At 75.3% G+C, this 57671-nt stretch carries 37 protein-coding genes, 1 other RNA gene and 2 pseudogenes (1 of these 40 cut by a window edge); 23 read left to right on the forward strand and 17 right to left on the reverse strand.

Annotated elements, in window-relative coordinates:
- Nucleotides 1-80: 80 nt before the first annotated feature.
- A complete protein-coding gene (locus AB0910_RS13355; protein WP_366744695.1) occupies nt 81-959 on the forward strand; it encodes a helix-turn-helix transcriptional regulator in 879 nt (292 codons plus the stop codon).
- 163 nt (nt 960-1122) lie between these two features.
- Here AB0910_RS13355 and AB0910_RS13360 read toward each other — a convergent pair whose 3' ends face one another.
- Together AB0910_RS13360 and AB0910_RS13365 are read right to left on the reverse strand one after the other, a co-directional pair.
- Nucleotides 1123-1956 (reverse strand): PIG-L family deacetylase, encoded by an 834-nt coding sequence (locus AB0910_RS13360; protein WP_366744697.1) that lies wholly within the window; start codon nt 1954-1956, stop codon nt 1123-1125.
- Nucleotides 1957-2125: 169 nt separating this feature from the next.
- On the reverse strand, nt 2126-3403 hold the full coding sequence (locus AB0910_RS13365; RefSeq protein ID WP_366744698.1) for a wax ester/triacylglycerol synthase domain-containing protein: 1278 nt from the start codon (nt 3401-3403) through the stop codon (nt 2126-2128).
- A 482-nt stretch (nt 3404-3885) separates the two neighbouring features.
- Between AB0910_RS13365 and AB0910_RS13370 the strand changes: the two genes are divergently transcribed.
- The 4 genes from AB0910_RS13370 to AB0910_RS13385 all read left to right on the forward strand — a co-directional run bounded on the left by AB0910_RS13370 (nt 3886) and on the right by AB0910_RS13385 (nt 20978).
- The gene (locus AB0910_RS13370) at nt 3886-4992 is read left to right on the forward strand and encodes an SDR family oxidoreductase (RefSeq protein ID WP_366744699.1); all 1107 of its coding nucleotides are present in this window, start codon (nt 3886-3888) and stop codon (nt 4990-4992) included.
- Nucleotides 4993-5089: 97 nt separating this feature from the next.
- Nucleotides 5090-6655 carry a PfaD family polyunsaturated fatty acid/polyketide biosynthesis protein gene (locus AB0910_RS13375; RefSeq protein ID WP_366744700.1) on the forward strand — a complete coding sequence of 522 codons (1566 nt, stop codon included), beginning with the start codon at nt 5090-5092 and terminating at the stop codon, nt 6653-6655.
- Nucleotides 6652-12822 (forward strand): SDR family oxidoreductase, encoded by a 6171-nt coding sequence (locus AB0910_RS13380; RefSeq protein WP_366744701.1) that lies wholly within the window; start codon nt 6652-6654, stop codon nt 12820-12822. Before AB0910_RS13375 ends, AB0910_RS13380 begins: the two co-directional genes overlap by 4 nt.
- Before the next feature lie 143 nt (nt 12823-12965).
- A complete protein-coding gene (locus AB0910_RS13385) occupies nt 12966-20978 on the forward strand; it encodes a beta-ketoacyl synthase N-terminal-like domain-containing protein (protein WP_366744702.1) in 8013 nt (2670 codons plus the stop codon).
- A 36-nt stretch (nt 20979-21014) separates the two neighbouring features.
- On the opposite strand, the pseudogene AB0910_RS13390 reads toward AB0910_RS13385, so the two are convergent.
- Together AB0910_RS13390 and rnpB are read right to left on the reverse strand one after the other, a co-directional pair.
- Nucleotides 21015-21246, reverse strand: a pseudogene (locus tag AB0910_RS13390) (aldehyde dehydrogenase family protein); the annotation flags it as partial.
- A gap of 212 nt (nt 21247-21458) precedes the next feature.
- Nucleotides 21459-21864: RNase P RNA component class A (rnpB, locus tag AB0910_RS13395), an RNA gene on the reverse strand.
- Nucleotides 21865-22029: 165 nt separating this feature from the next.
- Here rnpB and yaaA point away from each other — a divergent pair.
- The gene (gene yaaA / locus AB0910_RS13400) at nt 22030-22836 is read left to right on the forward strand and encodes a peroxide stress protein YaaA (RefSeq protein ID WP_366744786.1); all 807 of its coding nucleotides are present in this window, start codon (nt 22030-22032) and stop codon (nt 22834-22836) included.
- Between the two features lie 88 nt (nt 22837-22924).
- On the forward strand, nt 22925-23554 hold the full coding sequence (gene eda, locus AB0910_RS13405; RefSeq protein ID WP_366744703.1) for a bifunctional 4-hydroxy-2-oxoglutarate aldolase/2-dehydro-3-deoxy-phosphogluconate aldolase: 630 nt from the start codon (nt 22925-22927) through the stop codon (nt 23552-23554).
- 49 nt (nt 23555-23603) lie between these two features.
- Here eda and AB0910_RS13410 read toward each other — a convergent pair whose 3' ends face one another.
- The 3 genes from AB0910_RS13410 to AB0910_RS13420 all read right to left on the reverse strand — a co-directional run bounded on the left by AB0910_RS13410 (nt 23604) and on the right by AB0910_RS13420 (nt 26456).
- Complete coding sequence (locus tag AB0910_RS13410) at nt 23604-24737, reverse strand: bifunctional RNase H/acid phosphatase (protein ID WP_366744704.1); 1134 nt, start codon at nt 24735-24737, stop codon at nt 23604-23606.
- Between the two features lie 88 nt (nt 24738-24825).
- A complete protein-coding gene (locus AB0910_RS13415; protein ID WP_366744787.1) occupies nt 24826-25569 on the reverse strand; it encodes a C4-type zinc ribbon domain-containing protein in 744 nt (247 codons plus the stop codon).
- Nucleotides 25566-26456 (reverse strand): Nif3-like dinuclear metal center hexameric protein, encoded by an 891-nt coding sequence (locus AB0910_RS13420; RefSeq protein WP_366744705.1) that lies wholly within the window; start codon nt 26454-26456, stop codon nt 25566-25568. The genes AB0910_RS13415 and AB0910_RS13420 overlap by 4 nt, the downstream gene beginning before the upstream one ends.
- Before the next feature lie 754 nt (nt 26457-27210).
- Here AB0910_RS13420 and AB0910_RS13425 point away from each other — a divergent pair.
- Nucleotides 27211-28656 (forward strand): hypothetical protein, encoded by a 1446-nt coding sequence (locus AB0910_RS13425; protein WP_366744706.1) that lies wholly within the window; start codon nt 27211-27213, stop codon nt 28654-28656.
- Nucleotides 28657-28756: 100 nt separating this feature from the next.
- Nucleotides 28757-29257: a DinB family protein gene (locus AB0910_RS13430; protein ID WP_366744707.1), complete on the forward strand. Its 501-nt coding sequence runs from the start codon at nt 28757-28759 to the stop codon at nt 29255-29257.
- A 203-nt stretch (nt 29258-29460) separates the two neighbouring features.
- Here AB0910_RS13430 and AB0910_RS13435 read toward each other — a convergent pair whose 3' ends face one another.
- The gene (locus AB0910_RS13435) at nt 29461-30060 is read right to left on the reverse strand and encodes a TetR family transcriptional regulator (RefSeq protein ID WP_366744708.1); all 600 of its coding nucleotides are present in this window, start codon (nt 30058-30060) and stop codon (nt 29461-29463) included.
- 106 nt (nt 30061-30166) lie between these two features.
- Between AB0910_RS13435 and AB0910_RS13440 the strand changes: the two genes are divergently transcribed.
- From AB0910_RS13440 to AB0910_RS13450, 3 genes are all read left to right on the forward strand, one after another.
- Nucleotides 30167-31195, forward strand: a complete 1029-nt coding sequence (locus AB0910_RS13440) for a zinc-binding dehydrogenase (protein ID WP_366744709.1) — start codon at nt 30167-30169, stop codon at nt 31193-31195.
- Nucleotides 31195-31797, forward strand: coding sequence for an NAD(P)-binding domain-containing protein (locus AB0910_RS13445; protein WP_366744711.1), 603 nt, complete (start codon nt 31195-31197; stop codon nt 31795-31797). The genes AB0910_RS13440 and AB0910_RS13445 overlap by 1 nt, the downstream gene beginning before the upstream one ends.
- A gap of 105 nt (nt 31798-31902) precedes the next feature.
- Nucleotides 31903-33015 carry an alkene reductase gene (locus AB0910_RS13450; RefSeq protein WP_366744712.1) on the forward strand — a complete coding sequence of 371 codons (1113 nt, stop codon included), beginning with the start codon at nt 31903-31905 and terminating at the stop codon, nt 33013-33015.
- 74 nt (nt 33016-33089) lie between these two features.
- Here AB0910_RS13450 and AB0910_RS13455 read toward each other — a convergent pair whose 3' ends face one another.
- The 4 genes from AB0910_RS13455 to AB0910_RS13470 all read right to left on the reverse strand — a co-directional run bounded on the left by AB0910_RS13455 (nt 33090) and on the right by AB0910_RS13470 (nt 38733).
- Nucleotides 33090-34400: a cation:proton antiporter gene (locus AB0910_RS13455; RefSeq protein WP_366744713.1), complete on the reverse strand. Its 1311-nt coding sequence runs from the start codon at nt 34398-34400 to the stop codon at nt 33090-33092.
- A 113-nt stretch (nt 34401-34513) separates the two neighbouring features.
- Nucleotides 34514-35938 carry a cytochrome P450 gene (locus AB0910_RS13460; RefSeq protein WP_366744715.1) on the reverse strand — a complete coding sequence of 475 codons (1425 nt, stop codon included), beginning with the start codon at nt 35936-35938 and terminating at the stop codon, nt 34514-34516.
- Nucleotides 35932-37125, reverse strand: coding sequence for an alpha-hydroxy acid oxidase (locus AB0910_RS13465; RefSeq protein WP_366744716.1), 1194 nt, complete (start codon nt 37123-37125; stop codon nt 35932-35934). The genes AB0910_RS13460 and AB0910_RS13465 overlap by 7 nt, the downstream gene beginning before the upstream one ends.
- A 3-nt stretch (nt 37126-37128) precedes the next feature.
- Nucleotides 37129-38733 carry an NAD(P)-binding domain-containing protein gene (locus AB0910_RS13470; protein WP_366744717.1) on the reverse strand — a complete coding sequence of 535 codons (1605 nt, stop codon included), beginning with the start codon at nt 38731-38733 and terminating at the stop codon, nt 37129-37131.
- A 278-nt stretch (nt 38734-39011) separates the two neighbouring features.
- On the opposite strand from AB0910_RS13470, the gene AB0910_RS13475 reads away from it, so the two are divergent.
- From AB0910_RS13475 to AB0910_RS13490, 4 genes are all read left to right on the forward strand, one after another.
- Nucleotides 39012-40574: an AMP-binding protein gene (locus AB0910_RS13475; RefSeq protein ID WP_366744718.1), complete on the forward strand. Its 1563-nt coding sequence runs from the start codon at nt 39012-39014 to the stop codon at nt 40572-40574.
- A 216-nt stretch (nt 40575-40790) separates the two neighbouring features.
- On the forward strand, nt 40791-40958 hold the full coding sequence (locus tag AB0910_RS13480; protein ID WP_366744719.1) for a hypothetical protein: 168 nt from the start codon (nt 40791-40793) through the stop codon (nt 40956-40958).
- A gap of 251 nt (nt 40959-41209) precedes the next feature.
- Nucleotides 41210-42499 (forward strand): sensor histidine kinase, encoded by a 1290-nt coding sequence (locus AB0910_RS13485; RefSeq protein WP_366744721.1) that lies wholly within the window; start codon nt 41210-41212, stop codon nt 42497-42499.
- Between the two features lie 44 nt (nt 42500-42543).
- A complete protein-coding gene (locus AB0910_RS13490; protein ID WP_366744722.1) occupies nt 42544-43185 on the forward strand; it encodes a response regulator transcription factor in 642 nt (213 codons plus the stop codon).
- A 31-nt stretch (nt 43186-43216) separates the two neighbouring features.
- On the opposite strand, the gene AB0910_RS13495 is transcribed toward AB0910_RS13490, so the two are convergent.
- Nucleotides 43217-44734 (reverse strand): MFS transporter, encoded by a 1518-nt coding sequence (locus tag AB0910_RS13495; protein WP_366744723.1) that lies wholly within the window; start codon nt 44732-44734, stop codon nt 43217-43219.
- Nucleotides 44735-45020: 286 nt separating this feature from the next.
- Between AB0910_RS13495 and AB0910_RS13500 the strand changes: the two genes are divergently transcribed.
- From AB0910_RS13500 to AB0910_RS13515, 4 genes are all read left to right on the forward strand, one after another.
- Nucleotides 45021-46871, forward strand: coding sequence for an MFS transporter (locus AB0910_RS13500; protein WP_366744724.1), 1851 nt, complete (start codon nt 45021-45023; stop codon nt 46869-46871).
- Nucleotides 46872-46992: 121 nt separating this feature from the next.
- The gene (locus tag AB0910_RS13505; RefSeq protein WP_366744725.1) at nt 46993-47652 is read left to right on the forward strand and encodes a class I SAM-dependent methyltransferase; all 660 of its coding nucleotides are present in this window, start codon (nt 46993-46995) and stop codon (nt 47650-47652) included.
- Nucleotides 47653-47783: 131 nt separating this feature from the next.
- Nucleotides 47784-48599 carry an N-acetylmuramoyl-L-alanine amidase gene (locus AB0910_RS13510; protein ID WP_366744788.1) on the forward strand — a complete coding sequence of 272 codons (816 nt, stop codon included), beginning with the start codon at nt 47784-47786 and terminating at the stop codon, nt 48597-48599.
- Between the two features lie 109 nt (nt 48600-48708).
- Nucleotides 48709-49443 carry a hypothetical protein gene (locus AB0910_RS13515; protein WP_366744726.1) on the forward strand — a complete coding sequence of 245 codons (735 nt, stop codon included), beginning with the start codon at nt 48709-48711 and terminating at the stop codon, nt 49441-49443.
- A gap of 57 nt (nt 49444-49500) precedes the next feature.
- Here AB0910_RS13515 and AB0910_RS13520 read toward each other — a convergent pair whose 3' ends face one another.
- The 3 genes from AB0910_RS13520 to AB0910_RS13530 all read right to left on the reverse strand — a co-directional run bounded on the left by AB0910_RS13520 (nt 49501) and on the right by AB0910_RS13530 (nt 53563).
- On the reverse strand, nt 49501-50856 hold the full coding sequence (locus AB0910_RS13520; protein ID WP_366744727.1) for an adenylosuccinate lyase family protein: 1356 nt from the start codon (nt 50854-50856) through the stop codon (nt 49501-49503).
- 11 nt (nt 50857-50867) lie between these two features.
- Nucleotides 50868-52286 carry a cation:dicarboxylase symporter family transporter gene (locus AB0910_RS13525; RefSeq protein ID WP_366744728.1) on the reverse strand — a complete coding sequence of 473 codons (1419 nt, stop codon included), beginning with the start codon at nt 52284-52286 and terminating at the stop codon, nt 50868-50870.
- A gap of 101 nt (nt 52287-52387) precedes the next feature.
- Nucleotides 52388-53563: an enolase C-terminal domain-like protein gene (locus AB0910_RS13530; RefSeq protein WP_366744730.1), complete on the reverse strand. Its 1176-nt coding sequence runs from the start codon at nt 53561-53563 to the stop codon at nt 52388-52390.
- A 165-nt stretch (nt 53564-53728) separates the two neighbouring features.
- On the opposite strand from AB0910_RS13530, the gene AB0910_RS13535 reads away from it, so the two are divergent.
- Both AB0910_RS13535 and AB0910_RS13540 read left to right on the forward strand, forming a co-directional pair.
- Nucleotides 53729-54796, forward strand: a complete 1068-nt coding sequence (locus tag AB0910_RS13535) for a LacI family DNA-binding transcriptional regulator (RefSeq protein WP_366744731.1) — start codon at nt 53729-53731, stop codon at nt 54794-54796.
- Between the two features lie 77 nt (nt 54797-54873).
- On the forward strand, nt 54874-55566 hold the full coding sequence (locus tag AB0910_RS13540) for a TMEM175 family protein (protein WP_366744732.1): 693 nt from the start codon (nt 54874-54876) through the stop codon (nt 55564-55566).
- Nucleotides 55567-55626: 60 nt separating this feature from the next.
- Here AB0910_RS13540 and AB0910_RS13545 read toward each other — a convergent pair whose 3' ends face one another.
- Nucleotides 55627-57102, reverse strand: a complete 1476-nt coding sequence (locus AB0910_RS13545; RefSeq protein WP_366744733.1) for a sialate:H+ symport family MFS transporter — start codon at nt 57100-57102, stop codon at nt 55627-55629.
- A gap of 502 nt (nt 57103-57604) precedes the next feature.
- Here AB0910_RS13545 and AB0910_RS13550 point away from each other — a divergent pair.
- Nucleotides 57605-57671 (forward strand): annotated as a pseudogene (locus tag AB0910_RS13550) (SAM-dependent methyltransferase); its annotated part runs 701 nt beyond the window's last position; the annotation flags it as partial.

Consider the following 57671-nt stretch of genomic DNA (forward strand, 5'->3'; position numbering starts at 1 on the left):
CGGGCCGACAAGCGGCGGGTTCCTCCCCCGGAAGGATCCTTCCCTCCCACGACAGGCGGCGCCGCGCGCACAATGGCCCCATGGCCCCCACCCGCAGCACCGGCGAGCTCGGCGCCTTCCTCAAGGCACGCAGGGCCGAGCTGACGCCCCACACGGTCGGCCTGCCCGACACCGGGCAGCCGCGCAGGGTGACCGGCCTGCGGCGCGAGGAGGTCGCGCGGCTGGCCGCGATCAGCGTCGACTACTACACCCGCCTCGAACAAGGGCGCGTCCCGGCGTCCGCCTCCGTCCTCGCCACCCTCGCCGCCGCACTGCGGCTCGACGACGACCAGCAGGCCTACCTCTACGAGATCGCCGGAAAGACGGACGCGCGACCGCGGCGCAGGTACACCCGGCAGAGCCCGCGCCCGGCGATGCTCCGCCTCCTGGACCAGCTGACCGGCACACCCGCGCTCGTGCTCGGCCGGTACATGGACGTCCTCGCCTGGAACCCCGCGGCCGCCGCCCTCTACACGGACTTCGGCGCGATCCCGCCTCCCCGGCGCAACTACGTACGGCTCGTCTTCACCGACCCCGTCATCCGCGCGCTCCACACCCAGTGGCAGCACGACGCACGCGACGCCGTCGCGGCCCTGCGCATGGAGGCCGCCTCGGATCCCGACCGGCCCGAACTCGCCCGGCTGGTCGGCGACCTCGCCGTCCAGGACCCCGACTTCCGCACCTGGTGGGCCGAGCGCCGGGTCAACAGCGCGACCTACGGCACCAAGCACTACCACCACCGCGTCGCCGGCAGCCTCACCCTGGACTGCGACACCTGGACCGGCCCCGACGGCAGCGGCCAGCGGCTGATGGTCCTCACCGCCGCACCGGGCACCCCCTCCGACGACGCGCTGCGCATCCTCGCCTCCTGGACGGCACCCGCCGGCACGGGACCCGACTCCGCGGCGGCCGGCGCCTGAGCGGTCGCGACGCGGCGCGGGGCGCGTGCTCAGCAGTTCGCGGGGGTCGTCCGCCTTCTCCTCCAGCTCGATCAGCGCGGCGCGCAGGGGCGCGGCGCGGACCCACGTCGTTCCACCCGCCTCCGCCGCGACCTGACGCCGGGGCCGGCCCGGGGCGCGAGCGCTACCGCAGGCCGGCGAAGAGGTCCGTCTCGGGCAGGGAGGAGCCCGTGGCGTCCCGGACGAGAGAGAAGGTTTCGACGCCGAAGAACCGCGTGTACTCCGCCAGGCCGAGCTGGGTGAAGAACGCGTTGTCCGGCTGGCTGGCGTGGGACGCGAGTGCCTTGTACTTCTGCTCCACGTGGTCCCGCACATCGATCCAGGTGGTGATCTGGTCGTCCGGGAGCCCGATGCGGAATTCGTCGTCCTCGCTCGCCTCGGGCCAGTCCGTCCCGCGCTCGCGCATATGGGCGCCGAAGTCCTCCATGGTGCCCCTGGGCACGGTGGTCCAGTAGACCTTGGCCGGGGCCTCCTTCGGCGACAGCTGGTCGAGGGCGGCGAGCGTCACCCGGTTCGCCTGGATGTGGTCCGGGTGTCCGTAGAAGCCGTTCTCGTCGTACGTGACGAGGACCTGCGGGCGGTGCTTCCTGATCAGCCCCGCGAGCCGGAGCGCCGCATCCTGCACGGGCGTTGTCCAGAACGACCCCGGAGCGCTGTTCGCCGACCAGCCCATCATGCCGGAGTCGAAGTAGCCGAGCGTTTCGAGGGTGCCGATGCCCAGGATCCGGCCGCTCGCCTCCAGTTCAAGGCGGCGCATGCGCACGACCGCCTCGGGGTCGTGCTCGGGGCTCTCGGGCCCCGTGCCGCCGGGCCCGTCCCCCTGGCGCCCGTCGGTGCAGGTGACGAGGACGGTCGCGACGCCCTCCGCGGCGTAGCGGGCCAGGACCCCACCGGTGCTGCTCGCTTCGTCGTCGGGATGGGCGTGCACGGCCATCAGCGTCAGGCGTTCGTTGCTCATGGAGTCCTTCAACAGATGGGTTTTCCCTGAATCCTGTCATGGAGCGGCGGCCGGCGGCCGTCCAGGACGACCGCGCGGAGCGGCGCCCCTGCGCCCACGACGGGCTCCTGGGGCCCGGGTCGGCAGACGGTGTGGTCCTGGTCGCCGGGGAGTGCCGGCGTCCCGTGGTTCAGGGGGCCGGCGGCCTCGGCGACGGCCCGTCCGCGGGCCCCTCGCTGTCCAGCTCCGCCACGGCCCCCTCCCACAGGCCCGGGAGCAGCTCGGCGCCGGGGAGGGCCCGGTCGGCCACGAAGGACGCCTCGGCCCACTCGCCGAAGAACGCGAGGCCCACGCCGAAGAGGTGTCCCGGGAGGCACAGGGGGAGCAGCGCCGCGCCGGTGACCCGGGCGACACCGAGATCGCCGCGCTCGGCGAGCGGGACGGTCGTGGCCACAAGCGCCGTGACGCTCGGCGATGTCACACGCCTCATGTACCACTCGGTCGGGCCGTCGGGCATGAACCTGACCAGGTCCTCGATGGCCCGTCTCCGGCGTCCCCGTTTCACCTTCGCCGTCGCCGCCGCCACGAGCTCCAGCCGCTGCCGTGGGGCGAGACCGGCCAAGGGCAGCCGCACCGGCACGGCGAAGCACCGGTTGCCCCAGGTCTGCTCCTCGTCGTGGCGGCGGCCGTCGACGGGCAGCAGCGCGGCCGCCTCCGGCAGGGCGCAGCCGGACTGCCGCGACCACGCCACCAGCGCCCCGCAGAGCGCGGCGAGGTGGACGTCGTTGGGCGACGCCCCGTGTGCCGCGCCGACCCGCCGCAGCACGCCGACCGGCACCCGGGCACGGAGCAGCAGGCGCTCCCCGGTGGGCACGAAGGGGACGGCCTCCCGTCGGCCGCGTACGGGGCGCACGTCGAAGGCGAACCGGCAGGCGAGGCCCGCGGCGAGCACGGCCCCGCGGAGCAGGTCGCCGGGGCCGCGCCGCGCGGGCAGGGGGCGTACGGCGGCCTCTCCCGCGCCGAGCAGGGTGCGGAACGCCAGCGCGGCGGCGACGCCGTCCTGGCAGACGTGCCTGAACCGGTAGCACACCGCGTACGCGTCGGGAGCGTGGCCGTGGACGAGCCAGATCGCCCAGGGCGTGTCGTCGGGCAGTGGCGCCCGCAGCGCCGCGTCGAGCGCCCCGGGCAGGCCCCCGGCCCGGTCCGCCACCGCCTCATGGACGTGCTGCTCCACGGCGAAGCCCGGGTTCGGCCGCCATCTGGGCCGGCGCGTGGACGTGTCGAGCCGGTGGGTCAGGGCCGGAAGACCGGCCAGCCGCGATGCGACATACGCCCGGAAGTCGGCCAGCCCGGGCGGCGGGCCGGCCAGATACGCGACACCTCCGGTGTCCCAGCGCGCGTCGGGGCGGCTGCGCTCCAGGGACAGGAACGCGCGGTCGATGGCATGGGTGGGCAGGCCGACGTCCAAGTCGTGGGCTCCAGTTCGGCTGGTCGGGCAGACGGCGTACGGGGCGTGTTCCCGGGGCTGCCGTGGACGGCGTGCGTCCGCGCGGAAACCGGCCGGGCCTGCGAGGGGAGTCGAGGACCGCAGGAGCGGCCCTCCCGAGGAACGGGTATCTCCGCGGGCGGGCCGGGCGAAACACCGGGGCACGTGCGCCTCCCCGCCCGCGGCGGCTTTCACCGGCCCGCGCGCACACCGTCGGACACACGTCCGCGTTTACCGCGGTGGGGATACCCCGTTCGGATGGCCGGGCACGAAGGGGGGCTGCCCGCCTCGGCCTGCGCCTGCCACTGTACGTCTGCGAGGCGATGTGCGCCTGGAGGAGGGCCGATGGGGACGGGCGAGCGTACGGCGAGGACTCCCGAGGCGCGGACCGCGGCACGGATGCCGTGTGGCCACGGCGCGCCCGCGCGGCGCGCGGTCCGGCGCGCACGGCCGGGGCCGAGGCCGTGAGCGTCGCCCTCACCGGTGCCACCGGCTTCCTCGGCCTCCGCATCCTCCGGCGGCTCCTCGACGAGCACCCTTCGCTCACCCTGCTCGCGCGGCGCGAGCCGGGCAGTGTGTTCCGCCGCATCGAGCGTTTCCTCGAACTGAGCGGGGAGCCGGACGAGTTGGCGGCACAGCTGCCCCGGAGGCTCCGAGTGGTGCAGACCGATCTGGAGCGCCCCCGCATGGGCCTGCCGAAGTCCGCCTTCCAGGAGCTGGCCGACGGACTCGACACCATCTGGCACAGCGCAGGTGACACCAGTCTCCAGAGCGCCCTTCCGGCGCTGCGCCGCATCAACGTCGACGGCACCCGGCGCGTGCTCGAACTCGCCGCGGCGGGCCGCGGAAGGCCGGTGGTCCACCACGTGAGCACCGCCTTCGTGGCCGGAAGGCGGCGCGAAGGCGTGGCGTACGAGGACGAGTTGGACGACACCGCGGGCTTCGAGAACGCCTATGAGCGCTCCAAGTACGAGGCGGAGGTGCTCGTGCGCGCCTGGTCGCGCGAGCACGGCCGCCCGGTCGTCGTGCTGCGGCCGAGCATCCTGGTGTCAAACCTGCCGCCCCACCCCGACCTGCCGTGCCAGCCCCTCCAGCATGTGGAGCGGGTGGTGCGGGAGACGCTGCGCGCCACGGGCCGCGCCCGTGCGCAGGGCACCGCGGCAGGCAGACCGGTGGTGCGGCTGGTGGGCAGGGCCCAGGGACACCTGAACATGATGCCGGTCGAGGAGGCGGCGTCCGTCATGGCGCGCCTCGCCTCCCGCGCGCCCTCCGGCGGGGCCGACACGTACAACGTGGTGCACGAGCACGACGTGCCGGTCTCGGCCGTCACGGCCCTGCTCGGGCACCTGGGGGGCCTGACGGCCCGGCTGGTCGAGGAGCGGCCGCCCACGGTGTCGGCGCTTGAGGCGGCTCTCGACCTGTATCCCGGCTTCACGTGCTATCTGCGCCACCGGCGCCGCTTCGACGACACCCGCGTGCGGACCGTGATCGGCGCCCCGCGCTCCGCCACCCGGGTCGACGTCGGCTACCTGCTGTCCGGGCTGCGCCCGCGGCACGGCGGGACCGGCTGACGCGCGCCGCGGCCCGGTCCGCCGCACGGCCCGACACCGCAGGCACCCAATCCCGTAGGAGTTCGCCTTGTCCCTGCCGGCCGGCCCAGAAGACACCGTGATCCCCCCACCGGCCTCCCCGCCGGCCTTCTCCCCCGAGGCGATCACGGCCTGCGCACGGAGAATCCGCGAGTACGTGCACGTCGTCGCCGACCCCGCCGGCAGGGAGCTCGGGCTGGTGGCCGGCGCCCGGCCGGCCGGGCCCGTGGTGGGCACGCTGCCGCCGCTGTACCCGGAGTGGCTCGGCGGCCGCACGTTCTGCGAGGCGCACGGCGTCCGCTTCCCTTACGTGGCGGGCGAGATGGCGGGCGGCATCGCGACGACCCGCATGGTCGCGGAGATGGCCCGCGCGGAGATGCTCGGGTTCTTCGGCGCGGCGGGGCTCGGTGCCGACCGGGTGGAGCGGGAGGTCGCCACGCTCACGGACACGCTGGCCGGCCGGTCCAACTGGGGGGTCAACCTCATCCACTCGCCGGCCGAGCCCGCGCTGGAGCACCGGGTCGCCACGCTGCTCGTACGGCGTGCGGTGCCCTGCGTCTCGGCCTCCGCGTACATGGAGCTGACTCCCTCCGTGGTGCTGTGCGCGGCCCGCGGCCTGCGCCGGGGCGGCGACGGCCGCGTCACCAGGCGCACGCGGCTCCTCGCCAAGGTGTCCCGCCCCGAGGTCGCGGCGCGGTTCCTCTCCCCCGCGCCGCCCGCGCTGCTGCGCGACCTGGTGGGCCGGGGTGAACTCGACCCTTCGGAAGCGGAGTTGGCGGCCCGGGTCCCGGTGGCCGAGGACGTCACGGTGGAGGCGGACAGCGGCGGGCACACCGACAACCGCCCCCTCGCCGCGCTGCTGCCCCGCGTGCGGTCCGTGCGCGACGAGCTCACCCGGCGCTTCGGCTACCCGCGGCCGCCGAGGATCGGGGCGGCCGGCGGACTCGGCACACCGGCCGCGGTGGCCGCCGCCTTCGCCCTGGGGGCCGCCTACGTGGTGACGGGGTCGGTGAACCAGACCGCCGTCGAGGCCGGGCTCTCCGACCCGGCCAAGGCCATGCTCGCGGAGGCGGACGTCGCGGACGTGGCCATGGCTCCCGCGGCCGACATGTTCGAGTGGGGCGTCACCCTGCAAGTGCTGCGCCGGGGCACGATGTTCGCCCCCAGAGCCGGCCGGCTCCTCGCCGCGTACCAGGAGTACCCCTCGCTCGACGCGCTGCCCGGCCCGGTGCGCGCGAAGCTGGAGACGGAAGTGCTCGGCGCGTCGATCGGCGAAGTCTGGGAGCGGACGCAGGCGTTCTGGCGGGACCGCGATCCGGCGCAGCTCGACCGCGCGGAACGCGACCCGAAACACCGCATGGCCCTGGTCTTCCGGTGGTATCTCGGGAGTTCGAGCCGCTGGGCCGTGTCCGGGGAGCCCTCGCGGCGCGGTGACTACCAGATCTGGTGCGGCCCCGCGATGGGCGCGTTCAACCGCTGGTCCGAGGGCAGCTTCCTGGCCAGGCCCGAGAACCGGACCGTGGTGCAGATCGCGCTGAACCTCCTGGAGGGCGCGGCCGTGGTGACCCGCGCACACCAACTGCGCACCTGCGGCGTGCCCGTGCCCGACGCGGCGTTCGTCCACGTCCCGCGCAGGCTCGCGTGAAGGGCCCGGGCTCCGGCGCCGCGGGCCCCCGCCCGCAGGTGCCCGTCGCCGTGGTGGGACTCGGCGCCCTCGTCCCCGGTGCGACGGACCCCGGCGGGTTCTGGCGCGCCGTGCTCGCGGGCCGTGACCTCATCACCGATGTCCCGGCGTCCCGCTGGCGCGTGGAGGACCACTACGACCAGGACCCGGCGGCGCAGGACAAGACCTACGCACGCAGAGGGGCGTTCCTGCCGCGGGTCGGCTTCGACCCTCTCGCGCACGGTGTGCCGCCCGCCACGCTGAGCGCCACGGACACCGCCCAGCTGCTCGCGCTGATGGTGGCAGAGCAGGTCCTCACCGACGCGGGCGGCCTGGCGGGAGCGGACCGCGACCGTGTCGGCGTCGTCATCGGCGCCGCGGCGACCGAGCTGCTGAGCCACATGCAGCACCGTACGCAACGGCCCGTCTGGCTCGCGGCGCTGCGGGACAACGGGGTGCCTCAGGCGCAGGCGCGGGCGGTCTGCGACGCCATCAGCGGCCAGTACGTGCCCTGGCAGGAGGCGACGTTCCCCGGGCTGCTCGCCAACGTGGTCGCGGGCCGGATCGCCAACCGGTTCGACCTGCACGGTGTCAACCACACCACGGACGCCGCGTGTGCCAGCTCCTTCGCCGCCCTGTCCACCGCGGTCGCCGAGCTCTCACTCGGCCGGGCCGATCTCGTGCTCAGCGGCGGAGTCGACACGGCCAACGACATCGGCACGTTCCTGTGCTTCTCCAAGACGCCCGCGCTGTCGCCGACCGGTGACTGCCGGCCGTTCTCCGCGGCGGCCGACGGCACCATGCTCGGCGAGGCAGTCGTGATGTACGCGCTGAAGCGGCTCGCGGACGCCGAGCGCGACGGGGATCGGATCTACGCGGTGGTACGAGGCATCGGCGCCTCGTCCGACGGCCGGGCGACCGCCGTCTACGCGCCGCTGCCCGCGGGCCAGGCCCTGGCGCTGCGCCGCGCCTACGAACAGGCGGGTTACGGGCCGGGGACCGTGGAGCTCGTCGAGGCGCACGGCACCGGCACGAAGGCCGGGGACGCCGCCGAGTTCGCCGCCCTGCGCACGGTGTTCACCGAGTCGGGGCGCGACGACCTGCAGTGGTGCGCCCTCGGTTCCGTCAAGTCGCAGATCGGGCACACGAAGTGCGCGGCGGGCGCCGTGGGGCTACTCAAGGCCGTGCTCGCGCTGCACCACAAGGTCCTGCCGCCGACCGCCAAGGTGGAGCGGCCGCACCCCGACATGGACGTCGAGCACAGCCCGTTCCACGTCAACACCGAGGCCAGGCCATGGGTGCGCGCGTCCGACCACCCGCGCAGGGCCTCGGTGTCGAGCTTCGGCTTCGGCGGCAGCAACTTCCACGTCACACTGGAGGAGTACCCGGCGGGCCCGCGCCCCGGCCCGGCCGCCTGGCGCACCCGGAGCGTGCCGACGGAACTCGTCCTGTTCGGGGCGTCCTCTCCCGGCGCGCTGCTCGAACGGCGCATCGACGGGGAGCGCACCCTCGTGGACCTGGCCCGGGAGAGCCAGGGCACGTTCTCACCCGCCGACCCGGTGCGGCTCGCGGTGGTCGCCACCGACACCGCGGACCTGCGCGACAAGTTCGCGCGGGCCCGCGAGCGCCTCGGGCGGCAGCCGGACGCGCCGTTCTCCACGCCGGACGGTGTCCACTACGCCACCGGCGCGGCCGGGACCGGCCGTGTCGCCTTCCTCTTTCCCGGGCAGGGCGCCCAGTACGTCGGCATGGGCGGGGACATCGCCATGCTGTCCCCCGCCGCGCAGTCCGTCTGGGACCGCTTCGGCAGCCTCGGCTTCGACGGCCGCGCGCTGCACACCGTCGTCTTCCCCACGCCCTGCTTCACCGACGAGGAGCGTGCGGCGCGCCGCGCCCGGCTCACCGCGACCGAGTGGGCGCAGCCCGCGCTCGCGGTGCACTCCCTCGCCCTGCTCGACCTCGTGGGCCGCCTCGGCCTGCGGCCCGACTGCGTGGCCGGCCACAGCTTCGGCGAGCTCGTGGCCCTGCACGCGGCGGGCGCCCTGGACGCCGGGCCGCTGGTGCGCCTCGCCCGCAGGCGCGGCGAGCTGATGAGGGAGGCCGCCCGCGCACCGGGGGCGATGCTCGCCGTCGCCGCGGACCGCGGCCGGGTCGCCGCGCTCCTCGCCGCGGACGGGGTGGCGGACGTCTGGCCCGCCAATCACAACGCGCCGCGCCAGGTGGTGCTCTCCGGCGCGGCAGACGCCGTCGCGCGGGCCGAGCGGACGCTCGCCGGCGCGGGGGTGACCTGCCGGCGGCTCGACGCGTCGACCGCCTTCCACAGCCCGCTGGTCGCGCCGGCGGCCGGCCCCCTGCTCGACTTCGTGCGCGAGATGGCGGTGCGGGCGCCGGGGATCGACGTGTACGGCAACGCGGACGCGTCGCCCTACCCCGGGCGGCCCGACGAGGTGCGGCGCCGGATCGCGGACCACGTGTCCTCGCACGTGCTGTTCCAGGAGAGCATCGAGGCGATGTACACGGCGGGTGTGCGCACCTTCGTCGAGGTCGGCGCGGGCGACACACTGACCGGGCTCGTCGGGCAGATCCTCGGCGCCCGCCCCCATCTGGCCGTGCCCCTGGACCGGCGGGGGCACCACGGGGCCACCACGCTGCACTCCGCGCTCGGGCGGCTCGCCGTGAGCGGTGCGCGGATCGACTACGAGGCCCTGTGGGCGCCCTACGCGCCACCCGGGGCCGCGGCGAAGGAGCGCAAGCCAAGGATGACTGTGATGATCGACGGAGCCAACCACGGCCGGCCCGAGCCGTCCGGGGGCGGGGCCGCAGTGCCCCCGCCCCCGGACGCCCCGTGGGAGGAGGCGGTGGCGGTGTCCACGGGGGCGGTCCCCGGCGCGGAGGCGGCCGCAGGTCCCGCGCCCGCTCCCCCCGCCGTGCCTGCCGTGCCCGCCGCGGAGCCCGTACGCGCCCAGGACGTGCCCGGCGGTGTCTGCGACCCCGGCTGGCTCGCGGCGGTCGAGAGCGTGCAGCGGCACGCGGCCGAGTCGCACGCGGCCTGCCAGCGGATGCTGACCGAGAGCCATGTGGCGTTCCTGCGCATGACGGAGACCACGCTCGCCGCGATGCTCGGGGTGCCGCCCCAGGCACTCGCCGCCGAGGAGACCCGGGCGGCGCGGGTCGCGGGCCCCCCGGCCGCGTCCGGGCCAGGCACGGCGTCCGTTCCCGCGCCGCTGCCGCCCCCGCGGCGCGAGGAGGCCAGGGAGCCGTCCGAGCCGTACCGCCTCCCGCCCGCACCCCTCGCGCCTGCGCCGCACGAGGACGCGGAAGCGGAAGCGGAAGGGGACGCGACCGGGCACGCGGAGCCGCCCGGGCCGTACGCCGCGCACGGCGCGGACGCGCGGGGCCCCGGCCCCGCGACCCCGCCGCAGGAGGCAGCCCAGCACGTGCCGTTCGACGAACTGCTGCTCTCCGTCGTCGCCGAGCACACCGGCTATCCGGCCGACATGCTCGGCATGGACATGGAGCTCGCGTCCGACCTCGGGGTCGACTCGATCAAACGCGTCGAGATCCTGTCCGCCGTGCGGGAGCGGTTGGGCGACGTGCCGACGGGCACCGCGGCGGAGCTCGGTGGTCTGCACACCCTGCGCGAGATCGCCGACGCGTTCGCGTCCGCCGTCCGCCGCCCGTCTCCGGCGCCTGGCGGCGGCCACGCGGCGGCTGCCGGCCCTCCAGAGCCCGCGCCGGCCGACGACTGCCTTCCAGAGCCCGCGCCGGCCGACGACCCTCCTGGACCAGGGGCGGCCGTCGACGAGGGGGACGGCACGGCGCCCGCCGCGCGCCCGGAGCCGGACGGGCCGGGGGCGCTGCGGAGGCTCGCCGTGCGCGCCGCGGAGACGCCCGCGCCCGGTCTCGCCCTCGCGGCCCTCGGCGAGGGCCCCGTCGCCGTGCTCGGGGACCAGGCGGGGCTGGGCGCCCTGGTCGCCGCGGAACTGACCCGGCACGGCGTGGCCGCACAAGCGGTCGCAGAGCTGCCGGGCGACGCGCGGGGCGTCGTGTACCTGGCCGGGCTCTCCGGCACGGACGTCCCGCCCGACGAGGCGCGGCGGCTGCTGCGGGACGCGTTCCGCACGGCGCGCTCGGCCGCGGGCCGCATGGCAGAACACGGCGGGGTGTTCGTCACGGTTCAGGACACCGGCGGCGACTTCGGGCTGAGGGGCCGCGGCAGTCCGTGGCTCGGCGGCCTCGCGGCGCTCACCAGGACCGCCGCGAAGGAGTGGCCCGACGCCTCGGTCAAGGCGATCGACTGCGAGCGCGGCGGGCGCGACGACCGCGCGGTCGCGGCCGCGGTCGCCGGGGAGTTGCTGGCAGGCGGGCCTGCGCCGGAGGTCGCGCTCCGCGCCGACGGCACCCGCACGACCCCGCGCGCGGTCCACGCGCCGGTCGAGGCCGGCGAGGCACGGGAGCCGCGTATCGGCCCGGAGTCGGTGATCGTCGCCACCGGCGGGGCGCGCGGGGTGACCGCCGCCGCGCTGCTGCACCTCGCACGGGCTCACCGGCCCAGGTTCCTGCTGCTCGGCCGGACGGACCCGGCGGACGAGCCGGCCGGACTCCCGCAGGCCGCCGACGAGCCTGAGCTCGTCCGGCTGCTCGCGGCACGGGAGGCGGACGGCGTGCCGCCCGCCGAAGTGGCGGCGCGGGCCAGGGCGGTGCTCGCCGCCCGAGAGATCCGCGCGACGCTCGCGGAGCTCACCGAGGCCGGGTGCGAGGCCAGGTACCTGCCCGTGGACGTCAGGGACGCCCGGGCGGTCGCCGACGCGCTGTCCGGCGTCCGCGCGGACTGGGGGCCCGTCACCGGAGTCGTGCACGGTGCGGGCGTGCTCGCGGACCGGCTGATCGCCGACAAGACGGACGCGCAGTTCAACCGCGTGATGGCCACCAAGGTCGACGGTCTGCGCGCCCTGCTCGCGGCGACGGCCGAGGACCCGCTCGACTTCCTCTGCCTGTTCTCCTCGGTGGCCGCGGTCCACGGCAACCCCGGGCAGGCGGACTACGCGATGGCGAACGCGGTCCTCGACCATGTGGCGTCGTACGTCCAGGCGCGGCGGCCCGAGTGCGTGGTGCGCTCCATCGCCTGGGGCCCGTGGCGCGGGGGGATGGTCACGCCCGGCCTCGCGGAGCGCCTCGGCCGCTCGGGCGTCCCGCTCATCCCCGCCCTGCGGGGGGCCGCCGCGTTCGCGGCCGAGGTGAACGGCCCGGCAGGGGAGCCGCGGGTCGTGGTCACGGCGGCGGAGGACACACCGGACGGTGAGCACGCGTCGGGCCCGGCCGGCCCGGCCCCCTGGGCCGCGACCGCCCCGGAGTCCGCGGCGCCGCGCCCCGCGCAGGCGCGGGTCTCCGCCGGGTCCCACTCCCACCTGGCCGACCACTGCGTCGCGGGCGTGCCCGTACTGCCCCTCGCGGTCGCCCTCGACTGGTTCCTCGGCGCCGCAGGCGCCTGGCGGCCCGACGCGGGCGGCGCGGTCCTGCGCGACGTGCGCGTGTTCCAGAAGGTGGCCCTGACCGAGCTCGCGGGAGACGGCCACCGGCTCACCGTGCGCGCACGCCCCAGGGAGATCGGCCGGCCCCAGGACCTGGAGGCCGAGCTCGGCGGCGAGGACGGCACACCGCACGTCCGCGCCGTGCTGGAGTTCGGAGGGCAGGAGGCGGCGCCCGAGCCGTGGGAGACCCCGCGGGGGCCCGCGGCGGAGGGCCTCGGAGAGGTCTACGACGGGCGAGTCCTCTTCCACGGGCCGCGCTTCCAGGCGCTGCGCAGCGTGCTCCTCGTCTCCGCGCACGGCGCCGAGGCCACCGTGGCGGGCGTACGCGAGCTGGAGTGGCCGGGCGGCCACTGGCACACCGACCCGGCCGCCGTGGACGGGGCGCTCCAACTCGCCCTGCTCTGGGCGAGGCAGGCGCTCGGGGGCGCGACCCTGCCGATGGCGGTCGCGGAGTGCCGGGTGCACCGCGGCGGTCCGGTCGAGGGGACCGTCCGCTGCGTGGTGCGCGGGCGCAAGGTGCACGAGACGGGGGCGCGCTGCGACGCCGCCCTGCTCGGCCAGGACGGGACGCCGTGGGTGGAGCTGCTCGGCGTGGAGCTCGTACGGCGTCCCGACTGAGCCCGGGCACGGCGCGGCGCGGGCCCGGCCGGGTCTGCCGGAGGACCGCCGCCTCCCGCCGTGCCGAGCGGTACGTGCCGAGCGGTACATGCCGAGCGGTACAGGGGGCGACTGAGCGAGAGAGCGGGGAGCTGGGGCAAGGGATGGTCTTCGAACCGATCGCCGTCGTCGGCAGGGGCTGCGTCCTGCCGGGCGCGCTCGACCCCGACACCTTCTGGGAGAACGTCGCCGCGGGGCGGCAGAGCCTGTCGGCGGTGCCGGACGGCCGGTGGCGGCTGCCGCACCGCTGGGCCATGGGCACGGTCGACGACCACCTCGACCGCACCTGGACCGACACCGGCGGCTACGTCACCGGCTTCGAGTCCCGCTTCGACCCGACCGGGTTCCTGGTGGCCCCGGAGCGGATCCTGCCGCTCGACCCGCTCTACCAGTGGGTGCTGCACGGTGTCCGCGAGGCCCTGCGGGAGGCCGGGCGGGAAGGGCCGCTCCCGCGGGCAGGACTGGTGCTCGGCAATCTGGCCTACCCGACGGGCGAGGGATCGGCGTTCGCGGAGCACGTATGGCTCTCTGGGCAGGAACCGGCCGTGCGCGAAGCCCTGTTGACGGGGGCGCGCCGGACGCGGCCGGACGCGCGCAACCGCTTCTCCTCGGGGCTGCCCGCCCACTTCGCGGCCCGTGCCCTGGGCCTGGGCGCCGGTGCCCACGCGCTCGACGCCGCCTGCGCGTCGTCGCTGTACGCGATCAAGCTGGCGTGCGACCGGCTGCACGACGGCACGGCGGACCTGATGGTGGCGGGCGCGGTCAACCGGGTCGACAACCTCTTCCTGCACGTGGGCTTCTGCGGCCTGTCCGCGGTGAGCAGGAGCTCCCGCAGCCGTCCGCTGTCCCGGGACGCGGACGGGCTGCTGCACGGCGAGGGCGCCGGGTTCGTCGCCCTGATGCGCCTGCCCGACGCGCTCGCCGCCGGAGTGCGCATCCTTGGCGTGGTGCGGGGCGTGGGACTGTCCAACGACGGGCGCGGCAGCGGCCTGCTGAGCCCCGTGGAAGAGGGACAGGAGCAGGCGATGCGCGGCGCGTACGCCGCGGCGGGCATCGCGCCTGAGACGGTGTCGCTCGTCGAGTGCCACGCGACCGGGACCCCGGTGGGGGACGCGGTGGAGGTGCGGAGCACGGCGCGGGTCTTCGGGGCCCGCGCCGACCTGCCCATCGGTTCCGTGAAGTCCAACGTGGGTCATCTGCTGGCCGCGGCGGGCATGAGCGGGCTGCTGAAACTGCTCGGCGCCCTGCGGACCGGCGTACGCCCCGCCACGCCCGGCGCCGAGACGCCCCTGGAGGCGTTGGCCGGCACGCCGCTGCGCGTGCCGGTGGAGCCCGAGCCGTGGCCGGGCCCGCGCAGGGCCGCCCTCAGCGCCTTCGGGTTCGGCGGCACCAACGCCCATCTGATCGTCGAGGCGTGGGACGGCGACCGTCCGGGGCGGTCGCCGCGAGCGCGCACGCCCGGCCCGGCACCCGCGCAGCGCGAGCCCGGGCCCCCGGATCCCGGCGGCGACCCCGGAACCGCGGACGCCCCGGGTTCCGGCCGGGGGGCCGAGGTCGCGGTCGTCGCGGTCGGGGTACGGGCCGGGGGCGGCTCGTCCACCGACGACTTCCGCCGCGCGCTGCTCGCTGGTGAGCGCGGGGGCCCCGCCAAGGCGGTCGATGTCGCCCTGGCGGGCCTGTGTTTCCCTCCCCTCGCGCTGCGGAGCGCCGCGCCTTCGCACCTGCTCGCGTTCGAGGCGGCCCGCGAGGCGGTGCGGGGTGTCGCGCTGCCGCGCGAGCGGACCATGGTCGTCGTCGGGACCGGCGTCGATCCGGAGGTGGCGCGCGCCGGGGCGCGCTGGCGGGTCCCGCACTGGCTGAAGGGGGCCGGGGCCGCCGTGGACGAGGGACTCCTCGCGCGCGCCAGGGACGCCTTCGCCCCCGCGATGGGCGCGGAACAGGTGACCGGCAGCCTGCCCAATCTGGTGTCCGCCCGGATCAGCTCGCAACTCGACCTGACGGGGCCGTCGTTCGCCGTCTCGGCGGAGGAGGCTTCGGGCCTGGTGGCGCTCCGTCTCGCGGTCCGGGCCATCAGGGCGGGCGAGGTGGGCGCCGCGCTCGTCGGTGCCACCGACATGTCGTGCGGTGCGGTGCACGCGGCCGCCCTGCGGGAGCTCGGCCGGGACGCGGAGCCGGGGGACGCCGCCGTCGTGCTCGTGCTCAAACCCCTCGCCGCCGCCCGCGAGGACGGCGACCCCGTCATCGCCCTGCTCGACGACGCCCGCGGGGACGGGCAGGCCGGGCCACCCGACCTCGTCGTCGGGGACGGCGGGGAGGCCGGCTTCGACCCGGTGTCGCTGTTCGGCAGGGCGCATGCGGCGGCGGGACTGCTGTCCGTCGCCGTCGCCGCCACCGCCCTGTCGCACCGCTCGGTGCCGCGGTCCGACGGTCCGGCGGTGGCGCGGCCCGGCCTGCGCGAGGTCGAGGCGGTCGTGTCGCCGCTGGGCGCGCCGCCCGCGCGCGTCCGGCTGCGCGCAGGCGACGCGCGGCCCTGGGCGCACGGCAGGCCGCCGCGCCTGTACGTCTTCTCTGGCCGCGACCGGCGGGAGGTGCTCGCCGCGCTCGACGCGGGCGCCGAGGGCACGCGGGGGCCGGCCAGGCTGGCCGTCGTCGTGGCGGGCGGGGACGGACAGGCCGGCGCCTTCGCGAAGGCCCGCACCTGGCTGACCTGCGGCGGCGTGCGGCCCGCGGGCGTGCGCTACCGGGACGCGCCCGTGGCGGGCGGTACCGCCTTCGTGTACACCAACGGATCGGCCGCGTACCCGGGCATGGGCGACGAGCTGCTGCGCGCGCTGCCCTCGCTCGGTGAGACGCTGCTCGCCCGGCACGGAGAGGCAGCCGCGCCCCCGGCGGACGCGGCAGGGGCGAGCGTGCTCGACGCGATCTGGGGCGCCACACGGCTCGCCACCGCCCACACCGAGCTCTGCCGGGGCGTACTCGCGCTGCACCCGGACGCCGCCATCGGCTACTCGTCGGGCGAGACGTCCGCCCTGGTGGCCCTGGGCGCGTGGCAGGACAGCGCGGGCCTGTACGAGGACACCCGCGCGAGCGGCCTGTTCAGCGAGGAGCTCACCGGCCCCCTCAGGGCCGTGCGCCGCGCGTGGGCACGGGCGGGGGTGCGCGGCACCCGCTGGTCGAGCCATCTGGTGACCGCCCCGCTCGACCGGGTCAGAAGGGAGCTGGCGGACGAGCCCGCCGTCCACGTACTCGCGGTCAACGCGCCCGGCGTCTGCGTCGTCGGCGGTGAGGACCGGGCGTGCCGCGCCGCCCTGGCCAGGCTCGGCGCCTCGGACGCCATCCCCGTCGACTACGACCTCGCCGCCCACGCCCCGGAGCTGGCCGAGGTGCGGGAGCAGTGGTGGCACCTCCACCACCGGCCCACCGTGCCGGTGCCGGGCGTGCGGTTCTACGGCGCGGCCGACGCGGAGCCCTACACGCCGACGGCCGAGCGCGCCGCGGAGGCCATCACCGCGCAGGGCCTCGGCACCATCGACTTCGCGGCCACGGTCGAGCGGGCCTGGGCCGACGGGGTCCGTGTCTTCGTCGAGCAGGGGCCGCGCGGGCAGTGCACCGGCTGGATCGGACGGGTGCTCGGCGACCGGGACCACGTGGCGGTCGCGCTCGACGCCCCGCACGGCAGAGGCCTGCGGCAGCTGTGCCTCGCCGTGGCCGAACTCGTCGTCGCCGGTGTGCCCGTGCGCGCCGACGACCTCTTCGCCCGGCTGCGGCCCGCCTTCGCCGCGCCCGCGCACGCGGACGGCCCCGCGCCGGGGCGCGCCGACGACCCCGCACCGGCGGGCACGGCCGGCCGTCCCGCGGTCCTGCGGGTACAGGTCCAGGACACCCCCCGGCTCCCGGACCTCCCCCTGCCCCCGGCGGTCCTGCCGAGGCCTCCTCGGCTCGCGCCCGTACCGGAGCCGGGACCCGGCCAGGAGCCGGTGCGCGCGGCGGCGGACGGTCCGGCGGGCGCCGTGCGGCTCCCGGCCACCCCCGAGCCGCGCCCCGCGGACGTGCGCGGCCTGGTGACCGCGCACAGCCGGCGGGTCGCGGCCCTGCACCGTGAGGTGCTGGCCGCGCAGGCCGAGGCGCACGACAGGTTCCTGCGCGGCACGGCCCGCGTCGTCGCCGCGCTCGCCGGGCACGCGCGGGACGCCCGTACCGCGGCACCGTCCGTGCCCCTGCCCCTGCCCCTGCCCCTGGCTCCGCCTCCCCCGCCTGCGCCGCCCGCGCCGCCTGAGCCGCCGCCCGGGCCGCACCGCCCCGGCCCGCGCTTCGACCGCGCGCAGTTGGAGCGCCTCGCGTCCGGGCCGGTCTCCGACCTCTTCGGGCCGCGGTTCGCACCCCAGGACGGCTACGCGGTGCAGACCCGGATGCCACGGCCGCCCATGCTGCTCGCGGACCGGGTCACCGGCATCGACGCGGAGCCCGCGGCGCTGCTCGCCCCCGGCGCCGCCAAGGCTGTGGGCACGATCTGGACGGAGACCGACGTCGGCCTCGGCAGCTGGTACCTCGACGCCACCGGGCGCATGCCCCCCGGCCTGATGGTCGAGGCGGGCCAGGCGGACCTGCTGCTGATCAGCTGGCTCGGCGTCGACCTGCTCAACCGGGGCGAGCGCGCCTACCGCCTGCTCGGCTGCGAGATGACCTTCCACGGGAGCCCGCCGCGCCCGGGAGAGACCCTGGCCTACGAGATCCACATCGACGGCCACGCGGAGCACGGCGGCGTGCGGCTGTTCTTCTTCCACTACGACTGCACCGTCGAAGGCGAGCTCAGGCTCAGCGTCCGGGGCGGCAGGGCCGGCTTCTTCACCCCCGCCGAACTCCGCGACAGCCCCGGCCTGCGCCAGGACCCCGCGGCCCGCCCTCCCGTCGACGGCACGCCGCTCGACCCGCCGGCCATCCGGTGCACGCGCCGGGGCTTCACGCCCGACCAGGTGCGCGCCTTCGCCGAGGGGCGGCCCGCCGACTGCTTCGGGCCCGGCTGGGAGGCCACCGCCTCCCATGTGCGCACCCCCCGCGTCGACCAGGGCAGGCTGCGCCTCCTGCACGAGGTCACCCGCTTCGATCCGGCCGGTGGCCCCTGGGGGCGCGGCTACCTGCGCGCCGAGACGCCCGTACGCCCGGACGACTGGTTCTTCGACGGGCACTTCGAGAACGACCCCTGCATGCCGGGGACCCTGATGCTCCAGGGCGGCATGCAGGCCATGGCCTTCTACCTCGCGGCGATGGGCTACACGGCCGACCGCGACGGATGGCGCTTCGAGCCGGTCGCCGGGCAGCCCTGTACGGCCGACTGCCGCGGGCAGGCCGTCCCGAGCAGCAGGACCGTGGTGTACGAGGTCCTCGTGCGCGGCGTCTCGGCAGGGCCGCTGCCGACGCTCCACGCCGACGTGGTGGGCAGTGTGGACGGGGTGCCGGCCTTCCACGGCCGGGACGTGGCGGTCCGGCTCGTGCCGGACTGGCCGCTGTCGCACTGGCGGCACCTCGGCCCGCCCGCCGTCCACACCGCGGCGCGGGCCCCGGCCCTGCCCGCCGGGCTCGCCGGCCTCGTGGGGCACCGGGAGGACGCGCCCGTGGCCGCGGTGGACGGGTTCTCCTTCGGCTACGCGTCGCTGCTCGCGTGCGCGTGGGGCAGGCCGAGCGACGCGTTCGGCCCCTCCTACGCCCGTTTCGACGGCACCCGGAGGGTCGCGCGGCTGCCAGGACCCCCGTACCACTTCATGAGCCGTGTCGTGGCGGTGGAAGGACCGCAGAACGGCATGCGGCGGGGCAGCCGCGTCGTCGCCGAGTACGACGTGCCGGACCTGGCCTGGTACTTCGCACAGGACGGCGGCGGGGCCATGCCGTTCGCCGTCCTCATGGAGGTGGCCCTGCAACCCTGCGGCTGGCTGGCCTCGTACGCGGGCAGCGCGCTGACGACCGGGACGGATCTGCTGTTCCGCAACCTCGACGGCACGGGGACGGTGCTCGGCGAGGTCTCCCCCGCGACCCGTACCGTCCGCACCACGGCGGAGCTCACCGGGGTCTCCCGCACCGGGGACATGGTCATCGAGTCGTTCTCGGTGCGCTGCCAGGCCGAAGGCGAGCCGGTGTTCGCCCTCACGACGGTGTTCGGGTACTTCCCGCGGTCCGCGTTCGAGCGGCAGCCGGGGCTCCCGGTCCCGGCCGGCGAACGGGACCGGCTCGCGGCCCCCTGCGACCACCGGGTCGACCTCACGCGGCGCCCCGCCCGCTTCTTCGCAGGCTCGGCGCGACTGCCGGGACCGATGCTGCTGATGCTCGACCGGATCACGGGCTACTGGCCGGACGCGGGCCGCGCGGGCCTCGGCAGGCTGCGGTCGGAGAAGGACGTGGACCCTGGCGAGTGGTTCTTCACGGCGCACTTCTTCCAGGACCCCGTGCAGCCGGGCTCGCTCGGTGTGGAGGCCATGTGCCAGCTGCTGCGGTACTACCTGATCGAGCGGGGCCTGACCGCGGGGCCCGGCCGCGCCCGCTTCGAGCCCGTGCTCCAGGATCGCGAGGTCGCGTGGAAGTACCGCGGCCAGATCACCCCGGCCACCCGGCTGATCAGGGTGGACATGGAGATCCTCGAAGTGGGCGAGGACGCGCGGGGCCGCTACGCCACGGCCGAGGCGACGCTCTGGGGCGACGACACCTGCATCTACCGCGTCCGCGGGATCGGGGTGCGGGTGGTGCAGGGCGCCGCCTCCCCCGCGCCCGGAGGGGAGAAGACGCCGGACGGGACTCCCGCGCCCGAGGAGCCCACCGCGCCCGTCCTGGGGGTGCCGGTGCGGCGCGGGGCCGCCGCCCCGCCGGACCGGGAGCCGGCCGGCGGGGCGTCGCCCGGGCCGCGCTCCCGCCCCGGACCCGGGAAGCCGTCGCGGCACGAGGCGCCGGCAGCGGCCACGGGAACCCGGGTGTCGGACGACGTGCTCGACCCGGCCGTCGACGGCTGGATCGCGGACCACTGTCCGACGTGGACGCTGCCCGTGCTGCCGATGGCCTCGGTCCTCGACCGGCTCGCCTGCGCGGCCCGCGCCCTCACAGGCCGCGGCGTCGTCGCCGTCCGCGGCCTGCGGCTGCGCCGCTGGGTCCCGCTGGCGGAACCCGCCAGGCTGCGGACCGAGGCGTACCGCACGCCCGAGGGCGTGGCGGTACGGCTCCTGCTGTGGCGAAGCGCCCCCACCAGGGGGCTCTCCCGCTACGAGGAGGTCGCCGCGGCCACGGTGTCGGTGGGCGCACCGCCCACCACGCGCCCCGGCCCGTTCCCCCGGCTCACGGGCGCCGAGGAGCAGCAGGACCCGTACGCCTCGGGCGAGCTGTTCCACGGGCCCGCCTTCCAGTACCTGACCTCCTGGTCGGTCGGTCCCTCCGGCGCCTCCGCGGTGCTGGACGCCGGGCGCGGCACGGTCCCCCCGGGGTGCCTGCGCCAAGGTCTGCTCGACGCCGCCGTGCAGGTGGTGCCGCACCAGAGCCTGTGGCGGTGGGCGCCCGAGGTCGGCGGTGGCAGGGTCGGCTTCCCGCACCGTCTCGAAGCTCTCGACCTGTACGAGGCGCTGCCCGCCACGGGGACCCTCACCGCCGAGGCGCGCTTCGCCGGCTTCGCGCAGGAGGGCCCGTCGTTCCCGGTCAGCGACATCCAGCTGTCCGTGGAGGGGCGGGTGGCCGCCGCGCTGCGGCTCGTGAGCGTGCTGCTGTCCGTTCCCGCGATCGCCACGGCGTCACCGGCCGACCGCAGGGCGTTTTTGGCCCGGCGTCAGCCCGTGCCCGGGCTCGCCCTCTCCCGGGTCAGGGACGGCGCCACCGTGCTCACGGCCGCCGACGTCGAGGAGAACGACTGGCTGCGCGGCACGGTGGCGGAGGCCTGGGGGCTCCCCGCGGACGTGCCGCCCCGCGACCGGCTCGCGGTCATCGCCGTGAAGGAACACGTGGCGCGGCTTGCGGGGGCGCACCCGCACGCCGTCGACGTGGCGGAAGACGTGCGGCGTGCCCGCGTCGGCGGGGCGGGGCAGTGGTACGCGGTCCACGTGACGCGAGCGGAAGACACCGTCGCGGTCCGCTCCGTGACGCGCCCGTGAGGTGTCGCGACCGCCAACTCCCGTACGAGGGCCCGCGGCGCCCACCTCGCGTCCCGCGGGCACGATGTTGAAGACGCCGGGGGGCAGCTCCGCCTCCTGCACCGCCTCGGCGAGGAGCAGCGCGTCGAGCACCGTCTCCTGCGACGGCTTGAGCACCACGGTGCAGCCTGCGGCGAGGGCCGGCGCGTACTTCGACGCGGCGAGCAACTGCGGCGGCGTTCCGGGGGGTGATCGCGGCGACGACCCCCACCGGCAGGTGCCGTACGAGCGTGCGGAAGGCCGGGGCGTTCTCCCGCAGGTCCTCGGTTTCGCCACCGAGCATGCCCGCGTAGTGGCGCAGCGACCTCTGCGAGCAGCGCGACATCGCGCTCGGGCACCTGGGATTCGGCCGGGATTCGACCAGCCGGCGTGCGGTGAGCCCGGTGGGAAACCCGATCCACGGCCCTCACAAGGGAATACGCCCGGCAGGGCGTCAAGCGGCAGACGAGTCGGGCTGTACGCCGGATTCTGTCGCCCGGGCGCCTCGCGGCGGCCGGGGAGACGGCCATCCATCTAGGACCGGCGTTGCCGCCGGCCTCCTGCGGTCCACCCGCGGACTCGGGCGGGCAGCCCTCGAACGTCCGCGCAGAGCACCTGTCTCCTGGCGCTCCTTTTGACCTTGCTCCGGGTGGGGTTTACCTAGCTGCCCAGGTCACCCTGGGCACTGGTGGTCTCTTACACCGCCGTTTCACCCTTACCGAGGACCGAGGTCCCCGGCGGTCTGTTCTCTGTGGCACTGTCCCGCGGGTCGCCCCGGGTGGCCGTTGGCCACCACCCTGCCCTGTGGAGTCCGGACGTTCCTCGGGGGGTTCCCTGGGGAGCCCCACGCGGCCGTCCACCCGGCTCGTCTGCCGTGGTGACCATGGTACCCGGCCCCGGCGGCCCGTCCTCCCCGCCCCGGCCTTCGCCTACGCTGGCGGGCGGGCGCGGCCCGCGGGGCCGCCCCCTTCCCCGTACGGAACCCGTGCCCGTACGCAAGCCGTACCCGACGCCGTCCCGAGGAGTCACCGCCGTGCTCGTGCTGCTGCCGCCGTCCGAAGGAAAGGCCGCGCCGGGTGAGGGCGCGCCGCTGGATCCGGGGGCGCTCTCGCTGCCGGGGCTCGCGCCGGCGCGCGCTGCCGTGCTCGACGAGCTGGTGGAGCTGTGCGCCGGCGACGAGGGCAAGGCGCGCGAGGTGCTGGGGCTCAGCGAGGGCCTGCGCGGCGAGGTCGCGAAGAACGCGGCGCTGCGGAGCGCGGGGACGCGGCCCGCGGGCGAGGTCTACACCGGCGTGCTGTACGACGCGCTCGGGCTCGGCACGCTCGACCCGGCGGCCGCGCGCCTCGCCGCCTCGTCCCTGCTGGTCTTCTCCGGGCTGTGGGGGGCGGTGGGGGTGGCCGACCTGATCCCGTCGTACCGCTGTTCGATGGGGGTGAAGCTGCCGGGGATCGGCGCGCTCGGGGCGTACTGGCGCGGCCCGATGGCCGAGGTGATGCCCCAGGCCGCCGGCGGAGGACCGGTGCTCGACCTGCGGTCCTCGGCGTATGCGGCGGCGTGGCAGCCCAAGGGCGAGCTGGCCGCGCGCACGGCGGCGGTGCGCGTCCTGCACGCGCGGGTGGACGAGCGCACGGGCGAGGAGAAGCGGTCCGTCGTCAGCCACTTCAACAAGGCGACGAAGGGGCGGCTGCTGCGCGACCTGCTGACGGCGGGGGCCGCGCCCGGGTCGCCCGCCGAGCTGGTCGGCGCGCTGCGGGACCTGGGGTACGCGGTCGAGGCCGCGGAGCCCGCGCGGGCCGGACGGCCCTGGCGGCTCGACGTCGTGGTGACGGACGTGCACTGAAGGGCGAGCGACAAGTCGCTGATCTGCTCGATTGCGGTGGATGCAACGGGCGTTGCGTGATGCGCCGGGGGCGCGGCAGGATGTGGGCATGACCTCCGTGCTCGATCTCGCCCCCGTCGTCCCCGTCGTCGTGCTGAAGGACGCCGCGGGCGCCGTGCCGCTGGCGCGTGCGCTCGTCGCCGGCGGGCTGCCGGCGATCGAGGTGACGCTCCGTACGCCGGCCGCCCTCGACGCCGTCCGGGCGATCGCGGCCGAGGTGCCCGACGCCGTCGTCGGCACGGGCACGGTGCTCTCGCCCGACGCGGTGACCCGGTCGGTCGCCGCAGGCGCCCGCTTCCTGGTCAGCCCCGGCTGGACGGACACGCTGCTGGCCGCGATGGAGGCGTCGGGCGTGCCGTTCCTGCCCGGCGTGTCCACCACGTCGGAGGTGGTGGCGCTGCTGGAGCGCGGCGTCACCGAGATGAAGTTCTTCCCGGCCGAGGCGGCCGGTGGCATCCCGTACCTGAGGTCGCTCTCCAGCCCGCTGCCGCGCGCGCGGTTCTGCCCGACCGGCGGCATCACCGCCGAGTCGGCGCCGCGGTACCTCGCGCTGCCGAACGTGAGCTGCGTCGGCGGCACGTGGATGGTCCCCCAGGACGCCGTCGAGGCGGGCGACTGGGACCGGGTCGAGGCGCTGGCCCGCGAGGCGTCCACCCTCCAGGACAGCCGCAGGGCCTGAGGCACCGCCCGGCGGCGAGGGCGTGCAGGTCGGACCAGGTCAGGTCAGGTCAGGTCAGGTACGACGTGTCGTTGAACAGCCGCACCGAGGCGTTGCCGTCCGCGTAGTAGGCGACGGCGGAGGTGGCGGCGGGCGAGAGCTCCATCCTGAACAGCGACTCGGGCGGCGCGCCGAGCGCCAGCCGCACCAGCGTCTTGATGGGCGTGACATGGGTGACGACGAGGACCGTGCGGCCCGCGTGGCGCTCCACGAGGCGGCGGCGCGCCGCCTCCACCCGCTCGCCCACGGCGGTGAAGCTCTCGCCGCCGCCGGTCGGCGCCGCGCCGGGCGAGGCGAGCCAGGCGTCGAGGTCGTCCCTGTACCGTTCCCGCACCTCGGCGAAGGTGAGGCCCTCCCACGCGCCGAAGTCGGTCTCGCGCAGGCCGTCCTCGACGGTGACGCCGAGGCCGAGGCGGTCGGCGACGGCGCCCGCGGTCTCCCGGCAGCGGCGCAGCGGGGAGGAGACGATGTCCTGCACGGTGCCGCGGGCGGCGAGCGCGGTGGCGACGGCAGCGGCCTGCCTGCGGCCCGCGGCGGAGAGTTCGGGGTCGCTGCCGCCGCTCCCGGAGAACCGCTTCTGAGGGGTGAGCGCCGTCTCACCGTGCCGCAGCAGCAGGAACGTGGTGGGCGCGCCCAGGTCGGGCGCGGAGCCCCAGCCCACCGCGGGCCTGCTCGCGCCCGCCGCCGCGGCTGGTGACCCGGCGGCCGTGGACGCGGCGGGGTCCCACGCCTCGCCGCGCGCGCCCGCGTCCATCGCCTCGTCCGCCAACCGGGCGGCGTGGCGGTTGCGTTCGCGCGGGACCCACACGTAGACGACCCGCTCGGGCGGGAAGATCCCGGCCGCCTCTTCGGCGAGGGCGCGCAACTCGGGGTGGTGGACGCGCCAGCCGCCCGTCATCTGCTCGACCACGAGCCGGGAGTCCATCCGTACCCGGACCTCGGCGGCCGGATCGAGGGCGTGCGCGGCGCGCAGCCCCGCGATCAGGCCGCGGTACTCCGCCACGTTGCCGCCGGCGGTGCCGAGGTACTCGGCGGTCTCGGCGAGCGTCTCGCCTGTCCCGGGGTCGAGGACGACGGCGCCGTACCCCGCGGGTCCCGGATTGCCCCGCGAGCCGCCGCCCGCCTCCACGTCGTACGCGGTCACCGCTGCCGTCACCCTCCCCGTGCCGTCGCTGTCGCCCTGTGCCGTCCCCGTGCCGTCGTGCCGTCCCCGGCGCCGCCGCCCGGTCTCGCTACAGGCCGGACTCGGCCGTGCGGACCAGGATGCGGCGGCAGTTCTCGCAGCGCACCACGGCGTCGGGCGCCGCGGCGCGCACGTCGTTCAGCTCGGTGATGTTCAGTTCGAGCCTGCACCCCTCGCACCTGCGCTGGAAGAGGCGGGCGGCGCCGACGCCGTCCTGCTGCTCGCGCAGCTTCTCGTACAGCTTGAGCAGGTCGGCGGGGACCGAGGCGGCGACGGCCTCGCGCTCCTTGCGGACGCCGGCGATCTCGGTGTCGATGCCCGCGGTCGCCTCGTCGCGCCGCGCGGCCGCCTGGTCGGAGGCGGCCTGCACGGCGGCGAGCCGCTCGGTGAGCTCGGCGACGCGGCCCTGCGCGGACTCGCGGCGCTCCATCACGTCGAGGACGACGTCCTCCAGGTCGCTCTGGCGGCGGGCCAGCGAGGCGATCTCGCGCTGGAGGTTCTCCAGGTCCTTCGGCGAGGTCACGGCGCCGGAGTCCAGGCGCTGCTGGTCGCGGGCGGCGCGGGTGCGCACCTGGTCCACGTCCTGCTCGGCCTTGGTCTGCTCGCGTGCGGTGTCGCTCTCCTCCGTCTGCGCGGCGACCAGCAGGTCGCGCAGTTGCGCGAGGTCCTTGGCGAGCGCTTCGAGCTCCGCGTGCTCGGGCAGCGCGGAGCGGCGGTGGGCGAGCTGCGACAGCCGTACGTCGAGGGCCTGGACGTCGAGGAGTCGGAGCTGGTCGGCTGGCGCGGCGTTCAGTTGGGGGCTCCCGGTGGGTTCGTGGCGGTGGCGGTGGCGGGCGGCGGCGGCACGGGGCGCGCCTGCGACGCGAAGTGTGCCGACCAGGGGTCGGTGACCGTCGCGGAGACATGGACCCGCAGGTCCCAGCCGTGGCGGTCGGAGATCTCGTCGAGCTGGGCGGCGGCCTGCTCGCACCAGGGCCACTCGGTGGCCCAGTGCGCGGCGTCCACCAGGCCGAGCGGGGAGTGCTGGGTGGCCTCGGAGGCGGGGTGGTGGCGCAGGTCGGCGGTGAGGAAGGCGTCGACGCCCGCGGCGCGCGCCTCGGCGAAGAGGCTGTCGCCCGAGCCTCCGCTGACCGCGACCGTGCGCACCGGGCCCTCGGGGTCCCCTGCGACGCGGATGCCCTGCGCGGTGGCGGGCAGGCGGTGGGCGGCCCTGGCCGCGAAGTGGCGCAGCGACGTCGGGGCGTCGAGCTCGCAGACCCGGCCGAGGCCGCGGCGGCCCGCCGGGTCCCGCGGGTCGGGCACGAGCGGGCGCACGACGCGCAGGCCGAGGGCGTCGGCGAGGGCGTCGGAGACGCCGGGGTCCGCGGTGTCGGCGTTGGTGTGCGCGACGTGCAGGGCGATGCCCTGCCGGATCAGCGTGTGGACGACGCGGCCCTTGAAGGTGCCGGCCGCGACGGTGGTGGTGCCGCGCAGGTAGAGCGGGTGGTGGGTGACCAGCAGCTGCGCGCCGAGCGCGACGGCCTCGTCCACGATCTCCTGGACCGGGTCGACGGCGAAGAGCACGCGCTCGACGGCGGCGTCGGGGTCGCCGCACACGGTCCCGACCGCGTCCCACTGCTCCGCCAGGTCGGGCGGCCAGAGGGCGTCGAGCGCGGCGATGACTTCGGACAGACGGGGCACGCCGGAAAGGCTACCTGGCGCGGGGCGGCGCACGCCCCGCGGGGAAGCGGGGACCGGCTGACGCGGGCGGGGCGGGGGCCGGGCCGCGGGGGCGTCGCCGGGGCGCGGGTCCCGTGGCCGGTGTTCCCGCTGAGCACAGGCGTCCCTGTGGTTCCCGGCAAATCACCCCATCACCACTCGTACGTGTGAAGACGGTCGTCTCTCGTTGTTCGGCTGGAAGTACGAACTTAGCTTCGTGGCCGGAGGTGACGCACCGATGACACCGATGACCGCTCTCGCCGTCGGCACGGAGCCCGCGGGGCCGGCCGACGCGGCCGGAGGAACCGGTTCGCCGCACCCGGGAGCCACCGGGCCCGGGGGCCCGCAGGCCCCGGCGTCCACCGGCTCCGGGGGCCCCGAGGCCCCGGCCGCCTCCGGCCTCGAAGAGGGGTACGGCTCCGAGGAGGGGTACGGCGAGGGGTACGGCCCCGAGCCGGGCCGAGCCGCAGGACCCGGCCCGCACCCCGGGAGCGACCCCCAGGCCGGGGCCGGTGGGGACGGGAACCCCGCGGAGGGCGGGGCCGCGAGCCGCGCGACGCCTGGCGGACGGGCCGCGGACCGGGCGGTGCGGGCTGTACGGCAGGCCGGCCCGGCCCGCCCCGCCGAGCAGGTCGAGCCGGCCCGCCCGGTCGGGCCGAACGGTCCTGGCACAGGCGCCCCGCCGGCCGGCGCGGGCCGGACGACCGGTTCAAAACGGACGGCCGACCCGGACCCCATGGCCCGCCAGGACCGGGCGCCCCGCCCGGTGCCGCCCGCGACGTCGGGTGACCCCGCCGCGCCGGTACGGAGCGCGCCGACCGGGGCGGATGCCCCCGGATCTCCCGCCGTCGCGGCGCATGCCGCGCCCCGTGGGGCGGGGGCGTCGGCGTCCGGGCCGCGTGCCGCGGAGGCCGCGGAAGCGCGCCCCGCCGCGCTCGCCGTCAGCGCGGACGGGGCGTACGGCGCGCGGCTGGTGGCCGCGCGCCCCGGAGGGAGCGCGGGCGCGGCGCCCGAGCGGCTGTTCGAAGGGGCGGGGGCGGCGCCCGTGTGGTTCCCCGAGCGGTGGACGCTCACCGGGCCCGAGCCGTACGCCGTGCCGCTGCCGCTCGGGCAGCCGGAGGAGCCGGACAGCCAAGTGCAGCCGCTGGCGGACGGGCGCGTGCTCATCTGCCGCCGGGTGGCGGCGCGTTGGGCCTTCTCGCTGCTGTATCCGACCGGACCTGGCACCGGCGAGGTGCCGCTCGGCGCGGTGGAGTGCCCCCACCTCACGCTGCTGCCGCCCGCGCCGGGCGGGAACCTGGTCCACGCGCTCGCGCCAGGCCCCGACGGCACCGCCCTGTGGCGGGTCGGCGCGTCCGGGCCCGAACTGGTCGCACGGGTGCCCGGCCGCTGCTCGGGCGGCGCGTGGCTCGACCGTACGGGACGGCTCCTCGCGCTCGACCGGGAGACCGGAGGCGTGGTGAAGACGGTCACCGTCGACCTGGAGCGCGGCGGCGAGCTGTCGCCGCTGCTCGAGATCGCCGAGGAGAGCGACGACCGGCTGCTGTTCGCCGACCCGGACAGCGGGCTGCTGCTGATCCGTTCGAACGCGCCGGGGCACGACAGGATCGGCTGGGGCGTGCTCGGCAGCACGCGGCCGGTCCGCTTCCCCGAGTGCCTGCGGCCCGCAGGACGCGTGCTGACGCCGTTCGCCACCCAGCCGGGGCAGGTGCTCACACCGGAGAGCTGCGCCGTGGCCTTCCGCGTCGACGGCCCCGGTGGCGCGTGCGTGGGCCTCTGGCGGCCCGCCGACCGGGCGCTGCACCTGGTGGCGCCGCCGCCCGGCTGGCTCACCGGGGCGGGCCTGTGGACCGCGGACGGTGTGCTGCGGCTGCCGTACGCGACGCCCGCCGCGCCCTGCGCGGTGGCGGAGGTACGGGCCCCGGCCGAGGAGCCGGGCGCCGGGGCGGGTACGGGGCACCCGGCAGAAGATCCCGGCAGCGGGACGGCGGGTACGGGCGTGCGCGCCGACGCCCGCAGCGGCGGGCCGGCTTCGGCCGGCACCGGGGCCGGGAGGCAGCCGTCGCCGCGCGGGGAGACGAGGGGCGTGAGGGGCACCACTCCCCTGTACCGGCCGGTCCCCCTCCAGCAGGCGCCGCTCCAGCAGGCACCGTTGCGGCGAGGAGGCCAGAAGGACCGCTAGTCCGGCCGAAGTTGGCGGTCCTCGCCCGGGCCGTCGCGCGCCGAGTGGCGCGGACCGGCGGCCGGTCGGGGGCTCCCCGTGGTCCGGTAGCGTCCATGACATGACAGCCGAACAGTTCCCGACCACCACCGAGCGGGAAGCTCTCTGCGGCTTCCTCGACAAGCAGCGCGCCGACCTGCTCCGCAAGGTCGAGGGCGTCTCCGACGCGGACGCCCGTACGGCGCCGACGGCGAGTTCGCTGTCGCTGCTCGGTCTGCTCAAGCACTGCGCGCTCTGGGAGCGCCGGTGGTTCCAGGCCGTCGTCGCGGGGCGTGCGCTCGGCGGCGCGTGGTCCCCCGCGGACATCCCACGCTGGCAGGAGGAGGACTTCCGCGTCGACGAGCGCGACACGGTGGGGCGTTGGGCGGCCTTCTACGCAGAGCAGGTGGCCCTCTCGCGGGAGATCACCGCGGGTCTTGCGCTCGACGCCCCCTGCGCGCGGCCCGAACTCGCCCACCGGAACCTGCGGTGGGTGCTGCTCCACATGATCGAGGAGACCGCCCGGCACGCCGGCCACGCGGACATCGTCAGGGAGAGCATCGACGGCAGCACCGGCGCCTAGGGTCTTTCGTTTGGATCAGGCCGGGCCATCATGTGCGGAGCCGGATGACGGGAGTTGTCGGGGTGGCGGTGCGGCTCGGCCGAGTCGGTGTGAGGTGAGCGCGGTGCGCGAGCGCCCCACCGCCGCCCGGTGCGACGGCGCAGGGCTCCGAGGGGGTGGAGGGCGCAACGGGCGGCGCGGGGGTACGGGCCCGAGTCGGCCGGTCAGTCGAGGGCGTGGGCGCGGCAGGTCCGCAGAATCTCGTCGGACAGCTCCGGCTGGACCTGGCGCACCGCGCGGGCGAGTGCCATCGCCCCCACGAGCCGGCTGAGCAGCAGCACCGCCCGGTTCCGCGCCTCCTCCGAGGTGGTCTCCCCTTCGTGCTCACGGGCGAACTCCTCGGCGAAGCCCGTGAGATACCCCTCCACGCCGCCCGCGTAGGCGTTCTGGACGGTGTCGCTGTGCCGTCCGGCGTCGACGACCAGGGAGGCGGACGGGCAACCGCCGTCCTGGGCGTCGCGGTGGGCGGCCGAGAGGTAGCCGTCCACCACGCGCTCCAACGGCGAACCCGCGGGGCCCGCGCCTTCCTCGCGGGCCTGTTCAAGGGCGCCCAGGGACGCCTCGAACGAGGCGCTGCACGCCTCGGCGGCCAGATCGCCCTTGGACGCGAAGTGGTTGTAGAAGCCGCCGTGAGTCAGGCCCGCCTCCTTCATCAGGTCGGCGATCCCGACGGCGTCGACGCCCCGCGAGCGGAACATGCGCCCTGCCGCCTCGACGATGTTCCGCCGGTTCCTGGCCTTGTCTTCTCTGGTGATCCGCGGCATGGCCGCCCTCCCGCGTCGGCAGTGTTTGACGTTTTCGATGTTACCTCTCATCATTACTATTAATGTTGAGCGTCATCAATAACGCCGTCGCCATGTGGAGGAACTCATGCGCACCGTGGAGCACACCCGGCAGGGAGAAGCCGCACAGGTACTGACGCTGGAGGAGAGGCCCAGCCCCCCGGCTCCCGGTCCCGGAGAGGTTCTGGTGCGCATGCTGGTCAGGCCCGTACACCTGGGCGACCTGGTCGGTGTGGAGGGAGTGCGGGGGGCGCCGGAGCAGTATGCGCGGGCCAGGACTCCCGGGGTGGAGGGGATGGGCGTCGTCGAGAGCGCCGGGGCGCACGTCCACGACCTGCGTCCGGGGCAGCGCGTGGCCGTCTTCCCGGTGCCGGGGACGTGGAGCGACGCCGTCGTGGTCCCGGCCGGTCTCGCGGTGCCGGTGCCGGACGGTGTCAGCGACGAGACCGCGGCCCTGATGCTGGTCAACCCGCTGACGCTGAGCATGTTGTACCGCGCGGCGGAGAACGCCCTGCGTGGACGGAAGGGCCCCGTCCTCCAGACCGCCGCGGGCTCCTCCCTCGGCAGGCTGGTCGCCGCGGCCGCGGTCCGCCACGGGCTTCGGCTGATCAACCTCGTGCGCAGCACCGCGGGCGCCCGGCGGATGCGCACCCTGTACCCCTCCTTCCCCACGGTCGCCACCTGCGACGACGACTGGCGGGACCAAGTGCGCGGACACGGCGGCGAACACGGTGTGCACGTGGTACTCGACAGCGTCGGCGGCGCCCTGACCCAGGACCTCACCGGACTGCTCGCCGACGGCGGCACCCTGATCTCCTACGGACGGCTGGGCTCCGGCACGACCTCGCTGGAGTCGCTGCCCCTCGTCGCGCGGGAGCTGACGGTGCGGGGGGTGAACGTGCTGCGGTGGCTGAGCCGTACCCCGCAGGAGCGTGCCCAGGACGTCGCGTTCGCGCTGGACCTGGCGCAGAGCACCCCGGACCTGTTCGAGGTCGCGGCCCGCTACGACCTCGCCGACTTCACGGCGGCCGTCGAGCACGCCCGCCGCCCGGCCAAGAGCGGCACCGTCCTGCTCACCACGCCGCGGTCCACCGGCTCCGGACGGAGGGCCGCCTGATGCGGATCGGCACCCTCGGAGCCGGAATCATCGCCCAGGCCGTCGCCCGGCACGCGATCCGCCAGGGCCACGAGGTCGTGCTCAGCAACAGCCGCGGCCCCGCGTCCCTGGCCCCGGTGGTCGAGGACCTCGGCGCGCTCGCGACAGCCGCGACCCCCGCGGAGGCCGCCGCCGCGGACCTCGTCCTGCTCGCGGTCCCCTGGCCGCGGATCCCCGACGCCGTCACCGCGCTGCCCCGCATGGACGGCACCGTCGTCATCGACGCCACCAACCAGTTCGCCTCCTTTCCCCCGAACCCGAGGATCGCCGACCTGGGCGACCTCACCGGAAGCGAGTACGTGTCGTCCCTGCTCCCCGGGGCGCGCCTGGTCAAGGCCTTCAACACCCTCTACGCGCAGTTCATCGCCCCCGACCCTCGCCACGAGGCCGGGCGGCAGGTGCTGTTCCTCGCCGGTGACGACGCCGACGCCAAGAACACCGTGCAGGACCTGACGGCCGGCTTCGGCTTCGCGCCCGTCGACCTCGGAACCCTGCGAGAGGGAGGACGCCTCATGCAGCTCGGCGGCCCCCTGTCGGCCCTCCACGTCCTCAAGCAGGACTGAGCCCCCGCCTGTCGGTGCCCCTCGGGTCCGCGGGGAGCCCGCCCGCCGTGCTCCCGCACGCCTTCCCGGGGAGCGCCTTCCGCCACGCCACGAAAGAGAGACCCCATGTCCGACCATGCCCCGGCATCCGGTACCCAGCCCCTTCTGCGGCCCGTCCGACTGGGCGGGCTCGCCCTGCCCAACCGCGTCGTCATGGCCCCCATGACGCGTGCCCGTGCCGGTAACGCCGAGCTGGCCCCCACCGGCCTGCACGCCGCCTACTACGCGCAGCGCGCCGGCGCCGGCCTGATCGTCAGCGAGGGCACCTGGGTCAGCACGGACGCCATCGGCTTCGTCAACGTGCCCGGCATCTACACGGACGCCCAGACCGACGGCTGGGCCAGGGTCACCGAAGCCGTGCACGCCGCCGGAGGGCGGATCGTCTCGCAGCTCGGCCACGTCGGCGCCGTCTCCCACCCGGACCACCTCGGCGGCACACTCCCGGCGGGCCCTTCGGCGATCAACCCGCAGGAGATGTCCTTCACCCGCGAAGGACCGAAGGAGACCCTCACCCCGCGCGCCCTGACCGCCGCGGAGATCGCCACCACCATCGACACCTACCGGCAGGCCGCCGCCAACGCCCTGCGCGCCGGGTTCGACGGTCTGGAGATCCACGCGCAGGCACAGCACCTCGTGGCCCAGTTCCTCAACCCCCGCCTCAACCGGCGCACCGACGCCTACGGCGGCAGCACGGAGAGGCGGGCCCAGTTCCTCCTCGACATCGTGGACGCTGTCAGCGGCGTGTGGGGCAGCGACCGTACCGCCGTCAGACTCACCCCCTACTGGAACCGCGGCCCCGCCTTCACCGCGGGCCCCGAGCTGCTTGCCGACTACGACCAGCTCCTCAAGCGCCTCGGCGACAGCGGCCTTGCCTACCTCCATCTTGTGGGCCCCGAACCCGGCACGGGAGCCGACGACACCCTCACCGCCTTCACGCGCTACCGCAGCCACTACCGGGGCGCCGTCGTCGCCAACCTCGGCTTCACCCAGGAGAGCGCCAACGACCTGCTCGAACGGAACCTCGCCGACGCGGTCTCCTTCGGCGCCCCCTTCATCGCCAACCCGGACCTCGTCGACCGCTTCGCTTACGGCCACCCCCTTACCGCGGGCAACCGCGACACGTACTACGCCGGTGGCGAGGAGGGATACACGGACTACCCCGCGATGACCGCCGACTAAAGCTTGTCCGCCTCGGCACCGCCGGCGCGGCGACTCTCGTCATCCGGCTCCTCGCATGGCCGCCGGGACACGTCCTAGGAGCCCGGGAGTTCCACCGGCCGGGGGTCGCGGGCTCCGGGTTCGGTGAGCGGGTCACGCGCCGCCGTTTCGAGCGGCCTGCCGCGCCTGCGGTCCACGCGGTCCCAGAGCGTCAGCAGGGGGCTCGCCATCACCGTGGTGACGAGCGCGACCATGACCAGCACGGTGAACATGGCGGGCGTGGCGATGCCCGCGGCGAGCCCGACGTTGATGGCGATGAGCTGCATCAGGCCGCGCGCGTTCATCAGGGTGCCCACGCGCAGCGCGACCTCAGGGCGCTCCCCCGCGGCGCGGGCGGCGAGCAGGCAGGCGCCGAACTTGCCGAGGACGGCGAGGACCACACTGCAGGCGGCGAAGAGGAGGACGGAGGGGTCGGAGAGAAGGCCGATGTCGGTGTTGAGGCCGGAGTACGTGAAGAACAGCGGCAGGAACACGATGCGGCTGACGGGGGCGATGACCGCGACGGCCCGCGCCACGGGCGGGGTGCGCGGGAAGACGACGCCGAGGCTGAACGCGCCGAAGACGGCGTAGAGCCCGATCCTGTCGGTGTACCAGGCGGCGAAGAACAGCAGCAGGACGGTCGCGAGGAGCACGGTGTCGGGCGGCGCGGCGGCCGCGAGCCGCTCCGCGCGGCGGCGCGCCCTGGAGAAGGCGACGAGTGCGAGCACGAGCCCGGCCGTCCCCGCGAGCGCCAGCAGGAAGGAGTGGGCGCTGCCGTCCGCGAGGCTGAGCACACCGGCGAGCAGCACCCAGGCGACGGCGTCGTCGAGGGCGCCTGCGGCCAGCGAGAGGGAGCCGAACCGGGTGCCGGTCAGGCCGCGTTCCGTGATGATGCGGGCCAGCATGGGGAACGCGGTGATGGCGAGGGTGACGCCGACGAACAGCGCGGAGACGGTCAGCGGCACCCCGTGCGGGAACAGGCCGTCCGTGTCGCGCAGCAGCACCGTGACGCCGATCCCGAGGGCGAGCGGTGCGAGGGTGCCGGCGGCGGAGACGGCGAGCGCGGGCCGCAGGACGCGTCTGATCCGGTCGGTGTGGAACTCGTAGCCCGCGAGGAACATGAAGACGACGAGCCCGACCTGCCCCACCACGTACAGGACGGGCCTGAGGTCGTCGGGGAACAGCTGCCGTTCGACGCCGGGCGCGGCATAGCCGAGCACGGAGGGGCCGAGGACGACGCCTGCGACCATTTCGCCGACCACCGGCGGCTGGCCGACCAGGCGCAGCAGCCGGCCGACGCCGCGGCAGACGAGGAGGATGACGACGACGGAGAGGAAGAAGGCGGGGCCGAGCTCTGTCGCGGACACGGGGACGACCTTCCGGTGCTGCGGGCGTCGGGGGGGTGGCCCGTACGGGCCGGGGCAGGCCGCGAAGCGGCCCGTACGGGCGGGATGTCGGGGAGGAGCGGTCCGTGGGGGCGTTACGCGCTGCCCGCCGCCGCGTACGGGCAGGTGGCGGGGGCGTCGGCGGCGAGCGGGCGGCCCTGGGTGTCGTGCGTCTCGAAGTACGCGGCGGCCTGCCGCTGCCTGCGGGCGTCGAGCACCATCCAGGTGCCGAGGCCGAGTTGGAGGGTGCCGCGGCCCGCGTCCTCGAAGGCGTCCCGCAGCCGCAGCGCGGTGCGCGCGGCGAGCGCGGCGCGGGGCGGCAGCGGCCGGTCGCGGGCGACGAGCAGGCAGGGGGCACGGTGCGGGATGGACCTGGTGTGGGAGGCGCCGGACTCCAGGGTGAAGCGGCGCAGCACCTCGCGGGTGGCGGCGCGCATCACGAGGGGCGCGAGCCGCCAGGCGGGGCAGGGCCGGTTGGCCGCCACGCCGAACGGGATGTGGTGGGCGTCCTTGGCCGACAGGGAGTTCCAGCGGTCCGGGTCGAAGGTGTCCGGGTCGCGGTAGCCGGAGGCGTGGTAGTCGGGGTAGCTGAAGCAGAGGACGGAGCCTGCGGGGATGACGGCGCCGTCGCCAGGGTCGATGTCGCCGGTGGTGATCCGGTGGGCGACGCCGAAGAGGGGGTAGAGCCGGAACGTCTCGTCCATGGCGTTGCCGAGCAGCCGGTCGTCGTCGGGTGCGGCGGCGATGCGCTCCTGGATGTCGCCGTGGTGGGCGAGTGCGAGCAGCAGGTGCGCCATGGCCTCGGACATCTGCACGACGGCGGTGTTGAAGAAGGTGCCCTGGAGGTAGTAGACGCGGTCGCGCGCGGAGAGCAGGGGCGGCAGCGGGTGGGGCACGTCCCCGGCGGCGAGGCGCCGTTCGAGGTAGCGGGTGAGGCGGGCCCTGCGCCGCAGGTGGCGGGGGCGGGTGCACTTGAGGGCGTTGACCACGTCCTCGGCGTTGTCCGTGATGAGCCGGCGCGCCTCGGGCGGGCAGGGTTCGCGGAACACGAGGGTGTAGAAGAACTCGGCCCACACCGGCATCATCAGGTCGCGCAGCCGCACCAGGGTGACGCGCCCGGTGGCCGCCTCGTCGAGGACCCGGGCGGTGCAGCGGGCCGCGGCCTCGTACAGCTCGTCGGAGGGTCCCGCGAGGATCGCCCGGGTGGTGCGGGCGACCTGCTCGTAGCGCTCGCCGGCCTCCAGGTGCTCCTGGTGGACGTCGGCGCCGGGCGAGAGCCAGTACCAGAACAGGTCGGAGAGCGCGGCGCCCTTGCTGCGCCCGCCGGCCGCGGGGTGCCCGTAGACCTCCTCGAAGCGGTCGGGGCCCACGGTCGCGTCGGGGAAGGTGACGGCGTCGTCGCCGTTGACCGCCGCGAACACCTTCATCCGCAGGGCCACCACCGACCTGGGCAGCCAGAGGGGGGTGCTGAGCGCGAGGGCGCCCGCCAGCGAGGCGAGCGCCGTCTTCCGTGTCACCATGGGGCAGCTCCTCGGGTGTCGCCGGCGGCGGGGCCGCGCGGCACGACCTGGTCGCGGGTGAGGTCGCAGGGGCGCGCGGCGCCGCACAGCGCCAGCGTGTGGTCGAACTCGTCCCGCAGGGTTTCGAGTACGGCGCGTACGCCCTGCTCGCCTCCGGCGGCGAGGCCCCACAGCACGGGGCGGCCGGCCCCGACCGCCGTGGCGCCGAGCGCGAGGGCGATCGCGGCGTCGGTGCCGCGCCGCACCCCGCCGTCGAGCAGGACGGGCACGCGGCCGGCGACGGCGTCGGCGACCGCGGGCAGGGCGTCGAGCGCGGCGGGCGCGGCGTCGAGCTGGCGCCCGCCGTGGTTGGAGACGAGGACGGCGTCGACGCCCTCGGCCACCGCGAGGCGCGCGTCCTCGGGGTGCAGGACTCCCTTGAGCACGACGGGCAGCCGGGTGGCGGCGCGCAGCCGCCGCAGGTCGTCCCAGGACAGCGCGGGCGACATGGCGATGGGGCGTACGGCGTCAGGGGGGCCGCCCGGCAGGCCGCGCATGTTCTCGGCGGCGAGTCCTCGCGGCAGGTCGGTGAAGCCGTTGCGCAGGTCGCGGGTGTGGCGGCCGAAGACCGGCGAGTCGGCGGTGACCACGAGCGCCGAGCAGCCCGCGCGCTCGGCGCGGCGCGCGAGTTCCGCGGTGACGGCGTGCTCGGGGTGCGGGTAGAGCTGGAACCAGACGGCGGCGTCCGGGTTCTGCCCGCGGGCCGCGGCCGTGACCTCGGCGACCGGCGCGGTGGCGGCGACGCCGGTGACGAGGACGGTGCCGGCGGCCGCCGCGGCGCGTGCGGTGGCCCGTTCGCCCTCGGGGTGGGCGAGCCGGTGGAAGGCGGTGGGCGAGACGAACACCGGGAAGGCGGCGCGGTCGCCGAGCAGGGCGACCGACGTGTCGGGGGCGCCGGCGCCCCGCAGGACGCGCGGCAGCAGGGCGAGGCGGCCGAAGGCGCGCTCGTTGTCGGCGAGTGCCCGCTCGTCGCCCGCGCCGCCCGCGTAGAAGTCGTAGTGCGCGCGCGGCAGCCGGGCCCGGGCGCGCTCCTGCGGCGCGGGCAGGTCCAGGGGCTCCGCGGTCTGCCGCGGCGCGACCGCGCCGCGGGGCAGGCCGGGGCCGCCGCCGTGCGGGCCGCCGGCGGCCCGCAGCCGCTCGGGCGCCATCGGTCAGCCGGCGGAGCGCGCGGTCGCGCCCGCGGGCAGCCGGGTTTCGAGGAACGCGCGCAGCGGGGCCCGGTGGACGCTCTCGCTGTCCCACTCGTTCTCCAGGTTCTCCGTGAGGTGGTGCTCGGCGGCGGGCTCCGCCGTCCCCGCGGTGAAGTGGCGTACGACGGGGTGGAGATAGCGTCCGTCGAGCCCGGTGGTGTCCTGCTGTCCCGGCCTGCGCACGGACACGTCGAAGGGGTTGATGACGTCGTGGTCGGCGCCGTATTCGAGGGTGACGGTGAAGTACTCGGCGACGCCGTCGAAGGTGGTGCCCGCCGCGGCGGCGGAGTGCAGGTGCGCCACGGGGATCTCCTCGCAGTAGCGCACGGAGCCGTCCGTGCCGAGGAGCACCGCGTCGCCGAGGAAGCCGAACTGCTGCCACAGCGCCGAGCTGCGGTTGACGCGCGCGATGACGGCGTCGGCCACGGCCGCGGCGTCCGCGGGCAGGTCGCCCGCGGGCCAGGGGATGCCGTGGTAGCGGCGTTCCAGTATGCGGTGGAGTGCGCGTACGCCGTAGCGGAAACCGTGGATGAATCCGCTGGTGGATTTCTTGAAGTCGCGCACCTGGGTGAGCGTGCCCGCGAAATACATGTCCGGTATGTTCACGGATTCCCAGGCGTCGGTCTGGGCCGGGAACCTGTCCTTTATGGTGAGTTCCGGGCGACATTCCTCGGAGAACAGGGAGGCGTCGAAACGGAATCCGGTGGCCAGAATCACCCGGTCGTACCGCACGTCCTTCACGATCTCGTCGACCCGGTCGAACGAAATGCTGACGACGTATCCGTCGCCGTCTTTTCTGATGCGCTGCACCGTGCCTTCGAGCAGGGCGTTCTGCGATTTGAGCTGGTAGGTGTCGAGGAAGTTGTTGTTGACCGCCCTGAGGTGTCCCACGAAATGGGTCTGCCAGGCGAGCCGCAGCGATCCCGGCCCGGCGACATGGATGACGGCGGCGGTCTCGATGAGGTTGTCCGCGGTCTCGAACGCCGAGTTCCCGCGGCCGATGATCAGGACCCGCTGGTCGGTGAAGTCGGCCGGGTCGACGGAGACGTCGGTGTAGAGCTCCGCGTTCTCGACCCCGTCGATGCCGGGCACGTACGGCCGGCTCACGCCGGTGGCGACGATCAGCCGGGCGGCGCTGAACTCGCGGCCGTCCGCGGCGCGGGCGACGAACGGGCCGCCGGGCCGCGGCCGGGTGATCCGCTCGATGCGGGTGCCGTGGCTGACGCGCAGGCGGTGCGCCGCGGCGAAGTCGGCCAGGTAGCGGACGAGCGCGTCGGCGGGCGGGAAGTAGCGCGGGGTGTACGAGGTGAAAAGGGGCCCGTCGTCCGAGAGGAGCGAGTTCCAGTCGGTGCGCAGCCTGAGCTCGGGGTCGTCCCAGCCGGTGTGGACCTTGTTGGACGAAATGAGCGTGCGGTGCCTGGGGAATGCAGTGAAGAACGTCCCAGGCGCGTCCCCGGCCTCCACAATGAGATAGGAACGCCCGGTTCTCTCCAGGTAGTAACCCGCCTGGAGCCCCGCGGGACCCGCGCCGAGGATGAGGTAATCGACCTGGCCTTCGTCGGACATGGATTCTCCCGTCTCTCTGCGGTCGCCCACAGTACTTGACACTTAAAGCACAGCACCACGCCGCGCATTCGTGATGTAAGTCACACGCCACATTCCGGCCTGGCGGGCGAACAATGGGAATCCCCTGCGCGGGTCGCCAGGCGGTCGCGGAGCGCCCGGGGGACACGATCACGCGCGCTTCCGCAGGACCGCGTCCGTCGGAAGTCGCGGCCCGTATCCCGGCGCAATTGCAGACGAGCCGGTTTTCACCCTTTCGCGCCCTGCCGAGTGGAGACGAAGTGGAAAATTCGACCGCCCCGGTGTTCCCCGGTGCCCTCATCGACGCCTTCGGCGCCGCCCCCGCAGCGCCCGCCTTCGAGCACCGTGCGCGCACCGTGACGCGCGGCGAGGTCCTCGCGCTGACGGGCCGCTTCGCCGCGGGTCTGGCCGCCGCGGGGCTCGGCCCCGGCAGCACGGTCGCGCTCGCCGCCGACGTCACTCCTGAGGCGTTCGCCGCGCAGCTCGCCGCCCACGTCCTGGGCTGCCGGGTGATCGGCCTGCGCCCCGGGCTGACCGGCGCCCACCTGCGGCTCGTGCTCGACGGCGGCCGGGCGGCGGGCGGCGCGCGCCCGGCGGCGGACGGCGACGGCAGCGATGCCGGTGTGGACGCGGTGCTCACCGACCACGCGCACGACCGGCCCGAACTCGCCGCGTCCGGGCGGCCGTTGCTGGAGTTCGGCGCCGACCTGCTCGACCGCCACCCCGAGCCCGACGCGCTGGCGCCGCGCGGCCGGCCGGAAGCCGTCGCCCTCATCCACCTGACCAGCGGCAGCACGGGACGCCCCAAGGGCTGCGAGGTGACCTACGGGGCCATGTCGCAGCACTGGTCCTGGGCACCGCACCGGTGGACGGAGCGGACCCGCGCACTCGCCGCCGGCTACGGCCGCTACCTCCTGTTCGGCACGCTGACGAGCGCCGTGATCTTCGAACACCTCGGCCTGTGCCTGCTCGGCGGCGGCACCGCGGTGATACCGGAGGGGCCGCCCCGCTTCCCCGAGATCTTCGCCGAGCACCGGATCACCGCCTGCCTGCTGACCGTGGCCAGGCTCCACCAGGTGCTCGACACCCTCAGGACCCGGCCGGTGGACACCGGCAGCCTGCGGGTCCTGCTGGTCGCGGGCTCCCCCGTGCCCCCGCACCGGCTCGCCGAGGCGGTCGAGCGCATCGGGCCCGCCGTCCACCAGGGCTACGGCCAGACCGAGACGGGCATGCTCACCCTGCTGTCGCCGGACGAACTGCGCGGCGCGAACCCGCCGTTCGACTCCGTCGGCCGCCTCATCGACACCGTCTCCGCCACCGTGCGCGACGAGCAGGGCGACCCGGTGGCGCCGGGCGCGACCGGCGAGATCTGGGTGCGCAGCCCCGGCGCCTTCCGCGGCTACTGGAACGACCCGGAGGAGACCCGGGAGGTCCTCCACGACGGCTGGACCCGCACCCGCGACCTCGGCAGCATCGGTACCGACGGCCTGGTGCGGCTCACCGGCAGGACCCGCGACGTGGTCATCGTCAACGCGATCGTCCACTACGCGGGCGGCCTCGAACGCGTCCTCGCCACCCACCCCGACGTCGACCAGGCGTATGTGGTCGGCGCACCCGACGAGCGCACCGGCGAGGCCGCGCACGCCTTCGTGGTCCCCCGCGCGGGCCGCGCCCCCGACCCCGCCGAGCTGACGGCGCTCCTCGTACGGGAACTCGGCGCCGCGTCCGCACCCGCGTCGGTGACCCTCATCGACGCGCCCCCGCTGGCGCCGAGCGGCAAGCCGGACAAGCAGGCGCTGCGGGACCTCGTCGCGGCCCGCTGACCGCTCCGGGGCCGGCGCAGGAACCGTGACCTGCCGGGCCGCCGGGCGGTGGCCCGGGGGCGCATGGCTAGAATTCGCCCGAGGTTACGCGGCCGTGCCCACGCACACCATGGGCCGCCGCGCCGTTGGTGCGGTCGCTGTGGTGGGCGGCCCTCGCGGATCGCGCGCAGCCCTGCACCAGCACAAGCAGCGACCACGACGGGGTGACTTCCCACCATGTCCGACACCCGAAACGACACCGCAGAGGAGCGTCCGGAGACCGCGGCCGCCGATCAGGGTGAAGCCGGGCACCACGCGCGGCACCGCGGGGAGGCCGCGCCGGCGGACGACTCGGCGGCGCAGGCGCACGGCAGACACCGCCGCCCCGCGCGGGCCGGCGCCTGACGGCCGCGCAACGCGACCCGCACCACCGGCCGAGGGGCCGCCCCGGCAGCGCCGGGGCGGCCCCTCCCCGCGTCCGGGCCCGGCAGGCGGCAGGCGGCAGGCGGCAGGCAGGACATTTGTCCCGGTCGACCGGCGCACATACGGATCTGCCGGACCGGCGAGGCCGCCCGTAACGTCGAGGGCATGAGGCAGACAGCAGGCGCACGGGCAGCGAAGGCGGCCGCGGCCGCCACGGCGGCGGGGGCGGCGGCATGAGCGGCGGGAGGCAGCGGGAGCGGCTGGTCCTGCGGGACTTCCCCGTACCGCCGTTCCCCCAGTTCGGGCGGCGCGGCGCGGACGGCCGGGGCACAGGGCGGGGCGCCGGCACGTCGGTGGCCGACGTCGCCGAGGGGCCCGGCAGGCCGGGCCCGCCGAGCGGCTTCTCGATGATGCCGTGGCTGCTGCTCGGCCTCGGGTCGTTCTCCAACATCGTGCAGGGCAAGACACCGGACCCGTGGATCGGCGGGGTCGGCCTCTTCGTCTTCAACACCCTGTACGTGTCGGTGGTGTTCCGGGCGTTCGTGCCGGAGAAGCGCGAGGGCCCGCACATCCGCTGGATGCTCGTCGTCCTGGGGCTGCTGACGTTCGCGCTCGCGGGCCTCTACGGCGGGTCGTGGCTGCTGTTCCTGCCGCTGTTCGGGCTCGCCTGCGGCTCGGTGCTGCGGGGGCGGGCGCTCGCGTTCGGCGCGATCGCGCTGGGCGCGGCGGCGGCCGGGATCTCCGCGTACCACGACGGGTGGGGCGCGGTGCCGGTCGCCTACGGCGCGGCGATCTCCATGATGGTGACGGCCGCGATCCTCACCCTGTCCGAGACGGTGCTGCAACTCCGTGAGACTCGGCAGGAGTTGGCGCGTTCCGCGGTGGAGCGCGAGCGGCTGCGGTTCTCCCGCGACCTGCACGACCTGCTCGGGCACACCCTCTCGGTGATCGTGGTGAAGGCAGAGGCGGCGCGCAGACTCGCGCCGTCGCGGCCCGACGACGCCCTCGCGCAGGTCTCGGACATCGAGGCGGTCGGCAGGCAGGCGCTCACCGAGGTGCGGGAGGCGGTGACGGGCTACCGCGAGGGCAGCCTCGCCACCGACCTCGAACGGGCCAGGTCCGCGCTGGCCGCCGCGGGCGTCGAGCCGGTCGTACGGCAGTCGGGGGCGCCGCTCGACCCGCAGGCGGAGGCGCTGCTCGGCTGGGTGGTGCGGGAGGCCGTCACCAATGTGGTGCGCCACAGCGCCGCCGCGCGCTGCGAGATCGTGATCGACTCGTCCGTCCAGCGGGTACGGGCCTCGGTCACCGACGACGGGGTGGGCGCGCACCCCGACCTGGTCGCCGCCTCCGCGGGCACCGGGCTCAAGGGGCTGCGCGAGCGGCTGGCAGCGGCGGGCGGCTCCCTGCGCTGCGCGCAGGCGGCGCCGGGCTTCCGCGTCACCGCCGAACTGCCGACCGGCCCCGGCGGCACCGCGCCCGACGACCCGCCGCACCACCGCACGCGCGGCCGCCGCACCTGCTGACCTGTCCCGCCCTGGCAAGGGGGCTCAGGACCTAGTCTGGGGCCGTGGCGGATGAGAAGTCAGGGGGGCGGGGCGCGGCGCCGGTGCGGGTGCTGCTCGCCGAGGACCAGGGGATGATGCGGGGCGCGCTGGCGCTGCTGCTCGGCATGGAGGACGACCTGGAGGTGGTCGCCCAGGTGGCCGCGGGGGACGCGATCGTGGCCGAGGCGCTGGCCGCGCGGCCCGACGTGGCGCTGCTCGACATCGAGCTGCCGGGGATGAGCGGGCTCGACGCGGCGGCGCAGCTGCGGGAGCGGCTCCCCGCGTGCCGGGTGCTGATCCTCACCACGTTCGGGCGGCCCGGCTATCTGCGGCGCGCCATGGAGGCGGGCGCGGCCGGGTTCCTGGTGAAGGACGGGCCCGTCGAGGAGCTGGCGGGTGCGGTGCGGCGGGTGCTGCGCGGCGAGACGGTGATCGACCCCGGCCTCGCCGCCGCCGCGCTGAGCGCGGGCCCCAATCCGCTGACCGGGCGGGAGCGCGACGTGCTGAACGCGGCGGTGGACGGCGCGACCGTCGCCGACCTGGCGGCGCGGCTGCACCTGTCGGAGTCGACGGTGCGCAACTACCTGTCGTCCGCGATCGGCAAGACCGGCACCCGCAACCGCATGGAGGCGGTACGGGCAGCCCGCCGCCAGGGCTGGCTGTAGCGCGCCTCCCCCGGGCGTGCGCGCCCCGCGCTCAGGCCCCCGACGCGCCGGGCGGTGGCAGCGTGGCGCCGCGCGGGCGCCTGCGGGGCAGCCACAGCAGCATCAGCAGGACAGCGGCGAGGCTCACACCGCAGCCGATGCGGAAGGCGAGCGCGTAGCCCGCGGTGAGCGCGACCGGGTCCGTGCCGCCGCCGCTGCGGGTGGCGGCGGCCGTCGACAGGACGGCGAGGCCGAGCGCGCCGCCCATGGTCCGCGCGGTGTTGACGATGCCGGACACCAGGCCCGCGTCCTGTGGCGCGGCGCTGCCGGTGGCGAGGGAGGCGAGCGGGGTGGTGGCCATGCCGAGCCCGACCATGACGGCGATGCCGGGGCCCATGATCGACGTCAGATAGCCGCCGTGCGGGCTGAGCTGGGACTGCCACGCGAAACCCACGGCCGCGACGAGTCCGCCGAGCACACCGACCTGGCGGGGGCCGACGCGGTGCATCAGCGCGGGCGCGAGCTTCGAGCCGAACACGATGCTCAGGGAGCTCGGCACCAGCGCGACGCCCGCCTCGAACGGCGTGTACCCCAGCACGTTCTGGGCGTAGACCGTCATGAAGAACCAGACGGCGAAGCTGGTCGAGCCGCAGACGAACATCGCCGCGTTGGCCGCGGCGACCGTGCGGGTGCGGAACACCTTCAGCGGCATCAGCGGCTCCCGCGTCCGCGCTTCGAGCACGAGGAACGCGCAGAGCAGGGCGAGCCCGCCGACCAGCGGCACGAGCGTGGCCGCGGCGCCCCAGCCGCCGCGCTCGGTCTGCACGATGCCGTACGAGACGACCGCGAGCCCGGCCGTCACCAGCACGGCGCCCGGCAGGTCGAGCCGCCTGCCGCGGCCGCCGCGCCGCTCGGCAAGCCACAGCGCGCCCGACACGAGGACGAGCGCGCCCACCGGCACGTTGATCAGCAGGACCCAGCGCCACGACAGCAGGTCGGTGAGGGTGCCGCCGACGAGGCCGCCGGCCGCGCCGCCCGCGGCGCCCACGGCGGCCCAGGTGCCGACCGCCCGTATCCGCGCGGGGCCCGCCGGGACCGCGGAGGTCAGCAGGGTCAGCGTGGCGGGCGCGAGGACCGCGGCGCCGAGGCCCTGCACGGCGCGGGCCCCGAGGAGCTGCCAGCTCTGCTGGGCGAGCCCGCCGGCGAGGGACGCGAGTGTGAAGACGGCGAGCCCGGCGAGGAACGTCCGCTTCTGCCCGAACAGGTCGGCGGCCCGGCCGCCGAGGAGCATGAACCCGGCGAAGGCGATGGAGTACGTGTTGAGCACCCACTGGAGGCCGCTCTCGCTCATGCCGAGGTCGCTGCGCATCGAGGGCAGGGCGACGTTGACGACGGACACGTCGAGCACGACGAGGAACTGCCCGGCGCAGGCGATCAGGACGACCGCCCAGGCGGGGACGGTGCGCGGGCCCGCCCCCTGCCGGGCGGCGGGTCCGCCGGCGGGGGCCGCGGGCGCGGCGGGCGGGCGCGGCAGGTCCCGGGCGGGCGGGTCGGGAGGAGAGGTCGTCATGCCGTCATGGTCGCAGCCGCCCGCCGCCCCTGACATCCTGTGAACGGACCAGAAGGACGGGTCCCTTGGTCCTACGCCGTGCGCCGCCGCGCGGTGCACGCCACCCGCCACGCGCTCCTTTCGCCCCCGCCCGCTTCCGCACGGCCCCGCTCGGCGGGGTGCCGGGACCGCCGGGCGGAATACCGTATGAGAGGAAAAGCGTTCACAGGCCACGCACAGGCCGGCCCCCACGGGCCGGGCCCGCGCGCCCTGTTGCCTGACCTCACCTCTCCCGGAGGCCGCACGCATGCCGCAGACGACGACCGATCATGACGCCGGAACGCTCCCGCCGGAGGGCGGCAGACGCGCGACCGGCGCGGTGGTGCCCGTCCTCGCCTTCGCGGGCATCACCGTCGCGGTGATGCAGACCCTGCTCGTACCGGTCATCAAGGACCTGCCCGCCCTCCTCGGCACGGCGCCCTCCAACGCGACCTGGGTCATGACGTCGACGCTCCTCGCGGGGGCCGTCGCCACACCGATCATGGGCAGGCTCGGCGATCTGTACGGCAAGCGGCGCATGCTGCTCGCCAGCCTCGCCGTGATGGTGGTGGGATCGCTGGTCTGCGCCTTCACCGACGACCTGCTCATCATGATCGCCGGGCGGGCGCTCCAGGGCTTCGCGATGGGCGCGATACCCCTCGGCATCGGCATCATGCGCGACGAACTGCCGCGCGAGAAGCTGGGTTCCGCGATGGCGCTGATGAGCTCGTCGATCGGCGTGGGCGGCGGCCTCGCCCTGCCGGCCGCCGCGCTCGTCGCGCAGAACGCCGACTGGCACGCCCTGTTCTTCGGCGCCGCGGGCATCGGCGTGCTGTCGATGCTGCTGACGCTGCTCGCCGTGCCGGAGTCCGCGCTCCGCGCGCCGGGACGGTTCGACAAGACCGGCGCGTTCGGCCTGTCGGCGGGGCTCGTCGCGCTGCTGCTGCCCGTGACGAAGGGCAGCGACTGGGGCTGGACCTCGGCGCCCACCCTCGGCCTGTTCTGCGGCGCCGTGGTGATCCTGCTGGCCTGGGGCGCCTGGGAGCTGCGCTCCGCCGCCCCGCTGGTGGACCTGCGCACCACGGCGCGCCGCGAGGTGCTGCTGACCAACCTCGCCTCCGTGATGGTGGGGGTGGCGTTCTACGCGATCTCGCTGGTACTCCCGCAGCTGCTCCAGCTCCCGAGGGCGACCGGGTACGGCCTCGGCCAGTCGATGGTGGTGGCGGGCCTGTGCGTGGCGCCGCTCGGCCTCACGATGATGCTGACCGCCCCGCTGTACGCGCGGATCGCCGCCCGGCGCGGCCCGAAGGTCTCGCTGATCATCGGCATGGTCGTCATCGCGCTCGGGTACGGCGGCGGGCTCGGCCTGATGGACGCCGCGTGGCAGACCATCGTGATCTCGGTGGTGGTGGGCGCCGGCATCGGCCTGGCGTACTCCTCGCTGCCCGCGCTGATCATCGGCGCGGTGGACGCGTCGGAGACGGGCGCGGCCAACGGGCTGAACACACTGATGCGTTCGATCGGCACGTCGGTGTCGAGCGCCGTCATCGGCATGGTCCTCGCCCGCACCTCGGCCGACGCGGGCGGCGTGGCGCTGCCGACTCTGCACGGCTTCCGGATCTCGTTCCTGATCGCGACGGCCGCGGTGGTCGGCGGTCTGGTGCTCGCCTCGTTCCTGCCGGGGCAGCGCGCGGCGGGCGCCGCCGCCGGTGCGCAGGGCCTCGACGCGGAGTTCGTCGAGGAGTTCGGGGCCGAGCCCGCCGGCGTGCCGGCGCGCCCCGCGGCGCAGCACACCACGCTGGTCGCCACCTCCGGCGGCTTCCGCGGCCTCGTCACCGGCGCGGACGGCGGCCCGGTCCCCCGCGCCACGATCACCCTGATCGACCGCAGGGGCGCGCAGGCGGGCCGTGCCGTGGCGGGCGAGGACGGCCGCTACGACCTGGTGCCGCCGGGCGCGGGCGACTTCGTCCTCGCGGTGTCGGCGTCCGGCCACGGCGCGCGGGCGCGGGCCGCCACCTACGCGGGCGACGGCGTCCCCGTCGAGGTCGACCTCGCCCTGCCCGCCCAGCGCGCGGCGGCTCCGCAGCAAGAGGCCACGCAGCAGGACAGGACAGCCTGACGCGGGCGCCGACCCGCCGGGCGCAAGGCCCCGACCCGCCGCGCCGGCGCCCCGCTCGGCTTGGCACCATGGTCGAGGCCGCCGCACACCGCACACCGCACACGACCAACGGGAGCACGCCATGCCAGGGCCCGCCGCCGACATCCAGCCCGCGCAGCGGACCCTGGACGCCTTCGAGGCGGCCAAGGGGTTCATGCCGCGCGACGAGGGGCTCGCCCTGTACGCGGCCGCCGTCGACGCGGGGGCGCTGGGGCTGCCGCTGCTCGAAGTCGGCTCGTACTGCGGGCGTTCCACGCTGCTGCTCGCGGACGCGGCGCGGCGTGCCGGGACGGTCGCCGTCACGGTGGACCACCACAGGGGCAGCGAGGAGCAGCAGCCGGGGTGGGAGTACCACGACCCCGAGGTGGTCGACGCCGAGCTCGGCGTGATGGACACGCTCCCCACGTTCCGGCGCACCCTGTACCGCGCGGGCCTTGAGAACGCGGTCGTCGCGGTGGTGGGCGCGTCGCCGCGGGCCGCCTCGGTCTGGGGCCGCCCGCTCGGCCTGGTGTTCGTGGACGGCGGCCACACCGACGAGCACGCCACGAACGACTACGAGGGCTGGGCGCCGCACCTCGCGGAGGGCGGCCTGCTGGTGATCCACGACGTGTTCGAGGACCCGGCGGACGGAGGGCAGGCGCCGTACCGCGTCCACCGGCGGGCGCTGGCGTCCGGCGCGTTCGAGGAGACGTCCGTCACGCGCTCGCTGCGCGTACTACGCCGTATCGGACAGGGCATCTGACGGCCGCCGCGCGCGCCACTACCATCGCGCGGGTGCCACACCATGTGAACGGACCGGTTCCGCAGCACCCTTCCGCCCGCCGCCGCGCGGCGCGCCCCGCCGTGCGCCGCGCCCCGGTGCGTGCGGCCGTCCTGGCCGCCGCCGCGGCCTGCGCGCTCGCCGGCTGCCAGGGCCCGGGCGGCACGGTGCGCGCCGCGGGCACCGGCGCGCCCGCGCCCGCCTCCCCCGCGCGCACCTCGCAGGCGCCCTCCGGCACGCCGTCCGCCGGTGCGGCGAAGCCGCTGGCCGGGCGGGTCGTCGCCATCGACCCGGGGCACAACGCGCACAACTTCCAGCACACCGCGGAGATCGGCAAGCCGGTGAAGGTGGGCAACGGCACCAAGGAGTGCGACACCACCGGCACGTCCACCGACGACGGCTACTCCGAGGCGGACTTCAACCTCGACGTGGCGCACCGGCTGCGTGCGCTGCTGACGGCGCAGGGCGCGAAGGTCGTCCTCACCCACGACGGCGACCGGCCGTGGGGCCCGTGCGTCACGGAGCGCGCAGAGGCGGGCAACCGGGCGAAGGCGGACGTGGCGCTGTCCGTCCACGCGGACGGCGCCCCCGTCGGCAGGCGCGGCTTCCATGTGATCCTGCCGGGCAGGGTGGACGAGGGCGGCACGGACAACGGTCCGATCGTCGCCCCGTCGCGCCGGCTCGGCGAGGACCTGCGGGACGCCTTCCAGCGCGTGACGGGCAGCGCCCGGTCCGACTACATCGGGCAGGGCACCGGGCTGGACACGCGCACCGACCTCGGCGGGCTCAACCTCTCGACCGTGCCGAAGGTCTTCATCGAGTGCGGGAACATGCGCGACCCGAAGGACGCCGCGCTCCTCACCAGCGCGAAGTGGCGCCAGAAAGCCGCTCTCGGCATGGCCGAGGGCATCGACAGGTACCTGGAGTAGATTCCCGGCGGGCGGACACGGCGGGCGGCGCGGGCGATAATACGTTCGCGGCGCGGCCCGCGGCGTCCACCCGCCCGCCCCGAAGTGACGACTGACGAAGGACATTTACGTGAACATCCGCTCTCTCGTGCGCGGCGACGGCGTGGTGGTCGGGGCAGCGCTCCTGCTGTTCATCGCCTCGTTCCTCGACGTGGTCTCGGCCGGCGGCTTCGGCTCGAACGCGTGGGACAACCTCGGGCTCGCGATGAGCATGTACCTGGGCGGTGTCATCGGTGCGGTGCTGATCGTGCTGTCCCGCTCGTCGGCTCAGCCCCGTACGGTCGCCGGGCTCGACGTGCGCCAGTTCGGCGTCGCGCTGACCGTGTTCGCGGCGTGGACGGCGCTGTGGACGATCGTCGACTTCAACGGCGGCTCGGGCGTCAGCCGGGGCGCGGGCCTCGTCCTCGGCTTCATCGCCGCGCTGATCCTCGCGTTCGCCGCGGTCGCGACGCCGCTGCTGCCCGGCCTCCAGGCGCCGCTGGTGCCCGCGCCGAAGCCGCAGCAGTACCCGCAGGGCGCCGCGGGGTACGGCTACCCCGGCCGGCAGCCGTACGGGGCGCAGCAGGGCGAGCCGTACGGCGGCCCGCAGGGCCCCGGCGCGGCACCGGAGTTCTCGCCGTTCTGGTTCGCCGTGCCGGTCGCCCGCCCGCTGTACGGCGAGGACGGCTCGCCGTCCCCGGTCGCCGAACTGGCCCCCGGTACCTGGTACCTGGCGGTGGAGCAGCGCGGCGGCGGCCTGATCGCGCAGACGCAGGACGGCCGCAGGGGCGTCCTGCAGGACACCACGGGCATCCAGCGCGGCTGACCGCACGCCCCGCAGCCGCGACGAGGGCTGTCGCGGACGCGGGGCCGCGACGCGCGGTCAGGGGCGGCGCGGGGCGCGGGCCACCGTGCGGGCCATCTCGGCGGCGCTGCCGAGGTAGGCCGCCGGGTCGCAGAGCCGGCTGATGCGTTCAGCGCCGATCCGCTCCACCAGGTCGGGGCGGCTGAGGAGCTCGGCCTCCAGCGTGGTGCCGGTCTCGATGGCGGTGCGGCAGGCCGCGTAGACGGCCTCGTGGGCCTCCTGGCGGCCGAGTTCGGGCGCGATGTCCATCATGACGGCCTCGGCGACGATGAGGCCGCCGGTGAGGTGGATGTTCCGGCGCATCCTGGGGGCGTCCACTTCGAGGCCGGAGAGCATGAACTCGGCCTGGTGGAGGGAGCCGGACAGCAGCAGGAACGCCTCGGGGACCGCGGCCCACTCCAGGTGCCAGGGCCCGGTGGCCCGTTCGAAGTCCTGCATCATGGCGTCCAGCAGGACGGCGGACTTCTCGCGCAGCAGCTTCGCGGCGGCGACCATCAGCTCGCTGGAGATGGGGTTGCGTTTCTGCGGCATGGTCGAGGAGGCCCCGCGGCCGGGGACGAAGGGCTCGGCGACCTCGCCGAACTCGGAGGAGCACATCATCGACACGTCCCAGGCGATCTTGCCGAGCGAGGCGCCCACCGCGGCGAAGAGCGAGACGAGTTCGGCCAGCCCGTCGCGTGCGACGTGCCAGGTGATCGGGGGTTCGCGCAGCCCGAGTTCGGCGGCGAGCGCCGCCCGTGTGCGCAGTCCTTCGGGTCCGTCGCCGAGGGAGGCGAGGGTGCCCGCGGCGCCGCCGAACTGGACCATGAGGGCGCGTGCGCGGGCCTGTCCGAGGCGTTCCGCGTGCCGGTCGAGGGCGGAGAGCCACACGGCGCAGCGGTAGCCGAAGGTGATGGGCAGGGCGTGCTGGAGGTGGGTGCGCCCTGCGGTGACCGTGTCGGCGTGTTCCTCGGCGAGGTGCGCGAGGGCGGCGCGTACGCGGTCGAGCTGGTCCTTGAGGAGGGCCGTGCCCTGCTCGCACTGGAGCATGACGGCGGTGTCCATGATGTCCTGGGTGGTGGCACCCCAGTGCAGGTAGCGGCCGGACTCGCCGCACTGCGGGGCGAGTTGCTTGATGACCGGCAGGACGGGGTAGCCGACGACCTCCGTCTCGGCGCGCAGCAGGTCGAGGTCGATCCCTTCGATGCCCGCCTTCGCGGTGATCTCCCGCGCGGCGTGCGCGGGGATGACACCGACCGCGGCCTGCGCGCGGGCCAGCGCGGTCTCGGTGTCGACGATGCGTGCGAGGTACGCGGTGTCGTCGAAGATCTCGCGCATGGCGGGGGTGCCGAACATGTCGCGGAACAGCAGGGAGTCGAAAACAGTGGTGCTCATGGGCCTCTCGTTCACTGGCTGGGGGTGGGCGCGTGGGCGGCGGTGCCGGGCTCTGCGGGTTCCGTGGCGGCCTCGGGGCTCCGCTCACGGCGGCGCTCCTGCTCGGCGGCGGCGAGGAACGCGGCCGGATCGGCGAGTGCCCGCCGGGCCTTGTCCTCGTCGAGCTCATGGGTCCACTTGGCGAGTACGAGGGTGGCGACCGCGTTGCCGAAGCTGTTCACGGTCGAGGTGGCCATCGCCATGATCCGGTAGACGCCGAAGAGGACGGCCACGCCGGACAGCGGGAGGGTGTCGGTGGCGGCCACGGTGGAGGCGAAGACGACGAACGTGCCGCCCGCGACGGTCGCCGCCCCCTTGGAGGTGAGGAGCATGATCACGAGCAGGCCGAGCTGTTCGGAGAGCCCCATGTGGATGCCGTACACGTTGGCGAGGAAGAGGGTGCACATGGAGAGGTAGACGGAGGTGCCGTCCAGGTTGAAGGCGTATCCCGTGGGGACGACCAGGCCGACCGTCTGCTGGGAGGCGCCCATGCGCGGCAGCTTCTTGAGGATGCCGGGCAGCGCGGACTCGGAGGACGCCGTGCTGAGGGTCAGGGCGATCTCCACGCGCAGACAGCGCATGATCCGCCAGATGTTGAACCCGGCGAGCAGGCAGACGAGTCCGAGGACTCCGAAGAGGAAGACGGCGATGACGGCCCAGTATTCGAGGACCAGTTCGCCGAGGGCGAGCAGCAGGCCGGTGCCGCTCGATCCGACGGAGTAGGCGATGGCCCCGAAGGCGCCGATCGGGGCGAGCCGCATGACCACGTTGACGAACGCGAAGAAGCACTCGGAGATGGTCTCCATCCCGGTGTGCACCCGCGTCTGGAGGTGCTGGGGCAGAGTGAGCAGCCCGACACCGAAGATCACGGCGATGACCACGACCTGGAGGAGTTGCCCCGAGGTGAAGGCGCCGACGACGTTGTCGGGGACGATGCCCTGGAGGAACGCGACGAGGCCGTGTTCCTGGGACGAGGTGTCGGGGACGTCCGCCTTGTCGGCCGGCAGGGGCCCGGCGCCCTTGCCGACGCCGAGGAGGTTGGCGGCGAGGAGGCCGAGCAGGAGGGCGACGGTGGAGACGGCCTCGAAGTAGAGCAGGGCGAGGAGCCCGATCCTGCTCGCCTTGCGCAGGTCGCCCGCCGAGGTGATGCCGAGGACGATGGTGAAGAACACCAGGGGCGCGACACCCGCCTTGATCAGCGAGAGGAAGAGGTCCCCCACGACCTTCAGGTCGGTCGCGAAGCCGGGGAAGGCGAGTCCGATGACGACTCCGAGCACCATGGCGGCCAGGACCTGGAAGCCGAGACCCCGGTACCAGGCGGTGCGCGGGGCGGGGCCGCCGCCGGACGGGCCGCCCGCGGCGGCAGGGGGGAGAGCGGGGTGTGTGGGCATGGGGGTCTCCTCGTCGGCTGGACCGAACGGGCTGGGCGAGACAGGGAGATGCGCGAGGGGGGATCGCGCCGGGGAGGGACCGGGCGGGGCGGGCCGCCGGATCAGGCGGTCAGCGCGGCGATCTCCTCCCTGAGCCCCGGCATGAGTTCGAGCCCGAAGCCGGGCGCCTGCGGCGGGCGCACCAGGCCGCCGCCGAGCAGGCACGCGCGGGGATAGCCGCCGAAGGGCTCGAAGACACCGGGGTACGCCTCGCAGCCCCCGGCGCCGAGCGCGGCGACGAGGTGCAGGTTGATCAGGTGGCCGCCGTGCGGGCGGGCCTGGGTGCGGGCGAAGCCGTGCTCCTCCAGCAGGTCGAGCATGGCCGCGTACTCGGTGGCGCCGTAGGACAGGCCCGCGTCCATCTGGAAGAGGTCGGTGCCCTGCCGGAGGCCGCCGTAGCGCAGGAGGTTGCGGACGTCGGCGGTGGAGAACAGGTTCTCACCGGTGGCCAGCGGCAGCGGGTACACGGCGGCGGTGTCGGCGAGCAGCCGGTAGTCGAGGGGGTCGCCGGGCTCCTCGTACCAGCGCAGCCCGTATCCGCGCAGGGCCTTCGCGTAGCGGAGTGCGTCGTCCGTGCCGAACCTGCCGTTGGCGTCGACCGCGAGCGCCGAGCCGTCCCCGGCGACGGCGAGCGCCGTCTCCACCCTGGCCAGGTCCGCGGTCAGCGGTGCGCCGCCGATTTTGATCTTGAAGGAGGTGAATCCCATGTCCCGGTAACGGCGCAGCTCGGCGGAGAGCGAGCGTCCGCTGCCCTCGGGGTAGTAGTAGCCGCCGGCCGCGTACGCCTCCACCTCGGGCGCGGCGCCTCCGGGCAGCGGGCGGCCGAAGTGCCGGGCGACGGTGGCGTAGGCGGGCTCGTCGGCCAGTTTGGCGTTGGCGTCCCACACGGCGAGCTCAAGGGCGGCGGCCGCGGTCGCGCGGTCCCCGTGGCCGCCGGGCTTCTCGTCGGTGAGGGCGGCGGCCGCCACGGCGGCGGGGTCGAAGGCGGCGCCCGTGGCGTCGAGCAGGGTGCCGGGGTCGGCGGCGAGCACCCGGGGGATCATCCGGTCGCGCAGGATGCCGCTCTGCGCGAACCTGCCGATCGAGCCGAAGGCCACGCCGGTCACGGGGCGGCCGTCGCGCTGTACGTCGGTGACGACGGCCACCAGCGAGACGGTGTGCCCGGCGAAACTCACCAGGGCGTTGGCCTCCGCACCGCGCAGGGGGACCGCTGCCTCACGGATCTCGACAATGCGCATCGGCTGGGTCTCCTCGTGGTTCGACGTGTGGTGCCCGTGCCCGCGAAGGGACCTGCTCGGTCCTGCGACGCTCCGGAATCGTTTGCAGGCTAGGAGGGAACGAATGCGTTAACAACAGCTCTGACCTGCGAATATGCCAAAATTTTTTGCGGTATCGTGTGCGGAATGGTGACGCAGAAGCAGATCGCGCGTGAGCTGGGGCTCGCCGTCTCCACCGTCTCGCGGGCCCTGACGGGCCAGCCGCACGTGGGCGAGGCGACGCGCAAGGCGGTCCTCACGGCGGCCGAGCGGTACGGCTACCGGCCCAACGCGGTCGCCCGCGCCCTGCGCCGCCGCGAGACCCGCATGATCGGGGTGGTGATCCCCGACATGCTCAACCACTTCTACGCGGCGTGCACGACCGTGCTCCAGGAGAGCTTCGAGGACCACGGCTACGGCATGCTGCTGGCCGTCACCGGCAACGATCCGCAGCGCGAGCGCACCGCCCTGGCCCGCCTGCGCGACGCGCAGGTCGAGGGCATGGTGCTGGTCCCCTCGGCGACGCCGCGCTCCACCGGGCCGCTCGACCTGCCGGTCGTGGAGATGATCCGCACGTCGGGCCGCACCCAGGTGGACACGGTGCAGTGCGCCGAGCACGAGACGGCGGCCGAGGCGATCGGGCACCTCGCCGCCCTGGGGCACCGGCGGATCGCGGTGATCGCGGGCGAGCCGGAGTTCAGCACCACCCGGGAGCGGGCAGCGGGGGCGCAGGCCGCGCTCGCAGGACTCGGTCTGCCGCCCGCGCGCGTCCTCACCCGCGACCACACGCGCGCCTGGGGCACCGAGGCCATGCGGCGGCTCGTCACCGGCGAGGAGCCGCCGACCGCCGTCTTCGCGGCGAGCAGCGAACTCGCCCTCGGCGCCCTGCACGAGGCGCAGCGCCTCGGGATCGGCATCCCGGGGCGGCTCTCGCTCGCCGCGCTCGGCAACACCGACTGGTTCGACGTGTGCCGCCCGCCCGTCACGGCGTGCGCGCAGCCGCTCGCAGAGGTGGGCATGATCAGCGCCCAGATCCTGCTCTCCCGCCTCGCGGGGGCGCGCCGCAGCCCCTCGCACATCCGGGTCAGCGGCCGGCTCGTCGTCCGCGGCACGACGAGCGCGCCCGGCGCGGGGCCGGACGGCGACGCGCCGCCGGAGCCCAGGGGGACATCGGCGGGCGGCCCCGCCAACTCCCCGTCGGGCGGCCTCGGGTAGAGTCCGCGCGGGCCGCGGGAGGATCCGCGAGTGGCGGATCCGGGCACCGCGGGCCGGACACGGGAGGGTACGAGCACATGGATGGCGGCGGCGCCGACGAGGCCGAGGCGAAGGGGCCCGACCGGGCGGAGGCGTCGGTTCTCGCAACGGAGAGAATCGAGGGGGCCGCTTCGGGAGAGCGCCTTGTCCTCTTCACCGACGCGGTGACGGCGATCTCCATCACGCTGCTGATCCTGCCGCTGGTGGACCTGGTCCCGGAGACCGCGTCCGCCCACGAGCACGCGAGCGAGGTGATCACCGGCCACCTCGACCAGATCTGGAGCTTCGTGCTCAGCTTCGCGGTCATCGCGAACATCTGGCGCGAGCACCACAGGTCGTTCTCGTCGCTCGCGACGGTCACCCGCCCCCTGATGGGGTGGAACATGGGGTGGCTGCTGTCCGTCGTCGTCCTGCCCCTGCCGACGGAGATGATCGGCGCCTTCGGCCGCGACCGGTTCGTGGCGGTGTTCTACTACGCGACCCTCCTGGCCGGCATGGTGTGCAGGTCGGCGATGCTGGGGATCCTGAAGGCCACCCCTGGGCTCCTCGAGGACGACGGCGAGGAGTCCCGCAGCAGGCTGCGGGAGTCCTGCACGCGAAGCTACCTGAATGTCGTCGTCCTGGTGATCGCCCTGGCCATCGCCGTCGCCGTGCCCGCGCTGCAGTACTACAGCCTGGTGCTGCTCGTCCTGCCGCACCGGATGCTCCTCGGGGGCCGGCGTATCCGCTGAGCGCCGGGCGCCGGCTGCCGGCGAGGTCGGCGCAAGTTGCCGACGGGGCTGCCGGCGAGGTCAGCGCGGGCTGTCGGCCGGGCTGTCCGGCACGCCGGGTCCGCGGGCCGCGGCGGGGCCCTGCCGGTCGGTGTCGACGCGCAGCGCCCTGCCGAGCCTGGCCGGCACGTCGAAGCCGACGATCACCGCGACGACCACGGTGAGGGCGGCGGCCAGCAGGGCGAGCGACCTGCCGAGGCCGACGCTCGCCGCGATGGAGGCGCCCGCCAGCGGGGCGACGGCGCCGCCGAGCGCGCCGACGTTGTACGAGAAGCCGAGGCCCGCCGCCCTGACCCTGGTCGGGAAGTGGTCGGCGATGTACTTCGGCAGCAGCCCCGAGATGCCCTGGCCCGTGGCCTGGAGCGCGAACAGCAGGACCCACAGCAGCACCACGCTGCTCCCCTTGCCCAGCGCGAACACCGGGAAGAGGAAGGCCAGCGAGAGAAAGAGCCCGCAGACGTACGTGCGGCGGGTGCCGAGCCGGTCGCCGACGAGGCCCGCGAGGCAGGAGCCCACGGCGTAGCCGAGCCCGGCCCAGGTCAGCGCGTTGGACACCTGGCCTGCGTCGTACCCGAGGTCGGTCTTGAGATAGGTGGGCAGCAGCGAGGCGATCGGCCAGGAGTACAGGAAGGCGCAGAAGGTCGTGGCCATCACCGCGACCATCACCGGCCAGGCCCGCCCGGCGAGCTGCACGCTGAACGCGACGAACGCGAGGACGGCGAGCGCGCTCAGCCAGGGCCCGGCGCCGCCCGCGTTCTCGCTGAACAGCAGGACGAGCGCGGCGCCGAGCACGGCGGCGAGCAGCGCGTTCCACAGCCGCCGCCGGGGGGCGAGCAGCACGGACGAGGTGGTGACGTCGGGCCTGTCGCCCACCTCGCGCTGCCACTCGGCGGCCTCGGGCAGCGAACGCCGCAGGTAGAGGCTGAGCAGGATCGGGACGATGCCGAGGTAGAACAGCCAGCGCCAGCCCGCTTCCGGCACGATCAGCCGGTACGCCTGCGCGGCGACGACGCCGCCGACCGGGTAGGCGGAGAGCAGGTACCCGGTGGCCCGGTTGCGCATCGCCTTCGGCCAGGACTCCATGACGTACGTGGCGCTCGACCCGTACTCGCCCGCCATGCCGAGGCCGACGACCGCGCGGAAGACGAACAGGGACCAGTAGTTCCAGGAGAAGCCGCACAGCGCGCTGCCGACCGAGAACGCGACGATGGCGAGGATCATCGCCGGTTTGCGGCCGAAGCGGTCGCCGATGGCGCCGAGGACGAGCCCGCCGAGCCAGCGGGACACGAACGCGGCGGAGACCAGCGTGGCCGCCTTCGCCAGGTCCAGGTGGAAGCTGTGGGCGACCTCGGTCAGCACCAGCGTGATCAGGACGAAGTCGAGCCCGTCGAGCAGATAGCCGAGCCAGGCGGCGAAGAACGCCCTGCGCTGCTGCCCGGTGAGCCCACGGAAGGACGACGCGGGCTCGGGTGCGGCTGACGGCGTCGTCGTGGCCACGGCAGGACCTCCAGAAGCGGGGAGACATAGGACGTCCCATGTCCTATGACCCTGCAAGCTAACCCCGCCGGAGCCCCGGTGCAACCACGCGAGTCCCCTGCGACTGCGACTCTCACGTGCGCCGATCGTCGCTCCCGGCCTGATGCAGCCCTTGGCCCGCGCATCGGAACAGGCGGTCCGACATGACCGAGGCGGCGGGCGAGTCGTCCGCCGGCATGGGCTCGAACGCAGAAACCGTGCATCGGACGGCCTGCCTCAGCTCGGCCGGTACTTCGATGCGGCAGCACCTCGACAGCGTTCCGACAGCCCTTCGACAGGCCGCCATTTCCGCTGGAGCGCCCCGCGTACCGGCTCCTGCACAGGTCCTCGGCCTGGCCCGTCCCGGGCAGTGACACCGTGCCCGGACGGTGGCACCGTGGCGGACGACCGGCCCTCGCGGCGCCGCCGCGGTTGTCCGCACGCTCAAGGGGTCGCCGGCTCATGCAGGAAGGGACCGACCGCCATGAACGAACGGCCTGACACGTCCCGGGCCCACTCGGCCCGCGTCTACGCCGCCGTCCTCGGCAGCC

The organism is Streptomyces sp. NPDC047002 (assembly GCF_040704505.1).
Classification (GTDB): domain Bacteria; phylum Actinomycetota; class Actinomycetes; order Streptomycetales; family Streptomycetaceae; genus Streptomyces.

Coding starts and splice junctions, on each gene's coding strand:
- AB0910_RS13355 (WP_366744695.1), top strand. CDS start 81: ATGGCCCCCACCCGCAGCACCGGCGAGCTCGGCGCCTTCCTCAAGGCA.
- AB0910_RS13360 (WP_366744697.1), bottom strand. CDS start 1,956: ATGAGCAACGAACGCCTGACGCTGATGGCCGTGCACGCCCATCCCGAC.
- AB0910_RS13385 (WP_366744702.1), top strand. CDS start 12,966: ATGGTCTTCGAACCGATCGCCGTCGTCGGCAGGGGCTGCGTCCTGCCG.
- eda (WP_366744703.1), top strand. CDS start 22,925: ATGACCTCCGTGCTCGATCTCGCCCCCGTCGTCCCCGTCGTCGTGCTG.
- AB0910_RS13425 (WP_366744706.1), top strand. CDS start 27,211: ATGGCCCGCCAGGACCGGGCGCCCCGCCCGGTGCCGCCCGCGACGTCG.
- AB0910_RS13430 (WP_366744707.1), top strand. CDS start 28,757: ATGACAGCCGAACAGTTCCCGACCACCACCGAGCGGGAAGCTCTCTGC.
- AB0910_RS13435 (WP_366744708.1), bottom strand. CDS start 30,060: ATGCCGCGGATCACCAGAGAAGACAAGGCCAGGAACCGGCGGAACATC.
- AB0910_RS13440 (WP_366744709.1), top strand. CDS start 30,167: ATGCGCACCGTGGAGCACACCCGGCAGGGAGAAGCCGCACAGGTACTG.
- AB0910_RS13445 (WP_366744711.1), top strand. CDS start 31,195: ATGCGGATCGGCACCCTCGGAGCCGGAATCATCGCCCAGGCCGTCGCC.
- AB0910_RS13450 (WP_366744712.1), top strand. CDS start 31,903: ATGTCCGACCATGCCCCGGCATCCGGTACCCAGCCCCTTCTGCGGCCC.
- AB0910_RS13460 (WP_366744715.1), bottom strand. CDS start 35,938: ATGGTGACACGGAAGACGGCGCTCGCCTCGCTGGCGGGCGCCCTCGCG.
- AB0910_RS13465 (WP_366744716.1), bottom strand. CDS start 37,125: ATGGCGCCCGAGCGGCTGCGGGCCGCCGGCGGCCCGCACGGCGGCGGC.
- AB0910_RS13470 (WP_366744717.1), bottom strand. CDS start 38,733: ATGTCCGACGAAGGCCAGGTCGATTACCTCATCCTCGGCGCGGGTCCC.
- AB0910_RS13480 (WP_366744719.1), top strand. CDS start 40,791: ATGTCCGACACCCGAAACGACACCGCAGAGGAGCGTCCGGAGACCGCG.
- AB0910_RS13485 (WP_366744721.1), top strand. CDS start 41,210: ATGAGCGGCGGGAGGCAGCGGGAGCGGCTGGTCCTGCGGGACTTCCCC.
- AB0910_RS13495 (WP_366744723.1), bottom strand. CDS start 44,734: ATGACGACCTCTCCTCCCGACCCGCCCGCCCGGGACCTGCCGCGCCCG.
- AB0910_RS13500 (WP_366744724.1), top strand. CDS start 45,021: ATGCCGCAGACGACGACCGATCATGACGCCGGAACGCTCCCGCCGGAG.
- AB0910_RS13505 (WP_366744725.1), top strand. CDS start 46,993: ATGCCAGGGCCCGCCGCCGACATCCAGCCCGCGCAGCGGACCCTGGAC.
- AB0910_RS13520 (WP_366744727.1), bottom strand. CDS start 50,856: ATGAGCACCACTGTTTTCGACTCCCTGCTGTTCCGCGACATGTTCGGC.
- AB0910_RS13525 (WP_366744728.1), bottom strand. CDS start 52,286: ATGCCCACACACCCCGCTCTCCCCCCTGCCGCCGCGGGCGGCCCGTCC.
- AB0910_RS13530 (WP_366744730.1), bottom strand. CDS start 53,563: ATGCGCATTGTCGAGATCCGTGAGGCAGCGGTCCCCCTGCGCGGTGCG.
- AB0910_RS13535 (WP_366744731.1), top strand. CDS start 53,729: ATGGTGACGCAGAAGCAGATCGCGCGTGAGCTGGGGCTCGCCGTCTCC.
- AB0910_RS13540 (WP_366744732.1), top strand. CDS start 54,874: ATGGATGGCGGCGGCGCCGACGAGGCCGAGGCGAAGGGGCCCGACCGG.